We start from the raw sequence: 57127 nt of genomic DNA on the forward strand, positions 1-57127 counted from the left end.
GGTCAGCGCAGGACCGTTGGCGCCACGGATGGCGCCATCGAGCCCCCATGGATGGGTTCACGGCGTGTCCTGCGCTGACCCATCAGCCCCTGCCTGCCAGGAAGAATCAAGGCGACGAACGCGCACGCATTTCAATCCCGCCCCTTGACCTCAACCAATGTTGAGGTGCGATAACAATCTCCCCACGGCCAGCCCCTGGCCTTCCCCACGGAGATTGCTTCGATGTCGTACTCGCTTCCCCCGCTCCCCTACGCCTACGACGCCCTTGAGCCGCACTTCGATGCGCGCACGATGGAAATCCATCACAGCAAGCACCACCAGGCCTACGTCAACAACCTCAATGCCGCCATCGAGCAGGCCGGCATCGCCGAGCAGCCGGTCGAGGCGCTGATCGCCAACCTCGGTGCCGTGCCCGAGGCGCAGCGTGGCGCGGTCCGCAACAACGGCGGTGGCCACGCCAACCACAGCCTGTTCTGGACCGTGCTCAGCGCCGACGGTGGTGCACCCGATGAGGAACTGGCCACCGCCATCGACCGTGACCTGGGCGGCTTCGATGCCTTCAAGGACGCCTTCAGCAAGGCCGCGCAGACCCGTTTCGGCAGCGGCTGGGCCTGGCTGACCAGTGATCGCGACGGCCGCCTGCAGGTCGAAAGCAGCGCCAACCAGGACAGCCCGCTGATGGGTGCAACCGTGGGCCTGTCCGGCAATACCCCGATCCTCGCGCTGGACGTCTGGGAACACGCCTACTACCTGCACTACCAGAACCGTCGCCCGGACTACATCGGTGCGTTCTTCAACATCATCAACTGGGCCGAGGTCGGCCGGCGCTACCGCCAGGCCCGGGCCTCATGAGCGGCGAGACAGTGCCGTACGCCGGGCCGTGGGCGGGGGTCTTCCCCGCACCGGCGCCGGTGCCGTCGGTCGAGATGCCGCCGCGTGCCCTGCGGCGGCTGCTCGGCCATTTCCCGACCGGCGTGGCCATCGTCTGCGCGCGCGATGCACAGGGCAAGCCGGTCGGCCTGACCATCAACTCGTTCGTACCGGTCTCGCTGCAGCCACCGCTGGTGCTGTGGAACCTGGCGTTGCACGCGCAGAGCCTGTCCACCTTCCAGCGCGCCACCCGCTTTGCAATCAGCGTGCTGGCGGCCGACCAGGAAGCGCTGGCCCGGCGCTTCGCCGATCCGCAGGTCCGCAATCGCTTCGACGGCCTGGCATTGCTGGATGACGACGAGGACGCCCCACCCCGCATCGCCGGTGCGGTCGCCCATCTCACCTGTACCCGCCACGCACAGTGGCCGGTGGGCGATCACCTGCTGCTGGCCGGCCGCATCATCGACGTGCACGAGAACGGCGGCGCGCCGCTGCTGTTCCATCGCGGCCGCTTCCAGCCCGGCCCGGCCGAACTGCTGGTGGAGGTGCGCGGATGAACATCGAAGCTCTGGAATGCATGCTCGCCGCCGGCAGGGACGGCGCGCTGCTGCGCTTCGGCCTGGGCAAGGGCTGGCTGGATGCCGGCAACCCGGTGCGCGCGGCCACCCATCTGGGCCGTTGCGTGGTGCTTGATCCGCAGTACTCGGCGGCGTGGAAGCTGCTGGGCAAGGCCTGGCTGGCCAGTGGCCAGCCGCAGGCGGCGCGCGAAGCCTGGCAGCGCGGATTGAGCGTGGCCGGCAGCAAGGGCGACCAGCAGGCACGCAAGGAAATGCAGGTGTTCTTGCGCCGCCTGGACCGCGAGCAGGCGGAGCCGGCGAAGGCGGGCTGAGTTGATCAGCCCGCGTTGGCCGATGCCGGTGCGGACATGATGTCCGACATCGGCAGGCGGCGCGGCTTGCTCGGGAACGCGTGGCGCAGGATGCGCCAGACCACCTGGCCGAACTGGCGCGGCAGCGAGCCGTTGTTGTAGTGCTGGCCGTAGCGACGGCAGATGTCCTTCACTTCCTTGGCAATGGCCGCATAGCGGTTGGCCGGCAGATCCGGATAGAAGTGATGCTCGATCTGGTGGCTGAGGTTGCCCGACAGCACGTTGATCAGGAAGCCGCCGCTGATGTTGGATGAACCGCGCAGCTGGCGCAGGTACCAGTGGCCGCGCGATTCATTGCGCAGGCATTCCTTCGGGAAGGTTTCCGATTCGGCGGTGAAGTGGCCGCAGAAGATGATCACGTAGGTCCAGATGTTGCGCAGTCCGTTGGCCACCATGTTGCCCAGCATCACGGTGAGGAAGAACGGGCCGGCCAGCAGCGGGAAGAACACGTAGTCCTTCAGCACCTGGCGGGCCATTTTCCGCGCCACCGGGCGGGTCTGCATCCACATCGCACGGCCGCTGATGCGGCCCTTCAGCCAGCGGCCCAGGCGCAGGTCCTGCGCGGCCACGCCCCACTGGAACAGCAGCGCGAAGATCGGCGCGATGATCGGCTGCAGCAGGTAGAACGGCTTCCAGCGCTGCTCCGGGAAGATGCGCAGCAGGCCATAACCGATGTCATCGTCCATGCCACGTACGTTGGTATAGGTGTGGTGGCGGAAATTGTGGGTCTTGCGCCAGTTGTCGGCAGTGGCAACGATGTCCCACTCATAGGTATTGCCGTTGAGCTTGGGGTCGCCGGTCCAGTCGAACTGGCCGTGCATGACGTTGTGGCCCAGCTCCATGTTCTCCAGGATCTTAGACAGCGCCAGCAGCAGCGTGCCGGTGATCGCGGCCGGCCACAGCAGCGGCATCCAGAACAGTGGCGAGAACGCCGCCAGGAACAGCAGGCCACGGCCCCCCACGCCAAACCAGCGCACGGCGGCGGCCACGCGGCGGATGTAGCGGGTATCGGAGGCGCCGAGGCTGCCGATCACACGGTCGCGGATCGCGTCGAGTTCCTCACCGAAGGCATGCATCTCGGCAGTACTCAGGGCACGGTCGGTAGCGCGGGTCATGGCAGGCGTCCTCAGAGATCCAGGGTCAGGTCGGTGGTCGGTGCGCTCACGCAGATCCGTACCGGCTGCGCCGATTCGGACTGCAGGTCGCCGGTGCGCAGGTGGCGGGTGGCGCCACTGACGCGGTCACAGCTGCAGGTGTTGCAGATGCCCATGCGGCAGCCATGCCTGGGCTTGATGCCATGGGCTTCCAGGCTTTCCAGCAGCGAGCTGCCACGCGGCACGCTCAGCTGGCGGCCACTGCGCGCCAGCGTCAGCACGACCTCCCCTTCACTGCTGGCGTCACGCAGCGGTGCGGGAGGAGTGAACGCTTCCGCCTGGAAACCGGCGACCTGGTGCGCCAGGCGTTCGCGGGCGGCGGCAACGAAGCCGTCCGGGCCGCAGGCCAGCACATGGCGCTGCGCCAACGGGGTGTCATCGCCCGCCACCTGCAGGTCGTGGGCATCGATCCGTGCGGCGGGCACATCCCCTTCGCGGGTGGTCAGCAGATGCACACGCAGGTTCGGCTGGCTGGCGGCCAACGCCTGCAGCTCATCACGGAACTGCAGGTGGGCGGCGCTGCGTTCCCAGTAGAACAGGTCCACCGGCGCTGCCAGCGGGCGCTGGCAGGCGTCGCGCAACAGGCTGCGCATCGGCGTGATGCCACTGCCGGCAGCCAGCAGCAACACCGGCGCCGCAGCCGGCATGTGGAACTCGCCGAAGGCGGCATCGAGGCGGAACAGTTCGCCCGGCTGCGCGCGGTTGACCAGGTGCTGGCTGACGAGGCCGCCGTCGATCGCCTTGACGGTGATCGCCAGCTCGCGCCGACCCAGTGCGGTGGGGCTGTAGCTGCGCTGCCACAGGCGCCCTTCAATCTCCACGCCCAGGGTGACGTGCTGGCCGGCGCGCATGCCGGCCCAGTGCCGGTTGGTGCGCAGGACCAGGGTCGCCGCGCCCTCGCCGGCCGGCTCTCGCCGGACCAGGCGGGCCACCGGCTCGCGCAGGGTCCACAGGGGATTGAGCTGGCCTGCCCAGAAATCGAACAGCGACGGCGAGACCCAGCGGTACGGAGAGAACAGGGACGGACGGACGACAGCGCTCATGGGCGAACTATACGGGCGCACATACACCTGTGTATACATGTGTATATTGAACCGGATTGGGTATGATTCAGCCTCGCCCCACCGGAACCCCCATGGCCGCCGCCACCGCCTTGTCGACGCCTGAAGATGCCAACAGCCCGGCCCGCCGTACGGTGAGCCGCGAGGACCTGCTGGCCGCCGCCCTGAAACTGATCGGGCCGCACCGCAGCCTGTCCACGCTCAGCCTGCGCGAAGTGGCACGTGAGGCCGGCATCGCGCCGAACAGCTTCTACCGGCAGTTCCGCGACATGGACGAACTGGCCGTGGCGCTGATCGACGCCGCCGGCCGCTCGCTGCGGACCATCATCGGCGAGGCCCGCCAGCGCGCCACCTCCACCGCCACCAGCGTGGTGCGGGTTTCGGTGGAGACCTTCATGGAACAGCTGCGCGCCGACGACAAGCTGCTGCACGTACTGCTGCGCGAAGGCGCGGTGGGTTCGGACGACTTCAAGCACGCGGTCGAACGTGAGCTGCACTATTTCGAGGAAGAGCTGCAGCACGACCTGGTGCGTCTGGCCGCGCTGGACGGCGCCGTGCTGCATGCCCCGGAACTGGTGGCCAAGGCCATCACCCGGCTGGTGTTCGCGATGGGTGCCACCGCCATGGACCTGCCGCCGGAGAAGGACCCGGAGCTGATCGAAGAGATCTCCACGATGATCCGCATGATCATCGTCGGCGCCCGCACGCCCGCCGCGTTCCGCCGCGGCTGACGATCGCCCCCGGGGTCGGATCCCTTTCCAAGGGAAAGGGCTCTGACCCCAACCACACAGCAACACCAACCTCCGTGCATGACCACAGGCAGGGTTGCGGCCGCCAAATGTAATGTTATAACACGGCCATGATCTGGCTCGGTCGGCGTTCCGCTCGGAATGACTGCGGCGTCATTATATAGCACTTGCTATATTGATAAGCCACTGCTTTCATATGCGTCAGCCAGGTCGCCCTCGCCGCCTTTCTTTCCCCAAGGACGACGCCCTCATGCCCGTTGCCACGCCCCTCTTCCATCGGCTGCCCCTGGCCGCCGCCATTGCCCTGACCCTGCCGCTGCCCGCACTGGCCGCCACTCCGAAACCGACCGAACTGGACCGTGTGCAGGTCAAGGTGAGCACCGCCACGCGCAGCGAACGCCTGCTGTCGGACGTGCCGATCCGCACCGAGGTGCTGCGCAAGGAAGACATCGCGCTGCGCGCGGCCACCGACTTCTCGCGCGCCGCCGAGCTGATCAACGGCCTGCGCGTGGAGAGCAACTGCCAGAACTGCAACACCAGCGAAGTGCAGCTGCTGGGCCTGCCCGGTGCCTACAACCAGCTGCTGTTCGATGGCATCCCGCTGTTGTCCACGCTGGGCAGCGTGTACGGCCTGGAACAGATCCCGGCCGGGTTCGTCGACCGCATCGAAGTGGTCAAGGGCGGTGGCTCGGCGCTGTACGGCCCGGGTGCGGTTGCCGGTGTGATCAACCTGATTCCGCCGCTGCCGGCGCGCAGTGGTGGTCATGTGCAGGCCGGCGTGGATGTCCTGGAAGGTACGCCGCAGAAGAACGCCGACCTGCGGCTGGACCTGGTGGCCAGGGACGCAGACGCCGGCCTGTCAATGATTGCCCAGCGCAACTGGAACAACGGCATCGACTACAACGGTGACGGCTACACCGAGATCACCCGAAAGAACCTCAAGGTCGGCGGGCTGCAGGCCTGGTACGCGCCCACGCCGGGTACGCGGCTGCGCCTGGACCTGCAGGTGACCGATGAAACCCGCCGCGGCGGCAACCGCCTGGACCAGCCCGGATACCTGGCCAACATCGCCGAATCGCTGGATACGAAATACCGGCGCGGCAGTGTGTCGTGGGACCAGGAGATCACTGCCGACGTCGATTTCCGCCTGGCCTACGCCTTCGCCGACATCGACCGCGACAGCTTCTACGGCGGTCTCGGCGACGTAGTCACCGATCCGTCCGCACCCGGCTATGACCCGTCGCAGCTGGACCGCAACGTGGCCGGCAGCGCGGCCTCGCGTTCGTGGCGCCAGTACGGCCGCACCCACAACCCGCTGCACTACATCGACAGCCAGTTGAACTGGCGGCTGGGCGCGCATGCGCTGGCCTTCGGCGTGCAGTACAAGCACGAGGCGCTGCGCGACGACAACCGCACCGGTGACGGGCAGCGTCTTGCGGTGTTGGAGGATGCGACCTTCCACAACCTGGGCGCGTTCATCCAGGACGAATGGAGCCTGCGCGACAACGTCGACCTGGTGCTGGGTGCACGCGTGGACAAGAGCTCGGAACTGGACAGCGCGGTGTTCTCGCCGCGCATCGCGCTGGCCTGGCAGGCCACGCCAAACCTGAAATGGCGGGCGGGCATTGCCACCGGCTTCCGTGCTCCGGAGATCTTCGTTGAGGATGTGCACGTCGATACGCTCGGTGGCGAACAGGTACGCGTGCGCAATACCGATGGCCTGAAGGAAGAGCGCGCGTTGACCACCCTGTTCGGCTTCGACTGGCGCTCGGACCCGGCCAATCCGGTGTGGAGCTGGGATGCTACCGCCTCCTATGCACGCATCCGCGATACCTTCGCGCTGGGCGAGATCCAGCGCGGCGATGACGGCCAGCTGAGCCAGCTGCGTTACAACGCCTCCGGCTCGGACGTGCTGGGTGCGGAAACCAACCTCGGCTGGCAGCCGTCGCTGCAGTGGCGCCTGACCGCCGGTGCCTCGTGGTACCGCTCGCGCTACCGCGAGCCGCAGCGCGTCTTCGACGACAGCGGCGACGGTGGCGACACCGTGATCGAAAGCCGCGACTACCTGAAGACTCCGCGCTGGACCGGCCTGGCCCAGCTCAGCTGGATGCCGGCCGAACCGTGGGAAACCTTCGTCGCGCTGCGCCATACCGGGCCGATGTCGGTGCTGAACAACCGGTTGGGCGAACTGCACCGCACGCGTTCGTTCCTGGTCACCGATCTCGGGGCGCGCTGGCACCGCCATCTGGGCGCACAGGCGCAGCAGGAAGTGTCGGTGGCCGCAGGCGTCAAGAACGTGTTCGATCAGCGCCAGAAGGATCTGGAAGTGGGCGCGCTGCGTGACAGCGACTATGTCTACGGGCCGCGCTTCGCGCGCTCGTGGTACGTCAACCTGCGCTATGCGTTCTGAAGCACTGCGAGCGCTGTTGCTGGCCTGTGCCGCGCTGCCGGCCGCACCGACGATGGCTGCGGACCTGCACGCGCAGGTCTCGGCCTCGTTGATGCGGCCGGAGCAGCGCTCGCTGCGGCCGATGCAGTGGTCGCCGCCGCCGAAGCTGGTCGCGCTGTACTTCGGTGCCGACTGGTGCGCACCGTGCCATGCGTTCGTCCCCACGCTGCGCAGCGTGCGCGACGCATTGCGCGAGGCCGGCGCCGATACCGAAGTGGTGTACGTCAGCCTGGATGAGAGCGAGAGCGCGCTGCGCCGCTACATGCACGCGCAGGACATGCCGTGGCCGGTGCTGGACCCGCGCCGCGCCGCGCGCATGCCGGCGCTGCAGGCATTGGCCGGGCTGGCACCGCCGAACCTGGTACTGATCGATGCCGACGGCACGGTGCTGGCCAACGGCTGGCAAGGCCGGCGCTATGAAGGCCTGCAGCCGGTGTTGAAGGAATGGATGAAACGGGCGTGTGCGCAGCAGCAGGCGCGCTGCCCGCCCGATCTGTAGAGTCGAGCCACGCTCGACGCATTCGATCACCGTGCGAACGGCAGCCGAGCATGGCCCGGCTCCACAAAAACCGGGATCGCGCGAACGGCCGGAGGCCATGGCCCGGCGCTACCGTTACGGCGCCTCGCCCTCGGCCTTGCGCACGAACGCTTCGAACAAGGCCAGCGTCTGCTCGCTCACATGGTGCTCGATGCCCTCGGCATCGCGCCGCGCGGTATCTGCGTCCACGCCCAGCGCCAGCAGGAAACGCTCCACGGTCTGGTGGCGCTGGCGGCTGGCGTGGGCCAGCGCCTCGCCTTCCGGGGTCAGGAACACGCCACGGTACGGCCGCTGTACCACCCAGCCATCACGGGCCAGGCGCCGCAGCATCTTCGCCACGGTGGGCTGGGCCACGCCCAGACGGGTGGCGATGTCGACCTGGCGGGCCTCGCCGCCGTCGGCCAGCAGGTCCGAAATCAGCTCGACATAGTCCTCCACCAGCTCCATCCGGTGCGCCTCGCGCACTTGCCGGAAGCTCTCGACCTGGCGCTCGGCCTCGATCAAGGGGGTGCTTTTCAGCGATGTCGAATCGTCGGTCTTGCCCACGCCTGCGCCTGCCCTTCCGGTGCAATCCGGTCTCGAACCTGAATTCTGGACCAGTCACACGATAAAGACGATTGTTTCACATTGCTAATGACTATAGCAGGAGCTATATTCGGACCCATGAACACCCTGGCGCCCCGCGACCCTTCGGCCTCCACTCCGGCCAGCCTGGGTGCGCTCAACGCCTCGGTCGCGGTGCCCGACAAGGGCCATTGGTGGTTCCGCCTGCTGGCCTTCCTCGGCCCGGGCTACATGATCTCGGTCGGCTACATGGACCCTGGCAACTGGGCCACTGACCTCGCCGGCGGTTCGCGCTTCGGCTACCTGCTGCTGTCGGTCATCCTCATCTCCAACCTGATGGCGGTGATCCTGCAGGCGCTGTCGGCGCGGCTCGGCATCGCCACCGGCATGGACCTGGCGCAGGCCTGCCGCGCGCGTTACCCGAAGCCGGTGAACCTGGCGCTGTGGGCGCTGTGCGAGGCCGCGATCATCGCCTGCGACCTGGCCGAGGTGATCGGCACCGCGATCGCCTTGAAGCTGCTGTTCGACCTGCCACTGTTGTGGGGTGCGGTGATCACTGCGCTGGATACATTGCTGGTACTGCTGCTGATGAACCGCGGCTTCCGTGCGCTGGAGGCCTTCGTGATCGCGCTGCTGATGGTGATCTTCGCCTGCTTCGTGGTGCAGATCGCGATGGCTGCGCCGCCGGTGATGGCGGTGCTGGGCGGCTTCATTCCGCGCGCGCAGGTGGTGACCGATCCGCACGCGCTGTACATCGCGATCGGCATCATTGGTGCCACCGTGATGCCGCACAACCTGTACCTGCATTCGTCCATCGTGCAGACCCGCGCCTACCCACGTACCGATGAAGGCCGCCGCAGTGCGCTGCGCTGGGCGGTGACCGACAGCACCCTCGCGCTGACCCTGGCGCTGTTCATCAACGCCAGCATCCTGATCCTGGCGGCGGCGGTGTTCCATGCCAATGGCCGATTTGATGTGGAAGACATCGAGCAGGCGCACCAGCTGCTGGCACCGATGCTGGGTGTGGGCGCGGCGGCGACGTTGTTCGCGGTGGCCCTGCTGGCCTCGGGCCTGAATTCGACGGTGACCGCCACGCTGGCCGGCCAGATCGTGATGGAAGGCTTCCTGCACCTGCGAATGCCGCCGTGGCTGCGTCGGCTGATCACGCGTGCGCTGGCCATCATCCCGGTGGTGGTGGTGATCCTGCTGTTCGGCGACCAGGGCGCGGTGAAGCTGCTGGTGCTGAGCCAGGTGGTGCTGTCGATGCAGTTGCCGTTCGCGATCATCCCGCTCGTACGGATCGTGACCGACAAGGTGACGATGGGCGCGCTGGTCGCACCGCGCTGGCTGGGCGCGATCGCCTGGGTGATCGCGCTGGTCATCGTGGTGTTGAACGTGAAGCTGCTGGTGGATACCCTCAACGGCGCATAGCGCGAAGTACCAGGGACGCCTGTGTAGAGTCGAGCCATGCTCGACTCATCGCACACCGCACGAACAGCAGCCGAGCATGGCTCGGCTCTACAAATGCAACGCAATCGCGGCCTCGATCTGCTGCGGCGACTGGAACCCTGCCAGGCGGGTACGTTCGTCCCCGTCACGGAACAGCGAGAGCGTCGGCGTCTGCCGCAGCCCCAGTTCCCTGAAGAACGCCTCGCCCAGCACCTCCAGCTGCACGCGCAGCAGCGTGGTGCCCTGCCCCGCGACGCTGTTGGCCACCCGGTGCAGCGACATCTCCAGCATCCGGCACCCCGGGCACTGGTCCTTGTGGAAGTCCACCAGTACGCGCGGGTGTTCGGCCAGCAGCTGCTGGAACTGCTCAGGCGTGGTGGCGTCGATGATCTGCATCGCTGTTGCTCCAGTAATGGGCCAGGACCGCATCGGTCCAAGCCTCGATGGCCGCGGCATGGCGCTCTCCATGCGGCATCTGTTCGATCTCCAGCGGCGGATAGTCGCTGTGGAAGTAGCGGATCAGCCGGTGCACAGCACCGCAGTAGTACTCCTGCCCCCACTGTGTCTCGCCGGTACCGAACACCGCCAGCTGCCGCGGCCGCTCGCCGCGCTCGGCGATGCCAGCCACCCATGCCTTCATCTCCGAAGGCGTGCGGCCGGCGTTGTCGGTCCAGCAGCCCAGCAGCACCAGGTCGGCCTCGTCGGCCGCCAGGGACGGCGCCTGCTGCAGGTCGTCGGCCTCCTGCCAGTGCACGGCATGGCCTGCAGCGCGGCAACGCTCGGCAATCTGCCGGCCAAGCTCGCGGGTGTTGCCGCTCAGTGAGGCCACCACCAGCAGGATGCTCAGCGCCGTGCCGGACTCAGAGGTCGTCGAAGCCGTTGTCGACGTTGGTCTTCTTGTAACTTGCATTGCGCATCTCGAAGAAGTCGGTCTTGGTTTCGGTGAAGTTGTCGGCGTAAGCCTTGATCCACGGCATCACGTTGTCGGTGGTGTCGCTGTACAGCCGCTCGATGCCGAGCATGCCGGCCATCTTGTTGGCGCGGTACTTCACGTAGCGCGTCATTTCCTCCACATCGATGCCATCGATGCCGTCCAGTACTTCCGATGACCACTGGGTTTCCAGTTCGATGGCGTGCTCGAACGCCTGGTGCACATAGGCGGTCAGCTCGTTGGTCTGCAGCTCCGGGTTCTCGCCGATGATGGCGCGGATCAGCTCGCTGATGAACTTGGTATGGGCCAGCTCGTCGCGGTTGATGAAACTGATGATCTTGCCGGTGCCGGTCATGCGGTTCTGCCGCACCATGTTGTAGAAGTACGCAAATCCGGAATAGAAGTTGATGCCCTCCAGGATCGAGGACTGGATCAGCGACTTCAACAGGGTCTCGGCGGTCTTCTCGCGCATGAAGTCGTCATACGCGCCCATGATCGGCGCGTTGCGCTTGATGATGGTCGGATGGGTGCGCGCCAGTTCAAATACGCGGTTCTGGTTCGGCAGGTCGGTGATCGAGGCCAGCACATAGCTGTAACTCTCGTTGTGGATCACTTCCTGCTGGCCGATGATCGCGGCATTGGCATGCGCGGCCGGGTCGGTGATGTACTCGGCCACGTTGTAGATGAAGCGCGTCTGCGGTGAGTCGAGCGTGGCCAGCAGGCCGATGATCGAGTCGTAGGCGTTCTTTTCGCGCCCGGACAGCTCGCCGTACTGGCGCGCGTCGGCCTTCATGTCGACTTCGTCGGGGATCCAGAAGTTGGTCGACAGCTCCTTGTAGGCCCGATAGAACGACGGGTACGGGATGTCATTCCAGTTCAGGATGCCGCTGGTGCGGCCGTTGATGATGCCGGTGCTGCGGTTGGGATGGCGCGGTTCGAGGATCTTGATGCGGTCGAGGGGGGTTGCCATGGTTTTCTGCCTTCGTTCTCTTTCTATCGTGTTGCCGGCCAGCGGCCGGCACTACCGAAGATCGCGGGGTTGCCGGCCAGCGGCCGGCACTACCGAAGATCGCGGGGTTGCCGGCCAGCGGCCGGCACTACCATTGATCAGCTGGAGCACCATTCGCATTCGCTGATGTCGATGTCGTTGGAGCGCACGTAGTAGGTGGTCTTCAGGCCCTCGCGCCAGGCGCTCAGGTGCAGCTCCAGCAGGGTGCTGGCGCGGATCGTGCTGGGCACGTACAGGTTGAAGCTGATCGACTGATCAACATGGCGCTGGCGACGCGCGTTCTGGCGCACGCTGGCGAACTGGTCGACCTTGTACGCCCCCTTCTCGTAGTACGGCCAGGTTTCCAGCGACAACCCCGGCGCTGCCACCGGCCGCCGGAAGTCCTTTTTTTCCTCGTAGTAGAACGCGCTGTAGATCGGGTCGATCGACGCGGTGGAGCCGGCAATCTGCGCGGTGCTCATGTTCGGCGCGACCGCCAGCAGCCAGCCGTTGCGCAGGCCGTGCGTGGCGACCTCGCGCGCCAGGCTGTCCCATGCGGCGCCAGTGTAGTCGCGGTCACGGAAGTAACGCCCGTTGTGCCAATCGCTGCCGGTGAACATCGGATAGCTGCCCTTTTCCTTCGCCAGTTGCGCGCTGGCCTGGATGGTCAGGAAATTGATGCGCTCATACAGGCGGTCGGCCAGTTGTTCGGCATCCGGTGAATCCCACTGGATCGCCTGCTGCGCCAGCAGGTGGTGCCAACCGAACGTGCCCAGTCCGATGGCGCGGTACTTGCGGTTGGTGATCGTGGCCTGCGGCACCGGCAGTGCGTTGAGGTCGATCACGTTGTCCAGCATGCGCACCTGGATCGGGATCAGGCGCTCCAGCACATCGGTGGCCAGCAGGTCATCCGGCGCATGGATCGCGCGGCCGAGGTTGATCGAAGACAGGTTGCAGACCACGAAGTCGCCGGCGCGGCGTGTGGTGACGATCTGGTCGCCGCTGACGATCTCCTGGATCATCCGCGTCGGGCTCATGTTCTGCAGGATCTCGGTGCACAGGTTGCTGGAATAGATCATGCCGGCGTGCTTGTTCGGGTTACGGCGGTTGACCTCGTCGCGGTAGAACAGGAACGGGTTGCCCGTCTCCAGCTGGCTGAGCATGATCCGCTTGAACAGATCGATCGCCTTCACCGTGCGCCGGCTGATGCGCTCGTCGGCCACCAGTTCGGCGTAGCGGTCGCGGAAGCTGCCCGCGCCGCGCTTCTCGTCGTAGAAGTCCTGCAGGTACCAGCCCTTGGCCTGCTTCACCTCGTGCGGGTCGAACAGGTACCAGTCGGCACGGCGTTCGACTGCTTCCATGAACAGGTCCGGCACGCACACCGAGGTGAACACATCATGCGCGCGCAGGCGCTGGTCGCCGTTGTTGAGGCGCAGGTCCATGAAGGCTTCGATGTCGCGGTGCCAGATGTCCAGGTACACCGCCACCGCGCCCTTGCGCTGGCCAAGCTGGTCGACCGAAACTGCGGTGTTGTTGAGCTGCTTGATCCACGGCACCACGCCGCCGGAGGAATTGGGCACGCCCCGTATCGGCGCGCCGCTGCTGCGCACATAGCCCAGATAGGCACCCACGCCGCCGCCGTGCTTGGACACGCGGGCGATGTCGGTATTGGAGTCATAGATGCCCTGCAGGCTGTCGTCCACCGTGTCGATGAAGCAGCTGGACAGTTGCCCCCCGACCTTGCCGGCGTTGGCCAGGGTCGGCGTGGCCACCGTCATGTACAGGTTGGACAGCGCCCAGTACGCCTCGCCGACCAGCTGCATGCGCCGCTCGCGCGGCTTTTCTTCCTGCATGAGGTACAGCGCGATGGTCAGCCAACGCTCCTGCGGCAGCTCATAGACCTCGCGGCTGCGGTCGCTGGCCAGATAGCGCGTGGCCAGCAGGTACAGGCCGTTGTAGGCGAACAGGCGGTCGCGTTCCGGGTCGATCATACCGCCGGCCTGCTGCAGTTCTTCCTTCGAGTAGCAGCGCAGGATGTCGTTGCTGTAGATGCCGCGGTCAGCCAGGCTTTCCTGCAGGCCCACGTAGGAGCCGTACTTCAGGCCGACATCGTAGAAGCGGTTGCGGCTGGCACGCTTGTACAGGCGGCGCAGGTAGATGCGCGCGGCAAACTGCTCCCACTCCGGCGCGACCAGGTCCACGCGCGATTCGGCCTCGCGGATCAGCAGATCGACAAGGTCATCGGCGCTGATGCTGGGCTTGCGCTCGACCATTGCCTGCACCACGCGGCGGTAGTCGCTCACATCCAGCTGCGGGAACTCGGCGTGCACCGCATCGATGCTGCGCTGCAGGCGCTCGGCGTCGAATGGCAGGCGGCGGTTGCCGGCCTCCTTGGTGATCCAGGTCGGCACGCGCTCGCCACCGGCGCGCAAGGCGTCGCCAGCGCCGGCCAGATCGGCCACGCGGAAGGTACTGTCGGTCATGGTGGTGAAGCTCCAGGCTCGCACGCGCGTTGGCGGTCGATGCCATGGCGGCCCTGCACGCGATACCGGCGCACGGGGCGGTCGGGGTGGGATGCCAAAGCGCGGGAACACCAGATCGTCGGCAACAGCCTGCGCCTGCGGCCGGTATCCGGGCCGTGGGGGCGATCTGGGTCCGCACGATGGCGGCCGCGTCGACACGGCAAGCCTTCAGGGGCGGGCCGCGGGACGTTTGCTGCGTGTCCGGCGGCGGCGGCTGACCGGGAGTGACGACCACAACATAGTGGGGATAATCGGAACCGTCAACACAAGATGCGGCAATCACGACATGCCGCGACGATCAGTCGCAGGATGCCGTGTTGCACCTGCGGCGCCTTGTCGACAGCGCCTGCGTCCCCAGTTCGGTACAACATCAACTTTCCGCGGAACACCGCCCATGCGCGCTGCCCAGTACCCTTCCTTCGGCAACCCGGCCGACGTCCTCGCCATTGCCGATGCCACCCTCCCCGAGCCCGGCCCCGGCGAGGTGCGCATCCGCACCGTGCTGGCCTCGATCCACAATCACGACCTGCTGACCGTGCGCGGCCTCTACGGCTACAAGCCGACACTGCCGGCGATCGGTGGCAGTGAAGCATTGGGCGTGGTCGATGCACTCGGCGAAGGGGTCGACGGCCTGCAGATCGGCCAGCGGGTGGCCGCCGCCTCGGTGCATGGCACCTGGGCCGAAGCGTTCATTGCACCGGCACGCATGGTGATTCCGATGCCCGAGGCGATCCCCGACGAAATGGCCGCGCAGCTGATCGCCATGCCGCTGAGCGCGCTGATGCTGCTGGAATTCCTGCACGTCGAAGCAGGCCAGTGGATCGTGCAGAACACCGCCAACGGCGCGGTGGGCAAGTCGCTGGCGATGCTGGCGCGGGCGCGTGGCGTGCATGTGGCCAACCTGGTGCGCAATGCCGATGCGGTCGCGCAGTTGCAGGCGCTGGGCATCGATCATGTGTTCGACACCTCGGTTGAGGGTTGGAAGGATCGCGTGCGTGAAGCGACTGGCGAAGCACAGGCCGCGGCCGCGGTGGATTCCATCGGCGGCGACGCCAGCGGTGACCTGGTCGACCTGCTCGGCCACCACGGCACCCTGGTGTCGTTCGGGGTGATGAGCGGCGAGCCGATGCGCATTCCCGCCGGTGGCCTGATCTACAAGGAGGCCACGGTGAAGGGCTTCTGGGGCAGCAAAGTCAGCCAGGCGATGGCGGTGGAGGACAAGCGCCGGCTGGTCGGCGAGCTGCTGAAGCGTGCGGCCAGCGGCGAACTGACCCTGCCGGTGGAGAAGATCTTCGCACTGGACGACATCGCCCAGGCGGCAAAGGCGGGCGCCGGTTCTGGCCGCAATGGCAAGGTGCTGCTGCGGCCTTGAGGGTAGGACAACCGGGGTCAGATCCCTTTCCGCTGGAAAGGGACCTGACCCCCGGGAGGAGTGCGGACCAACGGTCCGCACCCATCGAGTCGGTTCGTTAAGAACCTGTGATGTATAACTGAATGCGCTTTCGTCATTGGAAGGCGTACTTGCCTGCATGCGGTACTGACGGCTCCTCCCCCGTTCGGCGTTGTCGCTTCCATGTACCGCACCACCCTGAACCTGCTTGCCGGCGCGATCGCGCTGGGCCTCACCGCCGGCGCTGCCGGCGCCGCTGAAACCGCCGATGCCGGCAAGGACAGCACCACCCTGGGCACCGTGCTGGTGACCGGCTCCAACATCAAGCGCAGCGACACCGCCGGGCCGAACCCGGTGCAGATCGTCAGCCGCGAACAGATCGAGCAGACCGGTCGCTCCACCCTCACCGACGTGCTGCGCAACCTGTCGGCCAATGCCGGCAACAGTTTCGACGAGCAGTACACCGGCAGCTTCGCCGCCGGTTCTGCATCGATCGGCCTGCGCGGCCTGTCTCCGAAGAACACGCTGGTGCTGGTCAACGGCTACCGCGTCTCCAACTTCGGTTTCGCGCTCAACACCCAGGACACCTTCGTCGACCTCAACGCGCTGCCGATCAGCGCAGTGGAACGCATCGAAGTGCTGAAGGATGGCGCCTCGGCGGTGTACGGTTCCGATGCCATCGCCGGCGTCATCAACATCATCCTGCGAAAGAACTTCCAGGGCGTGGAAGTCGGCGGCGGCTTCGGTACCGCCACCCAGGGCGGCCTGAACGAGCGCAAGGCCAACCTGCTGGCTGGCTTCGGTGACCTCGAACAGCAGGGCTGGAACGTGCTGTTCGGGCTGGACCTGCTCAAGCGTGATCGCCTCGACGCCGACCAGCGTGCCTACACCCGCAGCGGCGATTTCCGCGACAAGCCCGGCGGCCGCCTGGCCGGTTGGTCCACCGCCGGTGGCAACTGGCTGTCCAACCCACGCGCGCCGCAGCCGTTCGCCAACTGCCCCGACGGCAGCCAGCTGCGCCCGTACAGCGACTTCGGCAGCACCCTGCCCGGCCAGGCCTGCGCCTTCAACGCGCAGCCGTTCAAGACCCTGCAGCCCGGCGCCGAGCGCCTGCAGGCGTCGTTGAGCGCGACCTACCGCTTCAACGACAGCGTCGAAGCCTTCGCCGATGTGCTGTACAGCCACAACAAGGCCGACCAGATCTTCAGCGCGCCGCTCACCGTGGGCCCTGGCCTGCGTGCCTACAACCCGGCCACCGGCACGCTTATCGACGTGCCGGCGGTGCTGCCGGTCGGCCACCCGAACAACCCGGGCAGCACGCCGCTGCCGTTCGAGTACACGTTCTTCGACCTCGGCCCGCGCCTGAAGGACAACACCCAGGTGTTCTACCGCGCCTTGGCCGGCGTGCGTGGCAGCGGCGAGCGCTGGGACTGGGAAGTGGCGGCGCTGACCTCGCAGAGCGCGCAGCGCGAGTACGTCGACAATTTCGTCAACCGCTACGCGTTCGAACAGATCCTGCGCGATGGCAGTTACAACTTCCTCAACCCGTCCGCCACGCCGGGCGCGCTGGATGCACTGCGCCTGCAGACCAAGCGGCCAGGCTGGTACAAGCTGCACGCGTTGAACGTCAAGGCCTCGACCTCGCTGTGGGACCTCCCGGCCGGTGCGGTCGGCTTCGCCTGGGGTGCCGAGTTCCGCAAGGAGTCACTGGATGCGCGCACCAGCGCACAGGTGCTGTCGGGCACCGAACTGCGTCCGGCCATCAACGTGGTCAACGGCGAGCGTCAGGTCAGCGCCGCCTACGCCGAATTGAGCGTGCCGCTGCACCGCACGCTTGAGCTGCAGGTGGCTGGTCGCGGCGACCACTACGATGATTTCGGCAAGGCGTTCTCGCCGAAGCTGGCGCTGCGCTGGCAGCCGTTGGACAGCCTGCTGCTGCGCGGTTCGTTCTCGCGCGGCTTCCGCGCCCCCTCGCTGCCGGAAATCGCGCCGGGCCAGACCGTCAGCTACGGCTCGGTGATCGATCCGCTGGATCCGCTGCAGCCCGGTGGCAGCCGTGGCGTGACCAACATCCGCACCGGCAACCCGGACCTGAAGGCCGAACGCTCGCGCAACTTCAACGTGGGCGCGGTGTGGTCGCCGGATGGCGATACCAGCATCGGCCTGGACTGGTACCGCATCGAGCAGGACAACCTGGTCAAGCCGGACAGCGCGCAGTTCATCGTCGACAACCCGACGCTGTTCCCCGGCCGTGTACAGCGTGATGCGCAGGGGCGCATCCAGTTCATCACCAACCAGTACGCCAACCAGGGCGAACTGACCACCTCCGGGCTGGACCTGGATGCCAACCACACCTTCCGCACCGAGGGCTGGGGCAACTTCACCGTGGCCGGCAGCTGGACCCACCTGCTCAGCTTCAAGCAGCCGCTGGTGGCCGGCCAGGCACCGTATGACGGCGCCGGCAACAACCGCCACGGCGCACTGCCGCGCACCCGCGGCACCACCTCGCTGAACTGGGCGGTGGGCGACTGGAGCAGCACGCTGAGCCTGCAGTACGTGAGCGGCTATGACCAGCGTGTGGCGACGGCGACCAGCAACCCGGGCCTGCGCGACCGCATCAAGCCGTATCACCAGCTGGACCTGTACGTGGCCTACGAAGGTATTCCCAACACCACGCTGTCGCTGTCGGTGCTGAACCTGACCGACAAGGATCCGCCGTTCGACCCGGCCGGTGGCTCCAACGGCTTCGACATCAGCCAGTACAACCTGCGCGGGCAGTTCGTCTCGCTGGGGGCGCGCTACCGGTTCTGATGGGCCAACGGGGCGGCGGTGATGGGCCGCCCCGTTCGCGTTGCCGGCCAGCGGCCGGCACTACCATCGAATCCACCGACCGCCGGGGGAATGCCCGGCGGTCGTGTATTACCGGCTCAGGTGCAGGAACTGCAGGTGCCGTTCGTACTGGCTGATGATGTCGTTGATGATCTGCTTGCGGCTGTAGCCGACCAGGTCGTAGTCCTGGCTGCCTTCGAACAGATGCACTTCCGCGCGGTAGTAGCGCTGGTTGCGCAGCTGCTGCGCGGCGAACGACGGGGTCAGGTAGCCACTCAGGATCACCCGGTACAGGAAATCCTGCTGCTCGCCATGGTTCACTGTCAGCTCCATGTCGCCGGCCTCGAAGCGCGTGGCGACGTCCCAGCCCTGCCCGCGCAGCTGTTCGGCCACCGCTTCCATCGCCGGCTTCACCGTGTCATCCATGAAGCGGTAGACCTGGTCGCGCACCGGGAAGTGCATGGCCTGGCTCAGGCGCTGGCGCCAGCCCTGATGGTGGCGATCGTCACCGATCAGCGGCGAGGGCCGGTACTGCAGCGCGCGCTTGCGGTGCGATTCGTCACTGAAGGCGCGGGTCAGGCCCCACATCATCAGCAGCAGCACCGCCGAGAACGGCAGCGAGGCCAATACCACCGCCGATTTCAGTGCATCGATGCTGCCGGCCAGCAGCAGCCCGGCGGTCAGCACCGCGATCACCGTGCCCCAGAACACGCGCAGCCAGCGCGGACCATCATCCTCCGGCGCGCCGCCGTGCGAGGACAGCGTGGACAACACCACCGCCCCCGAATCAGCCGACGTCACGAAGAAGATGAAGCTGACCAGCACGGTCACCGCGATCACCGTGCGGCTCCACGGGTAGCCATCCAGCAGTGCATACAGCACGGTCGGTGGGTCATCCACCGCCAGCTGCGCCAGCTGCTGCTGGCCGTGGTGCAGCACCTGGTCCAGCGCGCTGTTGCCGAAGATCGACAGCCAGGCCAGGGTGAAGCCCAGCGGGATCAGCAGCACGCCGAACACGAATTCGCGGATGGTGCGGCCACGCGAGATGCGCGCGATGAACAGGCCGACGAACGGCGCCCAGCCGATCCACCAGGCCCAGTAGAACACCGTCCAACCGCCCAGCCATTCCGGCCGGCCGCCATAGGCGTACACATCGAAACTCTTGCCGACCACGCTGCCCAGGTAGTCGCCCAGGTTCTGCATCAGCGTACTCAGCAGGTACTGGGTGGGGCCGGCGCACAGCATGAACAGCACCAGCGCGATCGCCAGCAGCATGTTGATGTTGGCCATCCAGCGCACGCCCTTCTCCACGCCTGAAACCGCGACGGCCACCGCCGCGCCCATCATGCTGACCACCAGGATGATCTGCACCAGGTTGGAGTGCGGGATGTTGAACAGGTGCGACAGGCCCGCGTTGAGGTGCAGCACGCCGAAGCCCATGTCGGCGCCGATGCCGAATACGGTGGCGACAATGCCCAGCGCGTCCACGGTGTAGCCGATCGGCCCGTTGATGCGCTTGCCGATCAGCGGATACAGCGCCGAGCGCAGCGCCAGCGGCAGGTTGTGGCGATAGGCGAAGTAGGCCATCGCCATCGCTGCGAGTGCGAACACGCCCCAGCCATGCAGGCCCCAGTGCAGGAAGAGCAGCTGCATGGCCTGGCGCGCGCCGGCCTCGCCCGCCGCCGGTTCGCCCTGCGGCGGCTGCAGGTAGTGGGTCAGCGGTTCGGAGACGCAGAAGAAGAACAGGGTGATGCTGATGCCGGCGGCGAACAGCATGCCGGCCCAGGAAAGATAACTGAACTCCGGCTCATCATGGTCGGCGCCGAGCTTGATGCCACCATACTTGGACAGCGCCACACCGACCACGAACACCAAGTACAGGGTCATCGCCAGCAGGTAGTACCAGCCGACATTGAGTGCGGCCCAGTCCTGCGCCTTGACCAGCAGGCGGCCCGCACCGAGCGGAAACAGGCTGACGAACAGCGCGAACGCCACGACAACGATCGCCGCGAAGGCGAACACAGGCCGAAGGGTGCGCACCGGGGATTGTTGCGGCTCCAGTACATCCATGGGGCGGCGTTCTCCGGTAGATCAAAGGGTTAGCCGACCGATTCTGGCTGAACCGCAGTGGACAGAGCATGAAGTTGCGGCCTGTGGTCACAGGCCCGGCCCACCATTCCGTGTTATCACGCGCGCGCCGGAGCGCAACCTTGCCCGCGCGGGCCGCGCCGCGGCCACGCGCGTCCTGTCCGATCACGACATTACATGCACCGCACACAGCTTGTTGCCATCCGGGTCACGCAGATAGGCCAGAAACACCTGCCGACCGGACATGTTGCGGACGCCGGGCGGATCTTCGATTGCGGTGCCACCGTGAGCCACGCCAGCTTCCTGCCAGGCACGCACGGCCTCTGCACTGCCCAGACTGAAACCGATGGTGCCGCCGTTGGCATGGCACGCTGGCTGCCCATCGATCGGCGCGGTCACGCCGAACATCCGCCCATCCTTGAAGTACAGCAGCCGACCCTTTTCGTCGAACACACCCGGACGTGCCCCCATCGCGGCGAACAGGGCATCGTAGAAGCGATGCGCGACGTCCATGTCGTTCGTTCCAACGGTGATGTGGCTGAACATGCGGGCACTCCTTGTGGAAAGCCGCAGTGTCGGCGAGCGCGGGCGACTTCGCAAATCGCCCGCACCGGTGCCGCCACGCCCGCGAAAAGACCCGTTGCTACTTGGCGGTGCTGAGCAGCAGCACCGCCGCAGTGACCAGACCGATGCCGATCCAACCGATCGGACGCAGGCGGTTGCCGAACAACAGGCGTCCGCAGGTGGCGGTTCCGATCACGCCGATCGCACCCCACATCGCATAGGCGGTGGCCAGGTCCATGTAACGCACCGCCTGGCCCAGCAGGGCGAAGGCGATCCAGACCATGACGATCGCAGCGACACCCCAGCGCCAGCGGCGGAAGCCTTCCGACTTGGCCACCATCATGTTCGCGGCGACATCGATCAGCGCCGAACAGATCACGAAAAACAGAGCCAGGGTATTCATCAGTGTGCCTCCCCGAGGGTGACGCAGACGATGCCCACCACCGCCAGCACCAGGCCGGCCAGCTGCTGCAGCGACAGGCTCTCGCCGAACACGGTGAGGCCGACCACGGTCAGCAGGGTCAGGCCCAGGCCTTCCCACACCGCGTAGGCCACGCCCACCGCGATGCGACGCACCGACTGCGCCAGGAAGAAGTAGGACAGTGCCAGCGCACCGGCCATGATCAGATAACCGGTCCAGCCGCCATCGCGGGCGGCGTGGGCCATGAACGAGGTGCCGACCACTTCGGCGACGATCGCCACGGTCAGGCAGGCCCAGGCGACCAGCGCGCCACGGGCGGGAACAGTACGGGACATGTGAAACTCCTTGCAGGACGGGGACCGCGCCGCCTCATCAATGGATCCACGCCGCGCGTGGAGGGTCCGGAACGCCCCTCGCAGACAGGGGCGACGGTGGTTAGTATCATCGCCTTTTACGGTGGTATCAAAATGGATTCCATCGACAGGAGCGATGGATCAATGCCCTATTCCCCTGAATCCCTACAGGCCTTCGTGGAAGCCGCCGCGCTGGGCTCGTTCTCGGCCGCGGCACGGCGGCTGGGCAAGACCCAGTCGACGGTCAGCACCGCCATTGCCCACCTGGAAGCCGACCTCGGCGTGAGCCTGTTCGACCGCAGCGGGCGCTACCCGCGGCTGACCGAGGCCGGGCGCCAGGTGCTGGGCCACGCACAGGAGATCCTGGCCGCCGATGCGCGCCTGCAGCAGTTGAGCGTGCGCCTGTCCGCGCCGGTCGAGCCGCGCCTGACCGTGGTGTTTTCCGATGTCTACCAGCTGGATCCCGAGCAGCGGATCCTGCAGCGCTTCGCCGAAGCGTTCCCGGAGATCGAGCTGGAGTGGCTGGATGCCGAAGGCGAGGACGTGCTGGAACGGGTGAGCAGCGGCCGCGCCGCGCTGGGCCTGCTGCCCAGGCAGGAGCGCTATCCCGATGGGCTGGTGGCGCGGCCGCTGGCGCACCACAGCGAACTGTCGGTGTACGTGGCGCGCGGACACCCGCTGGCCAGCGCCGGGCGTCGCGCCGCCGCACAACTGGCACGGCATCGGCAGGTGCGCCTGAGCGCGGAAGTCGATCAGACCCGCTTGGTCACCGGCCTCGCGTGGACCGCCACCGATTACCTGATGGTGATGGAGATGGCCGAGGACGGCATCGGCTGGGCCGAACTGCCGCGGGCGCTGGTGCAGCGCTATGACCGTGGGCGGCTGGTGGAACTGGTGCTGCCCGGCTGGCCGCGGCGCATCCACAGCGACCTGCTGTGGCGCCGCGACACGCCGCCAGGCCCAGCCGCACTGTGGTGGGCCGACGCGTTGGGGTGAAAAAGGGGACGGAGGGGATTAAGTCGTTTGTGCCCCGGCGGTACTGGGGCACAAACGACTTAATCCCCTCCGTCCCCTTTTTATCTGTCAGCGATGGGCGAGCGCGTAATCCAGCGCCGCGCACACCGCTGCCACCTGTGCGTCGTTGCACTGCTGCGGGGTGGCCCGCGGGCTGTCCGGGTAGACCTCGGTGGTGGTGGTGTACTTCGCGCCGGTAATGCCGGCGCACAGGCCCAGCTTCACCAGCGGATACTCGATCACGCCGTGGGCGATCACCGGCGAACCGATGATCTCGCCTTTGTCGTCGGCGGGGGCGATATGGGTGACCTTCTCCACCGCGGCGATCACCGCCTGCTGGAAGGCCGGCTGCGGGGCCTCGCTGTCATCCACCAGGTAGAAGCCATCCGGAATCAGGCCCGGCTCGAACGGCTTGCCGTCACGCGCGGCCAGCGCCGGGCGGAACTCGCTTTCATCACTGTCGGTGGTCTCGTGCAGGTCGATGTGCAGCACGAACTGGCCCTTGATCGGTGCAACCAGCTCGATCAGCGCGGTCGACTCGCGGGCCGGGCCATCGGCGCGGAAGTTGCGGTTCGGGTCGATCGCATCGAAGTTCCAGCGGTTGATGCGCTCGAAGCCCCACGGATTCACGCACGGCGCCACCAGCAGGTTGGCCTTGCCGGCATAGTCGGCGGCGTGCTTTTCGAGGAACTCCAGCGCGCCCATCACGCCACTGGTCTCATAGCCGTGCACGCCACCGGTAACCAGCGCGGCGGGCAGCGCCGGGTTCCAGTCGCGGCTGCGCAGGGCGAACAACGTATAGGTCTCGCCAGCGTAGTCGAGCTGGCCATAGGCCACCTTGTCGAAACACGAGGCCAGCGCCTCGATGCGCGGCAGCACCTCCTGGTCATAGCGACGCAGGCGCTGCTGGCGACCACGCCACAGCTCCCGTTCCGCCGCTCCCCACGGTTGGCCAGGAGTTCCGACGGGGTAGAAGGCGGCTTGGGACATGGCGGATCTCGGCGAGTCAGGAAGCAATCGCCCACTCTACCACCGGGGCATCGGTATGAACCGGAGGCGCATTCCAATAGCGAATGGAATCAGCAATAATTCTCATTTACGACCTTCCACAACCCGCATCGATGCCCATCCACGCCCTGCAACCGGCCCGCCTGCCCCTGGCTGCCGCCCTCGCCCTGTGCCTGCTCCCGGCCACCCGTGCCTTCGCCCAGGACGGCGCCACAACGCTGGACAGCATCCAGGTGTCCGGCAGCTGGCTGGGCACCGGCCTGCATGACAGCGTCAAGAGCTTCGCCGGCGCGCGCACGGTGGTCGACCGCCAGCGCATCGAGGCCAGCGGCGCGGCCAGCATCGGCGATGCCATGCGCCGCATCCCCGGCGTGCAGGTCACCGACAACTCCGGCACGGCCGGCAGCTCGGTCTCGCTGAACATCGGCGTGCGCGGCCTGACCGGACGCTACTCGCCGCGCTCGACCGTATTGCTGGACGGCGTACCGCTGGCGGTGGCGCCGTATGGCCAGCCGCAGCTGTCGTTCGCGCCGACCAGCCTGTCCAACATCGAATCGATCGACGTGGTGCGCGGCGGCGGCGCGGTGCGCTACGGCCCGCAGAACGTGGGCGGCATCATCAACTTCAGCACCCGCGCCATCCCCACCGAGGCAGGCCTGCACGGCGAAGCGGGCGTGCGCTACACCGCCTACGACCATGGCGGCGGTGACAGCACCCAGTACAACGCCTTCCTCGGCGGTACCGGCGACAACGGCCTGGGCGCGGCCCTGCTGTACTCCGGCCAGGACGGGCGTGGCTGGCGCCAGGGCAGCGATGACCGCTTCAACGACCTGGCGCTGAAGTTCGCCTATGCCATCGACGCGCAGCAGGAACTGCGTGCCAAGCTGTCGTACTACGATGTGCGCTCGCTGACCCCGGGCGGCCTGACCCGCGCGCAATACGAGGCCGACCCGTTCCAGAACACCCGCTCCACCGATTTCTGGAAGGGCCACCGCACCGGCATCGACCTGGGCTACACCAACACGCTGTCGGCCAACAGCGAATTCGAGGTGCTGGCCTATTACAACGAAAGCAGCCGCGCCAGCTCGCTGATCAACGCGGCCAATACCCAGTTGACCGTGCAGCCGCGCGATTACCGCGTGCTTGGCATCGAGCCGCGCTATACCCAGCGCCTGCATTGGGGCAGCACGGTGCACGACATCACCGCCGGCTACCGCTTCCTGCGCGAACGGGGCAACGACCGCAGCTACACCGTCAGCCGCCGCACCGGCGTGGCCAGTGCCACCACCCGTTTCGACAACGCGACCGATGCCCATGCGTTCTACATCGACGACCGCATCGCGATCGGCCAGTGGCGGATCACCCCGGGCGTGCGCATGGAATGGATCGACATGGACCGCCGCCAGGCCGGTGGCACGGCGACCTTCAGCAGCCGCAACGACAAGGCCCTGCCCTCGCTCAACATCGCCTACCTGCTGACGCCGCGGCTGACTGTGTTCGGCAACTACACCACCTCGTTCGGGCCGGTGCAGAACATCCAGCTCAATTCCCAGACCGCCAGCAATCCGCTCAAACCGGAAGTGGCAAAGACCGCCGAACTGGGCGCGCGCTGGCAGGACGGCGCACTGCGCGCGGAAGTGACCGTGTTCAAGATGCGCTTCGACAACCAGATCCTGCAGGTGCCGGGGATCACCCCACCGACCTTCCAGAACATCGGCGCCACCGACCACAAGGGCGTGGAGAGCGCGCTGGAGTACCACTTCGCCGAGGACAGTGCGCTGGCCGGGCTGGAGCTGTACGCCAACTACACCTGGACCCAGGCGATCCAGCAGTCCGGTGACAACCGCGGCCTGGACGTGCCCTTCTACTCGCGCGACACCGACAGCGTCGGCGCCCGCTACGCACTGGCCGGCTGGACCTTCAATGTCTCCAGCACCCATCAGAGCGGCCAGTTCTCCGATGCCGCCAACACCTGGGAAGAAACCGCTGACGCGCGCGTGGGCCGCGTGCCGGGCGTGCGCCTGTGGAACGCGCAGGTGGCCTGGCAGGTGCCGGGGCTGGACGACAGCGAGATCGCGCTGGGCGTGAACAACCTGACCGACAAGCGCTGGTACACCCGCAACGTCGATGGCAACGCCGGCCGCATGGTGGCTGCGCCACGCACCTTCTACGTGCAGGGCCGCTACCGCTTCTGACGCGGTAACCGCCCGATGCAGTGACGGCGGCGACCACGGTGGCGGCGTATCATGCCGCCACCATGTCACTGCCTGTTTCGCCATCGCGCCTGCATCTGGCCTTCCAGGGCCTGCGCCTGCGCCTGCGCGGCAGCGACCTGTGGTTCATCGCGCTTGCCCTGCTGGTCGGCCTGATCGCCGGCTACCTGACCCTGCTGCAGTCCGGCATCGCACGCTGGCTGCAGGGCACCCTGTACGGGCTCGACGACGGCATGCGCCTGAGCTCCCTGCCCGCGCTGACCTGGACCGCACTGCTGGTGCTGCCGCTGGGTGGCCTGCTGGTCGGCCTGGTCAGCCTGGCCGCGACCCGGCTCAAGCGGCCCCTGCTCGATGCGGTCGAAGCCAATGCCCTGCATGGCGGGCGCATGTCGATGCGCGACAACCTCATCGTGCTGACCCAGACCCTGCTGTCCAATGGCTGCGGCGCCTCGGTCGGGCTGGAGGCTTCGTATACGCAGATGGGAGCGGGCAGCGGCTCGCAGCTGGGCAGGGTGATGCGCCTGCGCCGCAACGACGTGCGCATCCTGGTCGGCGCCGGTGCCGCCGGTGCCATCGCGGCCGCCTTCGGGGCGCCACTGGCCGGCGCGTTCTACGCCTTCGAGATCGTCATCGGCGCCTACACCCCGGCCGCACTGGCGCCGGTGGCGGTGGCCGCGCTGGCAGGTGCATTCGTGGCCGACCAGGCCGGCATCGAGCCCTACCTGCTGCCGGCTGCCTCGACGATTGATGTCCGCGCCGCCGACTACGCCATTTACGGCCTGCTTGGCTGCTGCTGCGCGATGGTCGGCATCGCGGTGATGCGGCTGATCGCCTCGATCGAAGGCACGGTCAAGCGCAGCCCGCTGCCTGCCTGGGGTCGGCCGGTGGTGGGCGGCCTGCTGCTGATTCCGCTGGCCCTGGCCAGCCCGCAGGTGCTGTCGTCCGGCCATGGCGCGCTGCACCTGGACCTGACCACGCACCTGCCGCTGATCTGGATCGGCGGCCTGCTGACCCTGAAGTGCCTGGCCTCGGGCATCTCGCTCGGGTTTGGTTTCCGCGGCGGCCTGTTCTTCGCCTCGTTGTTCATGGGCACCCTGGTCGGCGCCCTGTTCGCCGGCCTGCTGGCGATGGCCACTGGTGTGCCGGTGATCGATGCCACGTCCGCCGCGCTGGCTGGCATGGCAGCGTTGGCCGCCGCCGTGGTCGGCGCACCGATGACCATGGCCATGCTGGTGCTGGAAGGCACCCACGACTTCCTGCTGACCAGCGTGGTGATGAGTGCGGTGCTGGTCTCCAGCACGCTGGTACGGCAGTGGTTCGGTTATTCGTTCTCGACCTGGCGCATGCACCTGCGCGGCGAGACCATCAAGAGCGCACGCGACGTGGGCTGGGTGCAGAACCTCAACGCCGGCCGGCTGATGCGCAAGGGCGTGGCTACCGCGCCGGCCGATCTCGATGCCGCCACGTTCCGCCAGCGCTTCCCGCTGGGTTCGGGCAGCCGGGTGATCCTGATCGACAGCGAAGGCCATTACGCAGGCATCGTGCAGATTCCGCGCGTCTACGGCGACGGCGTGAAGCCGGAGACCATGATCGGCGAGCTGGCCGAGAACCGGGACGTGTCACTGTCACCGGCCGCGGACGTGGTCAGCGTGATGCAGCGCTTCGACCAGACCCAGGCCGATGAACTGGCCGTGGTCGCCGCCGACGGCCAGGTCCTGGGCGTGGTCTCTGAAGCCTTCGTCCGCAAGCGCTACGCCGAGGAACTGGACAAGCGCCAGCGCGAACTGATGGGCGAGCGCGTCGACGACACCGACTGACCCCGCAAAAAGGGGACGGAGGGGATTAAGTCGTTTCTGACACTTTCGAAATCCGCGCATGGCGTGGATCTACTGTCACCTCGACCGGGTAGACTCCGGCCATGCGCTTCATTGAGACCTTCCAGGCCGGCCCCTTCGCCGACACCGTGGTCAGCCTGCTGGCCGCCTTCGTGCTGGGCACGCTGATCGGCGCCGAGCGCCAGTACCGGCAACGCACCGCCGGCCTGCGCACCAACGTGCTGGTGGCAGTGGGCGCCGCCGCCTTCGTCGACCTGGGCATGCGCATCGCCGGCAGCGCCGAGGCGGTACGGGTGATTTCCTACGTGGTCTCCGGTGTAGGCTTCCTCGGCGCCGGCGTGATCATGAAGGAAGGCATGAACGTGCGCGGCCTGAACACCGCCGCCACCCTGTGGTGCTCGGCGGCGGTCGGCAGCTGCACCGGCGCGGACATGCTGGCCGAGGGCGTGCTGCTGACCGTGCTGATCATCGCCGGCAACACCCTGCTGCGGCCGCTGGTGAATGCGATCAACCGCATCCCGATCAACGAGACGGCGACCGAAGCCACCTACGAAGTGCGCCTGAGCGTGGATGCCGAAGCCGTACCGCGGGTGCGCGAGCGACTGGTCGATGCGCTGGAGGCCGCGCAGTATCCGGTGGGCGATGTGCAGGTGGTCGAACATGCCGACGCGCCTACCGACGTGATCGCGGTGCTGGTCAGTACCGCGGTCAGTGCCGACGAGCTGGATCTGGTGCTGGCACGGATGGAGCACGTGCCGGGGGTGCTGCATGCCACGTGGGAAGTCAGCACCCGCGATTGATTCATCCACGCAGGGCGTGGATCTGCCGAGGTCGTGCTGCAGTGGATTCACGCCATGCGTGGATACGCTTCTCTCACCCACCCGCCATGCGCTGCTGTGCCCGCAGCAGCTTCCGGAACGATCCGCACTTCCGGGCATCCTCTGCCTGCGGGCAGGCCGCCGCACGTTGCAGGTGCCGGCGTACCCGTTGCAGCTGGATGATCTGCCGCTGCAGCACATCAGCCTGCGCCAGCAGGGCCTCACGATCCAGCGTAAGGCATCCGCGCTGCGGCGGCAGGGATGCGCCGATCTGCTGCAGCGACAGCCCGGCCGCCTGGCCCAGGCCGATCAGTGCCAGCCGCTCCAGCACCTGCTCGTCGTACTGCCGGCGCAGGCCGCGACGGCCCAGTGCCTGCAGCAGCCCAAGCTGTTCGTAGTAACGCAGGGTCGAGGCCGGCACGCCACTGCGCTTGACCACTTCGCCGATATCCAGTTCACGCACGGGCTTGACCTCAAGTGACCTTCAAGCGCCAACCTATGGGCGACTTCCCTGCAAGGCAAGACCATGACCCGTACACCCCTCGTTGATCAGAGCGCCCTGTGGAACGGTCCTGGCGGCCAGGTCTGGGTTGCGCAGCAGGCCATTCTCGATGGCCTGTTCCAGCCCATGGCCGACCTGCTGGTGGCCGAACTTCCGGAGACCGTCACGCAACTGCTGGATGTAGGCTGCGGTACCGGTGCCAGCCTGCTGGCATCAGCCGCCGCACGCCCGGCGACACACAGCACCGGCCTGGACATCTCCGCGCCGATGCTGGCGCTGGCCCGCCAGCGCGCCGAGGCTGCGGGACTGGACGCGGACTTCATCGTGGCAGACGCGCAGCGCCATCCTCTGCCGTCCGCGCACTTCGACTGGATCCAGTCGCGGCTGGGCGTGATGTTCTTCGAGGACAGCCAGGCCGCGTTCGCCAACCTGCATCGTGCCGCGACACCCGGCGCTGGGCTGCGCTTCATCGCCTGGCGCAGTGCCGACGAGAATCCATTCATGACCACGGCCGAGCGCGCCATCGGCGATGCACTGGATCTGCCGCCCCGGGTACCCGGCGCGCCGGGACAGTTCGCCTTCGCCGACGGCTGGCAGGTACAGCGGCTTGTGCAGGCCGCCGGTTGGAAGGATGTGGAGGTGGTTGCGGTAGACCTGTCCTGCTCGATCGCCCGCGAAGACCTGCCCACCTATGTCGGCCAGCTGGGCCCGTTGGGGCTGGCCCTGCGCTCAATGCCGGAAGCCCGTGCCGCCGTGCTTCGCCACCAGGCGCTGGCTGCATTCGCGCCGTTCATCGAAGGCGACCGCGTACGCGTGGATGCCGCCTGCTGGCTGGTCCGCGCCCGCGCGTAGGAAAAGGGGACGGAGGGGATTAAGTCGTTCTTGCCCCGCGTGTGCAGGAAACGACTTAATCCCCTCCGTCCCCTTTTTCTTTACAGCGCCTCGCCGGCGTCGGCCAGGCGCGATTCGATCAAGGCGTACCACTGCTGCAGCACGTCGATCAGCATGTCCAGCTCGGCGTCGGTGCGCTGTGCGCGGCCGCTGCGCAGGCAGGCCTGTGCTTCCTGCAGTTGGGCCAGGAACCCTGCCACGGTATCGGCCTGCAGGATCAGGCCGGGCAGGCGCCGGCCCGGGATGCGCACCACGGCATGGTTGCCGAGCTGGCCGTACACGCTGAGCGTAGCTTCCGTCTTCATGGAGAGTGGCAGGAATTGGGCATTCATCGCGTGCACCGTTTGAAGACCTGAGCCGCAGGCAGGCGTGGACGACGGGGGAGACGTTGCCACGCCTGCCGGCGGTCAGGGGGGACTCGGGATGCCGGGGCACCGCCCCGGCGCAGGAGGGTCAACGTGGCTGTGCCATCCCGGCGATCTGCACGCGCCGGTTCGGCGCCAGGCAGGCAATCAGCTCGCGCCGGTTGCGCTGCCCGCACTGCACGATCGGCTCAGCCGCGCCGCGTCCTTCGGCGCTGATGCTGGCCGCAGGCACGCCGCCCTGCACCAGCGCGCTGCGCACGGCCTCGGCGCGGCGCTGCGACAGCGCCTGGTTGTAGCTGGCGCTGCCGATACGGTCGGTATAGCCGGTCACCCTGATCGACTGCACCTGTGCGGCTTCGCGTACCTGCGCCAGGATGCCCTGCACCGCCTGCTGCCCTTCCGCGCTCAGCACCGCGCTGTCGAAGCCGAACAACGCGTCGGCCGACAGCCGCAGCGGCTGTTCCGGCAGCGGTGCCGGTGCCGGTGCCGGCGGGACCGGTGGCCGCGGCGGCTCCAGCACGGCCGCGCACGATTCCGGCTTCCAGTAACCCGCCTGGGCGATGCCCTTGCTGTCAAAGCGGACCTGGAACTGGCAGGTGAAATACTCCGCACCTTGCGCGGTGCGGAAGTTGAACAGGTAGTTCCACTCGCGCACGCCCCACATGCCTTCATTGAAATGCGGCGTGCCCAGCAGCGTGTACAACTGCCGCTTGCTCATGCCCGGCGCGAAGCGGCGCAGGTCGGCGACGTCCGGATAGATGCCTTCCTTCAACGAGGCCCTGGAGGCCTCCGGGAACTGCACGGCGGTGGCTTCGACGGGACCGCCGGTGGCCGGCGCATGGCTGCGGCAGGCGGCCAGCAGGCCCATCCCCAGGATCAGGCCCAGCGTAGCGGCATGTTGGCCGGCGCGGGCGATGCGATGCTGTTTCATGTCATTCCCCCTGTAGACGTTTCCGCGATGCCGGGCCGCGGGTGCGGCCCGGCGGCGGGGATCACCACTGGATGCCGGCACCGACGGCCACGCCGGCCTCGCCACGGCTGTTGGTCGAACCGCTGAACTTGTAGATCCAGCGCCCGCCTTCGGAGACACCGGAGATGCCCAGCGCCACGCCCGATTCGCCGTTGTAGCTGCCAGCCGCGATCGAGGCCATGCTGCGGCCCGCCTCGCTGGGCTGCGGCAGCGCTGCGGTGGCCATCGCCGAGGCGATACCGGCCGAAGCACGGTTGTCGGTCTTGCGCAGGTCGCGCTCGAAGCCACCCATGCGCTCGTCGGTGTAGGCCTTGGACCAGTCAAGGGTCTGCGCCATGCCCGACTTCAGCTGATCCACGTTGACCGCGTCGGTACCGGCGGTGCCAGCGGCAACGTTGCGCACCGTGGTCGGGCCGCTGCTGGTGCTGCCCAGGGTGACGCTGTTGTAGTTGGTCGCACCGTTCACCGTGGTGTCGTAGCGGATGGTGCCCTGCTGCGACGCCTGCAGCTGGCGCACGTTGACCGCGTCGGTGGCCTGCGAGCCGTCGGCCACGTTGACCACCTGGCGTTCGGCGCCGCTGGCACCCACCGAGACCGTGTTGGCCCGGTTCGCCACCGAACCTGCACCCAATGCCACCGAGTTGTCGGCCTGCGCCTGTGAACCATTGCCGAGCGCGGTCGAGTTGGCACCGGCGGCAGTGGAGCCTGCACCACCGGCGGCGGAGTTGGCGCCGCTGGCGGACGGATCGGCCAGGTTGTTGGTGTTGTTGGCGCGGAAGCTGCCCGCCACGTTGGTGATGTTCTGGATCTTCTGGTCGGTGTACTTCTTCGACTCGTCGATGGCGTAATTCACGCCGTTCTTCAGCTGGCCGACATTGGTTGCGTCGTAGGTGTCCGAGCCGTCGGCAACGTGGGTGATCTTGCGCTCGCTGCCGCTGCTGCCGACCGAGACCTCACCGGCCGAGTTGCTGGCACCGGTCTGGCCGTAGGCGCCGGTATAGCCGCTCTGTGCGCCAACGCTGGCCACCGAACCGGCACCCAGCGCCACGCTGTTGCCGGCACTGCTGCTGGCACCGTTGCCGACCGCCACGCTGTTGGCACCGGCTGCACTGGCCTGCGGGCCGACCGCGACCGCTTCCGCACCGGCCGCGGTGGCTGCGGCCGCCGTCGAGTTCACCGCCAGGTAGGCACTGCCACCGCCACCGTTGGTGATGCGCTGGTTGAGGACCTTCAGCGAGCCATCGACGGCAGTGAAGGCGGCGGTGACGTTGTTGTAATCGCCGCTGGTGAAGGTGCCATCGGTGGCGATGCTGGAGATGCTGAACGTCGGCGCGGTCCACGCGTTGGTGGTGCCGTTGTAGGCAGTGGTGCCGCCGAAGTAGTTGGCGATGGTGCTGTGGGTGCTGAACAGCTGGTCGCCGGTGATGGCGTCGCTGCTGCCGGCCAGGATGCTGCCGGCGGCGACGTTGGTGATCTTCACCGCGCCGGTGCCGGTGCCCGTCAGCGTCACGCTGTTGAGCACGTTGCCACTGCCGTCGACATCGTACTTCACGGCCAGCTTGTCGATCTCGCCGGTCTGGTCGGCAACGTTGGCCAGCGAGTTGCTGACCGCATCAAAGGCGGTGCCGACGTCGTTGTAGCTGCCCTTGGTCACGGTGCCGTTGGCGGCGACGTTGTTGATCGAGTACGTCGGTGCGGTCAGCACGCCGCTGGCGCTGACCGCAGCACCACCGCCGAGGTGGGTGGCCACGGCCTGGTTGGCGGCGAATAGCTGGGCCCCGTTGATGGCCTCGCTGCTGGTGGCGCTGACCTGGCCCGGGCCGAGATTGCGCAGCGTGGTGGCGGTGCCGGCCTGGCCCAGCGTGGCGCTGGCATAGTTGACGCTGCCATCGGCGTTGAGGTCATAGCGCAGTGCCCCCTGCTCCGAGGCCTGCAGCTGTCCCACGTTGACCGCATCGGTGGCCGCGGTACCGGCCGCCACGTTGATGACCTGACGCTCTGCGCCAGCGGCACCGATGGAAACCGTGTTGGCACGATCGGCAAGGCTTCCCGCACCCACTGCGATGCTGTTGGCTGCCGTCGCCCGCGCATTGGTGCCGACCGCGATCGAATCGGCGCCGCTGGCCACGGCCTCGGTACCGGTCGAGTTCACCCGCAGGTACTTGGTACCGCCGTTGCGGATATCGGTGATCTGCGTGTTGAGGTTGACCAGCGAACCATCCACCGCCGCGAAGGCATCGGTGGCGTTGGTGTACAGGCCCTGGGCGATGGCGCCGGTGGTGGAGATCGTGCTGATCTCGAACAGCGGTGCGGTGAAGATGCCGCTGGCCGGGTCAAAGGCTGCACGACCACCGAAGAAGCTGGCGATCGCGCTGTTCGTGGCCGCCAGCTGGCCACCGTTGACAGCCTCGAGGCTGCCCGCGGTGACCGCACCGGCGGCGAGATTGCCGATGGTGGTGGTGCCGGTGCCTGCACCGAGGGTGACCCGTCGATAGTTCGGATTGCCGCCGGCGTCCAGATCGTAGGTCACCGCGGCATCGGCCACACCATTGATCAGGCTGATGGCCCCCTTCAACTGCGCTACGTTGACCGCGTCGGTGTTGCCGCTGCCCGCAGCCACGTTGGTGATCTGGCGCTCGCCCCCACCGGCGGTGCCCACCGATACTTCACCGGCCGAGACCTGCGGCGCCGTGAGGCCGTAGGCACTGTAGCTGGCCTGCGCGCCACGCAGTGCGGCCGAGCGGTAGCCCAGCGCGACCGAGTTGGCCTGGTTGGAGGTGGACTCGGCACCCAGCAGGGTCTGCCCGTTGGCGGTGCCGACGGCACTGTCGCCGACGATCACCGAATGGCCCATGCGCGCGGCATAGTCGGCCGTCGGCACGCCGGTCGGGTTGCTGGGATCGTTCACGCCATCACCGGGGAAGGCGACGTTGGCATCGACCTTCGGCAGCTCATGCCGTGCGTTGGCACCGATCACCACTTCCTTGGAGCCGTTGGCGAAGGCGCCGTCACCCATCAGCACCTGGTAGTCCTGCGCCGCGTTGACGGCCCAGCAGGAGATGTCGGCCAGCGCGATGTCCAGGCACTTGGCCGCCCACGCCGGCGAATCGGTCGGCAGAAGAAGGCCCAGCAGGCCACCGGGATTGCCGTTGTTGATGTTGTAGATGTAGCTGTCGGAGGTGACGCCACCGATCAGGGTCAGGTGCGAGCTGCCACCCGTGGCTGCGCCGCCCAGGCCGTTGAGCGTGCTGCCGACCGGCGACAGGTTGACCACCGGCAGGCCCAGCACATTGACCGTCGAATAGGTCTGCATCACGTTGGCGTTGCTCAGCTTGAGATTGCCGTTGCTGACGTAACCATCGCCGCCGAACAGGCTGGTGGTGGTCGGCCCGATCAGCTGGCCGACATTGCCGACCAGGCCACCGGTGCCGATGATCAGGCCGGCATTCGGGTCGGCCGGCGCCGGTGCCTTCGGGCTGGTCGGCGGGATCGCCGACGGCTGGGTCAGGCCGAGACTGCCGAGCGTGCCACCCACCAGGCCACCCACGGCGCTGCCCAGGTTGCCGACGGTGCCATTGAGATTGCCGTTGAGCAGGTTGCCCACCGCGCTGCCTACGTTGCCCAGCGTGCTTCCCAGCACGCCGCCCAGGCCTGTGCCGGGGCTACCGGTGGTGCCGTTGAGAATGCCGCCCACTGCGCCGCCGACCGTGCCGACGGTGTTGTTGAGCGTGCCGCCCACCGCGCTGCCGACCTGGCCGACGGTGCCGTTCAGAGCGCCACCCACCGCACTGCCGACGGTACCGTTCAATGCGCCACCTACTGCGCCCACCGTGTTGTTGAGCGTGCCGCCCACTGCACCGCCGACCTGGCCGACAGTGCCGTTCAGTGCGCCACCCACCGCACTGCCGACGGTACCGACAGTGCCGTTCAGAGCGCCACCGACTGCGCCTACCGTGTTGTTGAGCGTGCCGCCCACTGCACCGCCGACCGTACCGACAGTCCCGTTCAGAGCGCCACCCACGGCGCCGCCGACCTGGCCAACCGCGCCGTTGAGCGCACCGCCCACTGCACCGCCAACTGTGCCGACCGTGCCGTTCAGAGCACCGCCAACTGCACCACCGACTGCGCCGACCGTGTTGTTGAGCGTACCGCCCAATGCGCCGCCGACCTGTCCAACGGTGCCGTTCAGAGCTCCGCCCACCGCACCGCCAACGGTACCGACGGTGCCGTTCAGTTCGCCGCCAACTGTGCCGACCGTGCCGTTCAGAGCACCGCCAACTGCACCACCGACTGCGCCGACCGTGTTGTTGAGCGCACCGCCCACTGCGCTGCCGACCTGGCCAACGGTGCCGTTCAGAGCTCCGCCCACAGCACCACCGACCGCACCGACCGTGTTGTTGAGCGCGCCGCTCACGGCGCCGCCAACTGTGCCTGCCGTGCCGTTCAGTGCACCGCCAACTGCACCACCGACCACGCCGACTGCGTTGTTGAGCGTGCCGCCCACTGCACCGCCGACCGCGCCGACTGTGCCGTTGAGTGCACCGCCCACTGCGCCACCGACTGTTCCGACAGTACCGTTCAGAGCGCCGCCCACTGCGCCACCGACCGTGCCTACCGTGCCGTTCAGTGCACCGCCAACCGCACCACCGACTGCGCCCACCGCGTTGTTGAGCGTGCCGCCCACTGCACCGCCGACCGCGCCGACTGTGCCGTTGAGTGCACCGCCCACTGCGCCACCGACTGCTCCGACAGTACCGTTCAGAGCGCCGCCCACTGCGCCACCGACCGTGCCTACCGTGCCGTTCAGTGCACCGCCAACCGCACCACCGACTGCGCCCACCGCGTTGTTGAGCGTGCCACCCACTGCACCGCCGACCGCGCCGACTGTGCCGTTGAGTGCACCGCCCACTGCGCCACCGACTGTTCCGACAGTACCGTTCAGAGCGCCGCCCACTGCACCGCCAACCGTGCCAACGGTGCCGTTCAGCGCACCACCCACCGTGCTACCGACCGCACCCGCGGCACCGTGAAGTGCCCCGCCGACAGCATCCGCTGCTCCGCCCACCAGACCGCCGACGCCCAGCGCGCTGTGCTGCGCGGCTACGGTTGCCTGCCCGGCCAGCTTCAGGTTGCGATCGGCGACTACTTCCTGGCCGTCCGGCGCCTGCACGCGCACCTTGCCCGCGGCGCCGGCATCGAACGCGGCACTGATGGCGCGATCATGCGTGTCACCCGGCAGTTCCTCCTTGGCCGGCAGCGTGACCGCCGCCGTCGCCCGGGCCTGGCCCTGCCCCTCGATGTGATGGCCAGCCACCGCCAGATGCGCGTCGGTGTCGCCGTCGACAGAGGCCTTCAGGGACGAACCGCTGAGGCCCGCTGCCGCCTGGGCACCCGAATCGATCGAAGCGACCTGATGGCCAGCGATGCCGACCTTGGCCCTGGCGCGCGCATCGGCAGCCACGCCCAGCGGCGCCTGCGCGCCCGGCGCAACGTGCGCTGCCAGCGATGCATCCACCTGTGCCGCCTTGATCGCAGTGTTGCCCAGGCCGACAGTGGCGCGTACATCGGCCGCCAGCGCCGGCACGGCCACCTGCTTCGGCGTGGTGTTCGCTGCCAGCTTCACCTGCACGGCGGCCGGCAATACGTCACGCACCACCGGCAGCGATGTGGTGTTCAACTGCAGGCCCAGGCGAGCGTCCGCACTGATCGCGGGGCTGCTCTGCGCCTGTCGCGCGGCGGCAGCCAAGGCCACTTCCGCGTCGACCTTGACCGGCATCGGCTGCGCATACTTCGCCGCAAGCGCTTGCAGGTCGCGCAGCGACTGATTGGTTTCCGATGCCCCTGCGTGGCCGCTGGCCAGCGCGCACAGCAGTGCCAGGACCAGCGCGGTGGGCATCAGCAGGAAGGCGCGCGGATCGCGTGCGGCGCCGCCGCCGCTGTCGCCGGTGGCCAGTTCCGAGGCCACAACCAGAGCATTGAGCTGGCGGTTCCATACACGCCGGTAGATGCGGTTCATGAGCATTTCCCCCGTAGGCGAACAACTGGAATGTCAGTGGACTTGCCGTTAGGCAGGTGACTGACATTTCAGCGGTTGCAACGGTGGCGGCGCACTTCAATCCGGCACGGCAATCGCGCATTCCGGCAAATCCACGGCCGGAATCGGCAGCCGTTTATGCAGAAGCGGCAACATGATCGGCAATCGGATGTGCAATTCCGGCACGAATGCCGCGAAAACCCTTGCGGGGCTTGGCTCAGGCCGGCTGGCCGATCTGCGCGGGCGCGCGCATCAGGGTATCGCGCGGCAGTTCGCCGAATACCTTGCGGTAATTGTCGGCGAAGCGCGAAAGATCCCACAGGCCGCAGCTGAGGGCGATGGCTTTCACCGAGCGACGGCTGGAATCGGCCATCGACAGGCTGCGGCAGGCCGCGCACAGGCGCAGCATGGAGAGATACCGGTTGGGCGAGGTTCCAAACAGGTCCTCGAACGCATAACGCAGGCCGCGCTCGCTGACCCCAGCCGCATCGCAGATTTCATTCATGTAGATATTGCGGCGCAGGTTGAGCCGCATGAAGTTCTCTGCCCGCTGTGCGATCAGATAATGCGTACGCCGTGCACGGCTGCAACCCGGGCGATCCGCCGCACCGGCACCCAGAAGGGCCTGCACATGCTCGTGCAGCAGGGTTTCAGTTTCTTCCGGCTGCAGGCCTGCACCCTGCCCCAGCTGCAGGTGCAGCTGCTGGTAGTGGCGTGCCAACGGCGTGCCTTCGCTGGCCAGATTGAACAGTGACAGTGCCTGGCCAGCGGGAGGCGTGCTGCGCAGGCTCAGTTCGGTCAGCTTGCGCTGCACCCGTGCCACCGGCAGCAGCATCAGGGTCATGTGCGTGCCTGGGCTCAGGGTGAACTCACTGATGCCTTCCGGCATGATCGTCAACGCCATCCCCGGCGTGAGCGGTACGCCATGGCACCAGCTCAGCGTCTCATCGGTGGCGTGCAGGTACCCGAGCATCGCCCAGTCCGGCGGCAGCATGAAACGGCCGCGGCAGTGGAAACCGCAGCTGATGCTGCAGAACAGGGCTTCCTCGTGCACGCGCGAAGCGAATGCCGCACGTGGCCCATTGCCATCGAGCAGCAGCAGTTCGACATCACAGACACGAAGCACGCCGCTCAGCGTGGCCAGGTCTATCGACCGCAGGCCGCTGTCGCCGCTGTCTCCTACCCCACCATCGACCATGACAGTGTTGTCCCCCGTTGATCCGCCATGCGATGCGGCCCCCACTGCCTGACAGGGCGCGCAGCGATCCAGAAACCACTTCCGTTGTCGCGCAGGCCGCATCGGCTCCGATGCGGCCAACCATGGAAATGCAACAGCTTGAATGGGAGTATGCCCGATAATCGGCGAAGGTAAACCCGCGGGCTGCAATGAAGAAAAAAGATACACAGATGAAGAAAATGTCGGCGCCATTGGCACGGTCCTCGCATGCGCCGGAAAATGGAAATCACATAATCTGCACGAGCATGAATCGTTTTGCCTTCGAACGGATTCTCGTCACAGAAACGGCCTGAAAGTTTCAGCATCGCGGGGTTTCTGCCGAATTTGCATATAGGTTCCTGTTGCAGCCAACGTCCATTCAGGCAAAGTCGATAGCACGGTGATCCGGCCAACTGATCCGGCCGCACCCAGGGGGACAGCATGACCACGCACGCATCATTGGATGCCTCGACCACCGGCCCCGGGCCGAGCGGTCGCGACCGTGCGGCTGGCGGCCAGCCTGGAGACGATCACCCTGCTTGAGCACAGCGGGTCCATCCCGCCGTGCCTCCTCCGCCAGGACGCGCGGAGGCCCACGGACGATCCCGGCGGAGCCGGGCCACCGCCCAACGCAGGTGTACTGCATCCGCAGACAGGTAGAGGGAGACATTGGTCATGAACGCATCGATCCGCAAATTCCTGAAGGAAGAAGACGGTGTCACCGCGCTCGAGTACGGGCTGCTGGCTGCCGTCATCGCTGGTGTCCTGATCGCGGTCGGCAACGACCAGATCAAGGGGTTCTTCGAAACGCTGTTCAAGAACCTCTCCGCACTGGCCACCAAGGCGTCGGGCTCGACGACCTGAGCGGCGACCGCGCGCGGCCGGCAGAGCCGCGACGGTGGGGCGCATGGAACCAGGCGAAGACCGTCCAGTGACGGACGACGGAGTGTGCGATGACACTGCTGGGATTGTTGGCCATCGGCGTATGCCTGCGGATCGCGATCAGTGATCTGTATGCCCGTCGGGTGCCCAACGCCTGGCTGATCGCCGCTTGCGTGATCGCCACCGTGGTGATCGTCTTCGGCCAGTTCAGTGCGCCGCGCCAGCCGTGGTTGCCCCACGTTGCCGGCGCGGCGCTCGGCCTGTTGGCGCTGCTGCCGTTCTATGCCCTGCGCTGGATGGGCGCCGGCGACGTGAAGTTCTTTGCCGTGCTGGGGCTGATGCTGGGCTGGCAGGCGCTGCTGCCGGTCTGGCTGGTCGCCAGCCTCGCCTCCGGGTTGCACGCCGTGCTGGTGCTGGCGGGCCGGCGCTTGGGCGTGTTGCTGCCCGGCCACCTGCAGATGCAGGTGAATCGCACCAGCACGCAATGGCACGCGCATCCGGCCCTGCGCGACATGCAGGCCGCACGCCAGGGACGACGTGGCATTCCCTATGCCGCCTACCTCGCACTCGCCGCCATCGGCTGGGTGCTGGCAAGCATCTACGGAGGTGCACCATGAACATCCGCAGCCCGCGCCGGCAACGCGGCGTCGCCAGCATCGAGTTCGCCCTGATGCTGATGCTCGGCCTGTTGCCGCTGCTGCTGTTCACCTTCTCCGGGGTGATGATCATGGCAGCGCAGCAGACCCTGGCCACCGCCTCGGCCGAAGGTGCGCGCGCCTCGCTGCGCTACGGCACGGCCGGCGAACGGCGCACCGCCGCCTGCGTCGCCGCACGCACCTCGATGCAATGGCTGCTGCAGTTCTCCAAGCAGAACGTTGACTGCAGCGCGGGGGGCAGCAATGACATCGTGGTGTCCGCGCAGGCGCCCTGCGCCGGCCTGGCCACGGCCCAGTGCATGACCGTGACAGTCAGCTACGACTACGCCAGCCATCCCTTCCTGCCCGGCACCGCCACGCTCTACAAGTGGGTGATGCAGGCTCCCATCCGCAGCGTCGCGGTCGCCCAGCTCGATCTCGGCAGCGGCAACTGATGACCGATATTTTGGAGACGGTTCCATGCTCAAGTTGACCCGCATCGCTGCCGTCGCCCTGATCGGCCTGGCCGTGCTGCTGGCGCTGATCGCCTTCATGATCGGGCGCAAACCGGCCGCACCGGTCACGGCCGCGCCGATCGCGCACAACGAAGTGCAGGCCATCACGGTGGTGGAAGCCGTGGCGCGCCTGCCCGCGGGCGAGCCGATCAGCGCCAACGACCTGCGCCTGGCCCAGCGCACCTCCCCCGTCGCCGGTGCCGCCACCAGCATCGCCGCCGTGGTCGGCAAGGTGCCGGTGCAGGACATCGCCGAAGGCAGCCCGATCAGCAGCAGCGCATTGGCACAGGGCTTCTCGCTGCAGCTGCGGCCGGGCGAGCGCGCACTGGCCGTGCCCGTGGACGAACTGGTTGGTGCCGGCAACCGCATCCTTCCCGGTGACTTCGTCGACGTCTTCCTCAACCTGCGCAATGCCCAGCCCAGCATCAACAGCCCCGCCGAAGCCGCGCAGACGCGCCTGCTGCTGTCGCGCCTGCGCGTGCTGAGCTATGGGCAGCAGGACATCGCGCCAGTCGCCTCGGAAGCCACCTCCAATAGCGAGGCCGACACCCGCAACGACCCGCGCGCGGCCGACATCACCGGCAGTGGCGGCAGCCACAGCAGCAATGAAGCCCCGCAACCCGCGCGCAGCGCGGTGCTGGCGGTACCGGTGGCCGACGCCAATCGACTGCTGCTGGGTGCGCAGCAGGGCAAGCTGTTCCTGGCGCTGCGCAATCCCGCTGATACGGGCCTGCCCGACCTCGCACTGTTCCCTCAGTCGCGCGGCGTGATCGATCCGCTGCGTGGGCTCGACGCAGAGCAGCAGCTGGCACTGCAGCGCCCGGAGAACCACGCCTTCGCCGGTATCGACGGCGACGCGCTGGCCGGCCGCGGCAGTGCCCCGCCACGCAGCAACGCGGATGCACCCGCACGTGCGCTGGCGCCCCGTCGCAGCGCCCCGCGCGCTTCGGGTATCGAGATCATCCGTGGCGACAGTTCCGCCCCCCGTGGCTCCCTTTGACCTGCATCGAGCGCATCCATGACCGAACGTCGCCGCCGTCCACGCCTTTCTCCCCGCCAGCGGTGGCTGGCCCTGCTGCTGGTGCTGCTGGCACCGGCAACGAGCGTGGCCGCCGATGACCTGGTGCTGCAGGCCCGTGAGCAGCGTCCCTGGAACCTGCCGGCCGACCTGGAACGGGTGGCCATTGCCGACCCCGGCGTTGCCGACATCGTGATGCTGCGCGGCCAGCGCCAGGCGCTGCTGGTGGGCAGGATGCCCGGCACCACCACCCTGCTGCTGTGGCACCGCAAGCAGGCCGAGCCGCAACGGGTGACAGTACGGGTGCAGAGCGCCGTACAGGGCGCGGCCAGCACCGGCGGCAACGATCTGGTGTTCACCCAACAGGACCAGCAGGGCCTTTTGCAGGGAAGCACTGACAGCGTGCTCTCGCACATGCAGGAACAACGCACGGCGGCGATGGCACTGGGCAAGGAAGGTGCGCTTGCCGATACGTCCACCATCAGCAGCGGCGGTGTGGTCCAGGTCGAGGTCAAGGTGGTCGAGTTCAACAAGACCGCGATGAAGCAGATCGGCATCAACTTCCAGAACCGCAACGGCGGCTTCGCCTACGGCTTCGCGCGGCCCGGCACCGGGTTGCCGGGCAACACCGGCCTGCTGCCCGGCATGAAGGAAGGCAACAGCAGCAACGAGGCCGTCTCGCCGATTTCCTCGGCATTCCGCCTTGTTTTCGGCTCGACCAAGGGGCTGTGGAACGCCGATGTCGAACTGCTGCAGGCCAATGGCATGGCCCGCGTACTGGCCGAGCCGACGCTGGTGGCGCTGTCCGGGCAGAGCGCCAGTTTCCTGGCCGGTGGCGAACTGCCGATCCTGGAACCGCAGGGGCTTGGCACCACCACCATCACCTACAAGCCGTTCGGCATCGGCCTGACCGTGACCCCGACCGTGCTGGCAGCGAACCGCATCGCGCTGAAGGTAGCGCCCGAAGCGAGCGACCTGGACTACAGCAATGCCATTGTGCTCAACAACGTGCAGATTCCCTCGATCACCACCCGCCGCGCCGACACCACCGTCGAGCTGGGTGATGGCGAGAGTTTCGTCATCGGGGGCCTGGTCAGCTCCAACATCGTCTCCAACGTCAGCAAGATTCCGCTGCTGGGCGACCTGCCGATCATCGGCTCGTTCTTCCGCAACTTCGATTACAAGCGCCAGGACAAGGAGCTGGTGATCATCGTCACCCCGCGCCTGGTGCAGCCACTGGCGCGCAACACCGAACTGCCGCTGCCCGGCGAGCGCGAAGCCAGGCCGCATCTCCCCGAGTGGGGTTCCTGGTTGCTGGGTCCGGTCAGCCAGGACCCGGTGCCCGGATTCTCGCGCTGACTCCATGATGCCTGCGATACCACGCCCATGCCCTACGCCACCGCCCAGCCGCTGCATCCGCAAGGACCGCCAATGAACCTGGTCCTGTACGGCATCGACCGCGAACTGCTGCCCCGGCTGGCCGCCAAGCTTCCGCCGAGCACCGCCCTGCATTGGCAGGACAGCAACGCCCCCACCTCCGCCCAGGACCTGCAACGCGGCCCGCAGAGCCTGGTGCTGCTCGACTTCCGGCCCGAGCATGCGGCCGCCTCGAGCGTGCTGGCGCAGCAGCTGCAGCAGACCCAACCGGACCTGCCGCTGGTGGCCGTGGGCGCCACCAGCGCCGGCCAGGTCGAAGGCGTGGTGATCGCGCTGCGCGCCGGCCTGCGCGATGTACTGGACCTGGACAGTGACGACGCAGGCATCGAGGCGGCCTTGCGGCGCGCCCTGTCTCCGCGCCCGGCAGCGGTTGCCCAGCACGCACACAAGGCACGCCTGATCGTGCTGCTGGGTGTGCGCGCCGGCGTCGGCACCAGCACCCTGGCCGCACATCTTTCGGTGCTGGCGCAGCAGACGCGCGCCCTGGCCCAGGGCGAAGCCGTGCAGCAGGACGGCCTGCTGATGGAGCTGGCGCAGCCCTCCGGCGACCTCGCGCTGTACCTCAATCTCGACAGCCGCTTCCACTACGAAGACGCGCTGCGCAATGCCAGCCGCATCGATGCCACCCTCGCCCGCACGGCCATGGCGCGCCATGACTCCGGGCTGGTGCTGCTGGATCGTGCCAGTGGCAGCGATGCCGTCCCGCCCTCGGATCCTGGCGCGCTGCTGCAGCGCCTGCGCGGCGTGTTCGCCAGCGTGCTGTGCGATGCCGGCGGCTGCCCGTTGCGGCAGCTTCCGCCCCTGTTGCTGGACCAGGCCGACGAGATCTGGCTGGTCACCGATGCCTCGATCGCCACGCTGGTTTCTCTGGACCAGGCCCTGAAGCACCTGGCGGGCCAGCGTGAGCGCGAGAAGCGCCTGCAACTGGTGATCAACCGCCACGATGACAGCAGCGGCATGAGCCCGGAACAGATCGCACGCCGCTTCGAAGTACCGCTGCTGGCGACGCTGCCCGAACGACCGCGCGTGCGCCTGGCCGCCAGCCAGGGACACCTGCTGCTGCAGGATGCCCCGCGCGACCCCTATCTGCGTGCCCTCGCCCCGCTCGTGTCGCGCCTGGATCCGGCCGCCTGCCCGGTCCAGCCGCATGGCCTGCGGGAAAGACTCTCCCTTGCCCTGGGTGGATCGCAATGGAAGACAAGGTAACCCCGTTCCCGCACGCCGTTGCCCGCCCGGTACTGCCCGAATCTGCCCCGGGCCACCTGCCGTTCGCGCAGACCGAGCAGTACCAGAAGGTGCTGTCGGCCGCGCATGAGCACCTGCTCAACAGCATCGAGGACGAGCGCATCGACATCGATTCCTGGGCCCCGGACACCATCGCCCGCTGGGTGCAGGTGCAGACCGTGGGCTTCATCCAGGAATGGCGCATCCCGATCAACGAAGAAGAGATGCAGGTGGTCGCCGAGGGACTGGTCAAGGAGCTGACCGGTTTCGGCCCGCTGGACGACCTGCTCCACGACCCCTCCATCGAAGACATCCTGATCAACGGCTTCAAGGATGTGCACGTTTCGCAGGGCGGACAGCTCAAGCGCGCCACCCAGCGCTTCACCGATGACACCCACCTGCTGCGCATCCTGCGCCGCATCCTCGCCCCGCTCGGCCGCCGGCTGGATGATTCCAATCCGATGGTCGACGCGCGCCTGCCCAACGGTGGCCGCCTCAACGCGATCATCTCGCCGCTGGCGGTGGACGGACCGATGGTGTCCATCCGCAAGTTCCGCAAGGACCCGTTCACCCCCGACGAACTGCTCGCCAAGGGCACCTTCGACGCACCGATGCAGGCACTGCTGAAGGCGATGGTGCTGGGGCGCTGCAACATCCTGGTCTCCGGCGGCACCAGCTCGGGCAAGACCTCGCTGCTCAATGCCCTGGCCAGCTACGTGCCGGCCGATGAGCGCGTCATCACCGTGGAGGACACCGCCGAGCTTTCGCTGAACCATCCGCACGTGGTGCGCCTGGAGAGCCGCATCGGCGGCGCCGAGGGCCACGGCGCGGTCAGCATCCGCGACCTGGTGCGCAACAGCCTGCGCATGCGCCCGGACCGCATCGTGGTCGGCGAAGTGCGCGGCGCTGAAGTGCTGGAAATGCTGCAGGCGATGAACACCGGCCACGACGGATCGATGGCCACCATCCACGCCAACACGCCGCGCGACTGCCTGTACCGCATCGAGATGCTGGCCGGGTTTGCCGGCTTCCAAGGCAGCGAAGACAGCCTGCGCCGGCAGATCGCCAGCGCCATTGATTTCATCGTGCAGATCTCGCGACTGGGCAGCGGGCGCCGGGTGCTGGTCTCGATCACCGAGATCACCGGGGTCAGCGACAACCTGATCACCACCCAGGAGATGTTCCGCCACGAGGTGCAGATCGATGGCACCGGCCGCGAGACCGACCGCTGGATCGGCCTGGGCTTCCATCCGCATTCGCACAAGCTGGAGCCGTTCCGCCAGCAGCTGCGCGAATCACTCTACGGGGACTTCTGAACATGGGCACCGGCCTGCTGCTGGGCGTGTTGAGCATCATCTCGGTGCTGCTGGCGCTGGCCGTCTGGCTGTGGGGTACCGCCAGCAGCCGTGAACAGCGCCAGGCCTCGCTGCAGCACACCGAGCAGCAGCTGGCACGCGGCAGCACGGCCAGTGCGGTGCCGGCCGGGCCTGCCGTTGCGGCGGCGAACGATTCGGCCCGCCCCGCCAGCAGTGGGAGCCGCGCATTACCCTGGGATGGCGTCCTGCAGCGCGCCGGCCTGCAGCCGGGCTGGAAGCTGCCACTGATGCTGCTGGTACCGGGACTGGTGCTTGCGGTCGTGGCGGCGGTGCGGCTGGGCACGGCCTGGATGTTTCCGCTGACCCTTCTGCTGTACCTGCTGGGCTGCTGGCTGTGGGTGATGCGCCGGATCACGAAACTGCGCGCGCAGCTGCTGCACCAGATGCCGGACTTCCTCGACAACCTGGTCCGCCTCACCGCGCTGGGCAACAGCCTGCAGGCCGCGTTCCAGGTGTCTTCGATGCAGACCAGCGCGCCACTGCGCGGCCTGCTGGACACCACGGTGCGCTATGCGCGCAGCGGCATGGAGCTGGATCGTGCATTGAGCCTGGCCGCACAGCCGTACCGGATGGACGTGCTGAAGGTGCTGGCGGTGGTGATCGGGGTGAGCGTGCGCATCGGCGGGCGCGCCGACCAGATCCTGCAGCGCATGGGTGATTTCATGCGCGATCTGGAGCAGGCCCAGCAGGAGCTGGCCGCCACCACCTCGGAAACCCGCATGTCGGCCTGGGTATTGGGGCTGCTGCCACCGGCCAGTGCGGTGCTGATGGCGATCTCCAGCCCGGCGTTCTTCCAGCCGGTGCTGCATGACCCGCTCGGCCACAGGATCCTGCTGATCGCACTGGGCCTGGAACTGCTCGGGGCGTTGCTGCTGTACCGCCTGGCCAAATCGCTATGACCGCCCGCAGCTACCCGCGAGGTTCCCGATGAGCGCCAGCGCCTGGTTCGCCCTTTCGCTGCTGGTGCTGGCAGCGGGCGTCGCCCTGCTCGGCATTGCCGGCTGGGTGCGCAGCCATCGCGAGCACCGCACCTCGGCCGCGCTGAAGACCGCCCTGCAGCCGCGCGAGGAAGCCCGCGACACCGGGGCCACGCGCCGCGACTCGCTGGGCTGGCTCGAGCGCTTCGGGCGCTCGCTCAGTGGTGGCCGCCTGGAGGCCGCGCTGCTGGCCAACGAGGACAGGCTGCTGCTGGACCTGGCCGGCTGGAACACGCGCCGCGGCACCGCCATCTATCTCGGCCTGCGCCTGTTGCTTGCGCTGCTGGTGCTGGCGCTGGCGCTGGCGTTCAGCAGCGCGCACGGTCTGGCCAGGGTGATGGTGGTGATCGGTGCGCTGGCGGCCGGGCTGCTGCTGCCCAAGTTCGTGCTGTCGTCGTGGGTCAAGCGCCGCCGCCGCGCGGTCGAGAACGAACTGCCCTTGCTGATCGACCTGCTGCGCCTGCTGCAGGGCGTGGGCTTCAGCATGGACCAGAGCCTGCAGACGCTGGGCGACAAGCTGCGCGATGCGTTGCCGGTACTGGGCGGCGAACTGCAGGAAGCCAACGTAGCCTACACCCACGGCCGCACCCGCGCGCAGTCACTGCGGCGCTTGAGCGAGGTCTACGCCGATGACGACCTGGCCAGCCTGATGCAGCTGATCCTGCAGGTGCATGCGCACGGCGGCGCCGTGCAGGAACCGCTGCGCCAGTTCAGCATCCGCCTGCGCGAGCAGCGCCGCAACACGTTGAAGGAAAAGGTCGGCAAGCTCTCGGTGAAGATGACCGTGGTGATGATGCTGACCCTGTTGCCGGCACTGATGCTGGTGCTTGCCGGTCCAGCGCTGGTCGCGCTGGCCACCACCATGTCCAAGATGGGATCGCCCTGATGCCTGCCCTGCGCACCCCCTGCCTGCTGCTTGCCGTCGCCCTCGCCACCCTGGCCAGTGGCTGCGCATCGACCACGCCGAAGTACGTGCGGGCGCCCAGCCTTGCGCCGCCGGAGCCCGATCCGCAGGACAGCCGCAACACCTATCTGGAGCTGATCGAGCGCATGCAGCAGCAGGGCGCCTGGTATGCCTCGCTCGCCCACGTGGAGGCCTTCCGCCAACGCTATGGTGATCGCCCCGCCCTGCGCCTGCTGCAGGCCGACGCCCTGCGCGAGACTGGCCAGAGCGACGCAGCGGTCGCGCTGTATCGCGAGCTGTCCAGTGGGCCGCAGGCCGCTGCGGCCGCCCACGGCCTGGGCCTGATCGCTGCACGCCGCGATGACGACGCCGGCAGCGAACAGGCGCTGGCGCGCGCCACGCAACTGCAGCCCTTGAACACCGACTACCTGGGCGACCTGGGTTATGCGCGGCTGCGCGCCGGCCAGTTCGACCAGGCGCGCGAGCCGCTGGCCAAGGCCCTGGAACTGTCGCCAGGCAACGCCAAGGCCACGGCCAATCTCGCACTGTGGGCGCTCCTGCGCGGCGACCAGGCCACCGCGGAGCGCCTGGCGGCACAGGCCAACCTCAACGACGAAACGCGCCGCAGCATCCAGCAGCAGGCCCAGCAGATCCGCACGCGCCTGCAGCAGCGGCAGGCGGCGGCCGCCGTCAACGCCCCTGCGCCTGCGCCTGCGGCCAGCAGCGAACACGGCGCCCGTGCGTCGGGCAGTACCCGGCTGGCAGCCGAACCACGCCGCGAAGCACGTGACGAGCGCGATCCGCAGCGCCTGCCACCGTCGATGCTGGAACGCTTCAGCACCACCGAACACCCGACCGGAAGCACACCATGACTGCGATGCGCCTGACCCGACGCCTGTTGCCCGTGCTGTCCTGCCTGCTTGCTGCCGGTGCCGTGCAGGCCCAGCAACAGCCATTGACCGGACAGATGCTAGGTGGCCCCTTGCCGTCGGCACCGGCCGCAGCACCGATGCAGGCCGAGCCGCTTCCCACCGTGGAGCTGGCCGCACCCGCCGCATCCGCGGCGGTGGCAGCGGTGCCACCGGCACTCCCCGCAACCGACGGTGCCCCGCCGGCAACACCGCGTGCGCGCCTGCAGAGCGGCGAAGCCACCCGCAACCTGTTCCGCCTGCAGGCGTCGGGACAGCAGGCCGGCCAGCGCCTGCCGATCCTGGGTGACCAGGCCACCCTGAGTTATGCGCGTTACCTGAAGAGCTTTGAACACGAGATCCCGGACTTCTTTGAGACCGATGTTGCCCGGTCCAAGGATGCCTCCTCCTCCGGACGCTGAGGTAGGCCATGAAACGCCCACGCCAGTTCAGTTTCGGCCGCGCACGCGGCGGCATGTCGGTCACCATGATGCTGGTCATGCTGGCCTTGCTGGCGATGCTGGGCCTGATCGAGATCGGCTATCTGTTCTGGGCCAAGCGCGATGCGCAGAAGGTTGCCGATCTGGCCGCACTGGCCGGCGCGCAGCGACTGGAGTTGTGCAGCGCGGACAACAGCGACAACAGCGCCGCCCGGCAAAGCGCACTGGCCCAGAACAGGTTCGCAGGCACCTTGCAGGTCCGCTGCGGCAACTGGAGTGCCAGCCGCGGTACCAGCAACCGTTTCGTCACCAGCGTTGGTGCCAGCAACCCGCGCAATGCGGTGCAGGTGATCGCCGAGCGCAGCGTGCTGCCCTTCTTCGGCCAGAACACCAGCCTGCCGACCGTCAGCGTGCAGGCGGTCGCCCGCCGCTCGGAGCCCACGGCGGTGTTCGCGGTGGGCTCGCAGCTGCTGCGCACCAATGGCGATTCCGTACTGCTGTCGACCCTGCGCCTGGTCGGCCTGGATGTCAGCAATGCCACGGTGCTGTCCTATGACGGTCTGGCGCAGGCCAACGTCACCCCATCCGGCCTGCTGAAGGCACTCAACATCCCGGTGAGCGCCAACCTCAGCGTGGCCGATTTCAACCGCCTGCTGTCGGTCAACAAGATCTCGCTGGCGCAACTGGTCGATGCCACCGCCACCGTGGTCGGCCGTGACTCGACGGTGGGCGTGCAGCTGCGCGCCCTGTCCGACCTTGTCGCCACCCAGCTGGACATCAACAAGCTCAACATCGTGCTCGGCAGCCAGGCCGGCGGCGGCGGGCTGTTCGCGGAAGTTGTCTCACCCGACGGCACCGTCGGCAGCGCACTGGAATCGAAGATCAACGTGCTCAACCTGATCAGCACCGCCATCTCCATCGCCAACGATGGCAACGGCGTGACGATCAAGGGGCTGGACCTGCTGGGCATCAACATCCAGGGCGGCGTGGTCGAGCCGCCGTCGATCGCCATCGGCGGCGTCGGCACCCGCGCCTACAATGCGCAGGTGCGGCTGATGGTGGACGTGGACAGCAACAACCTGTTCGCGCTTGGGCCGCTGCTGAACCTGCTCGGCACGCGCCTGCACCTGCCGCTGCACGTCGACGTGGCCAACGGCATGGGCACCCTGACCGGCATCCAGTGCGGCAGCAGTCCCCCCAAGGCCACCATCCAGGTCGATTCATCGGTGCTGCGTGCCTGCGTCGGCAACGTCGACCCCGCACAGCGATTCTCCAAGGCCAATGTCTGCGACGCCACGCTGCAGAACGAACAGCTGTTGAAGCTGCTGGGCCAGCCGCTGATCAACGACAGGATCACCCTGCCCGCCCTCACCGGCTCACAGAACCTGACCCTGGCTGCGGGCGAGACCGGCTCGACCCGGATCAATCCGCTCGCGATCGGTGACGCAGTGTCGAGCCTGGTCAACGAGCTGCTGCGGGTGCTGTCGGGCATGCTCAGCTCGCCCAAGCAGGGCATGAGTGCCAACGACACGGCCAAGGCGCTGGCCGATCGTTACCTGCAGGCGGCCTTTCCCACTGGCGGACGCTACAACGTCGACCAGGTCATCCCGCTGCTGCGCGATGGCGATCCGGCACGCAACCTCGCCCCGCTGGGCAACTGGACGGTGAAGAATGGCGTCCCCAAGCCCTGCCTGCTGGGCCTGACCACCTGCTGGGAAGACGGTTCGGTGTGGACCGGTTACAGGACGACCGTCACCGGCCAGGGCCTGGGCCTGCTCGATGGCCTGCTCGGCTCGCTGGTCGGCGGCCTGCTGATCAACCGCTGCGACAGCCTGCTCGGCAACCTGATCGACTACAACGGCTGCGTGCGCAACAACCTGGCGTCGTACATCCAGACCGCGCCGGCGGGTTTCCTCGATGGCGCCGGTGGCAGCGGCGTCGCCAACCCGGACGGAAGCGTCAGCTGCAGCGGCCTGCTGTGCACCGTGCTGAAGCCGATCCTGGCCGCACTGCGACCGGTGCTCAACAGTGTCGGCACTCTGCTGACCAACCTGCTGGCCAGCGTGCTGGGCCTGGAACTGGGCCGGACCGACGTCAACGTGCAGTCGATCCAGTGCAGCGCGGCACAGCTGGTCTATTGAAATCGCGCCGTGACCGCCGCCCTTGGCGGCGCCCGCGCCCATGCTAGACTCCCGGCGGGGAACCACCTTCATCTCAACCCACACTCATCCGTGGATGGTCTAGACATGCGAGAAACTTCAGGGGGCGCGGTCTTCGCCCGGCACGCGCGCAACGCAGCAGTGCTGGCCGTGGCCATGATGCTGGTGGCACCGGCGGCGATGGCCGCGCGTGGCGACCGCGAGGCTGCAGCCGAACCGGCGCGCAGCGCGCCGGTGGTGCGCAATACCGTGGACGAGCTCAAGCAGTTGATGGATTCGCGCCAGCTGACCGAGCTGCGCACCACCTACAACGGCAACTACGGCGCCAGCCTGCTGTTCAACGCCAATACCCTGACCTACTACGTCGCCCTGTTCCAGGAGAAGAACTTCTGGCGGGTGATCAAGACCGATGCGGTGGACAACGCCGAACGTGTCTACCGCACCTTCGCGCAGCAGTCCGAGCAGCTGGCCCAGGTCTACATCGACACCACCCGCCTGGAAGCCGGCAAGCGCTACACCGAGCGCCTGGTGGCCTACAACGAAGAACGCCTGCGCACCCTGCAGCAGGAAATGGAACAGCAGCAGGCACAATCGGCGCAGGTCAGCGCCGCCCTGCAGCAGGCCCAGCAGCAGGCAGTCAGCCTCAGCACCGATGTGCAGAGCACCAACAGCCAGCTGGACGCCCTGCAGCGCCGCATCCAGATCCTGCAGGCCGAACAGGGCAACCCGGAGTTGAGCCTGCCCAAGCCGGACAGCGTGCCCTCGCCGGCACCGGCCGCCACCAGCGACGGCCGCTGAGAGCTGCACTCACGGCATTGCACACGACGGCGCCCCAGGGCGCCGTTGTTGTTTTCGGCGCTTCAGTGCACCACTTCACTGGCAGGCGTCGTAGACCGCGTCATCCAGCTGCCGGCGCTGCACGAAATCCAACCGCCGACGTTTGAGCAGCGCCTGTCCGCGCTGGCGGCGCACACGCTCGCAGGCCGCCGCATCCGTGCTGATCGTGATCAATGCGCCCTGCGCCCGGACGGCACGACGCGGGCGACGCGACGGCTTCGATGGCGTGACTGCGGGAACCACCGCCCCACGGGACAATGACTGCTCCGCCGGGACATCCCAGCGCCACGCCGCCCGGCCCTGGCAGGGTGTCTGCTGGTAGACCGGATGCGGTCCATCCACGCATTTGTAGACATTGGTCTGAGCCGGCGCGGCCATCGGCAACAGCAGGCACAACAGCAGGGACCATCGCGTGGCGGGCATCCGGGCATTCCACAGGCGGGCTGCGGACATCCTCGGCGCGCGACTCGGGTCCCGCCAGAGCGATATGCGTCACATCCTCTGCAATCCAGCACAGCGGTGCAAGTCCGTCGCCGGCACCTGCGCTGTACTGCCGAAGGCACCGGCAGCCTGCCGGTGCCTTCCCTCCCTTCCGCCAAGGAACCTGCAATGAGCAACTTCGTCACCGTCGCCGACGGCGCCCGCATCTTCTACAAGGATTGGGGCAACGGCCAGCCGATCGTGTTCGCCCACGGCTGGCCGCTGTCGTCCGATGCCTGGGACCCGCAGATGCTGTTCATGGGCCAGAACGGTTACCGCGTGATCGCCCACGACCGCCGCAGCCACGGCCGTTCCAGCCAGACCTGGGACGGCAACAACATGGACACCTACGCCGACGATCTGGCTGCAGTGATCGAGGCGCTGGACCTGAAGGACGCGATCCTGGTCGGCCATTCCACCGGCGGCGGCGAAGTGGCCCACTACATCGGCCGCCACGGCAGCACGCGCGTGGCCAAGGTGGTGCTGGTCGGCGCCGTGCCGCCGCTGATGCTCAAGACCGCCGGCAACCCGGCCGGCACCCCGCTGGAGGTCTTCGACGGCATCCGCAAGGGCACCGGCGGCGACCGTTCGCAGTTCTTCAAGGACCTGACCATCCCGTTCTTCGGCGCCAACCGCGATGGCAACACGGTCACCCAGGGCATGCGTGATGCGTTCTGGCTGCAGGGCATGCTCGGTGGCGTCAAGGGCCAGTACGACTGCGTGCACGAATTCTCGGAAGTGGATTACACCGAAGACCTGAAGAAGATCGACGTGCCGGCACTGGTCGTGCACGGTGATGACGACCAGATCGTCCCGTTCGATGCCTCGGCCAAGCTCTCCTCGCAGATCATCAAGAATGCCGAACTGAAGGTATACGCCGGTGCCCCGCACGGCCTGACCATCACCCACGCCGAGCAGTTCAACGCCGACCTGTTGGCGTTCGCGCGCAGTTGATGCGCCGCGGCGGCACTGTAACGGTGCCGCCGCCCCTTCGATCGCAAAAAGGGGACGGAGGGGATTAAGTCGTTTGTGCACAAACGACTTAATCCCCTCCGTCCCCTTTTTTTGTCAGATGTCGGTGTGGTGATGCGGCACAGCGGCAGGCAGCGGGTCATGCCCACCCACGAAGTGGCGCACCACCGGCGCACGCTCACCGCGATGCAATCCGCGCAGCACTTCCTGGATCGCCCTGTCGTCGGCGGTGATGCGTTCGTGCTGGCGCAGGTGCTCCAGCCACGACGGGGTCACGAAATACTCCAGGTGGATGCCTGGACTGGCCACGTCCTCGACCACGCCCCAGACCACGGCGCCATCGCGGCGGCGGATGGTGCCCAGTGCGCGCATCTGCGCCTGGAACGCGGCGCGATCAGCATCGTCAATGCGGTACTCGATGGTCACCAGCACCGGGCCTCGATCATTGGATACCGGTACCGACAGTTCGGGGGCTGGCCAGTGCCCCGCCGGGCGCAGGTTCAGGTCTTCGGCGCCGGCGATGCGCACGCGCCACACCAGCAACCCGCCGATGACCGCACCCGCGGCAGCCACCAGCAGGGCCAGCTCCGGCGAGGTGCGCTGAGCCAGTGCACCCCAGCTCAGGCCGCCGGCGGCCATGCCGGCAGAGAACACCATGATGTACAGCGCCAGCGCACGCGCACGCACCCACGCCGGCACTGCGGTCTGCGCCGCGATCTGCAGCGACGACAGCACGGTGATCCAGGCAAAGCCATTGACCAGCATCACCAGCGGCAGCACGTACCAGCTTCGGGTCAGCGCCAGCCCGACCAGGCTCATGGCCAGCGACAGGGTCGCCAGCAGCACCAGCAGGTCGCGATCCAGCTGCGCGCGCAGCTTCGGCAGCAGCAGCGCCCCCCCCACCGCACCGATGCCGATGCAGCCGAGCAGCATGCCGTACTGGCCCGCCCCGCCCTGCATCTGCCCACGCACCACCACCGGCAGCAACGCATTCATCGCTGCGGCGAAGAAGAAGAAGCCGACCGACTTGATCAGCACCGCCTGCAACCGCCCGGCGCGGCTGGCATAGCGCAGGCCCGCTTTCAGGCCCGCACCGAAGCCTTCCGGCGGCAGGCTGGACTGCTTCGGGTCGCGCTTCCAGCCCCACACCACGAACAGCATCGCGGCGAAGGTGATGGCGTTGAAGCCGAAGGCCCAGACCGCACCGAGCTGGGCGACGATCACGCCGCCGATGGCCGGGCCGATCGAGCGCGCGATGTTGATGCCGATCGAGTTCAGCGCCACCGCCGAGGCCAGCATCGGCTGTGGCACCAGTTCGGACACGATAGCGGCCTGCGCCGGCATCGCCATCGCCGCACCGCAGCCCATGCAGAAGGTCAGCAGCACCAGCAGCTGCGGGGTCAGCATGTCCATTGCGGTCAGCGCCGCCATCACGGCGGCGACCAGCAGCATCCAACCCTGCGTGGCCAGCAGGTACCTGCGGCGATCAACGATGTCGGCCAGGGTTCCCGCGGCCAGTGCCAGCAGCACGATCGGCACGGTGGTGGCCGACTGCACCAGGGCCACCATCAACGGCGAGCCGGTACGTTCGGCCATCACCCAGGCGGCGGCCACGTCATTGACCCAGGTGCCGATGTTGCTGGCCAGGATCGCCAGCCAGATCGAGCGGAACATCTGGATCTTCAGTGGGGACCAGGCGCCTGCGGCCTGTGCGGGGGGTTGCGACGCGGTTGCGTTCACCATTGCCATGCTCCAACGATCGAGGCGAACAGCGTGTCCCGGCCGCCGGCCTGCTTCAGTGCAGGCCCGGCATCGACCCAGGCCAGCTGCAGCTGCCATTGCCAGTGTTCGCTGGCCTGCCAGCGGGTTTCGGATTTGTACTGCGTGCCGATGCGGCGCGCGCCGCCGGCGCTGCCCGGCAACGCCACCAGCGGTGCCGGCGTGGTGTAGACCGCATCGGCGCGACGATGCTTCCAGGCCATCTGTACGCCCAGTTCCGTCGTCACCGCGTCGTGCAGGCGCAGTGTCAGGGTCGGCTGGACGTCCATCAGGTTGGCCGGGGCCAGCAGGCTGGCCTCGCTGAAATAGGCCGACTTCGGGAACAAGGCATTGAAGGTGCCCAGGCGGCCGTCGTGCAGATTGCCATCGCCACTGGCGATGTCGGCCTTCAGCCCCAGACGCGGCTGCAGCGGCAGGTCCGTCCAGCGCCACCCCGTATCGGTGGCCAGCGTCCAGGCGTGGATAGCGAGCGTGCCAGCGGTCGTTCGCAGTTCACCGCCCTGCGCCACCAGCTCGCTGTTCCAGTCCAGTGCACCAGCCTGGCCGAACCAGCGCGCGCCCAGGGTCTGCCGTCGCTCGGTACCGGAGCCCGCCGCAAAGCGCGCGCCTTCACGACGGTAGTCCAGCAGGTACAGATCCCATTGGCCTGGGCCACGACCACGCGCGGTGGTCGCATACGCGCCCCACAAGTGGGCACCGCGTTCGCCGCGGTCATCGAAGGCGCCGGGTCGGTTCTCCAGCGGTCGCAGCGCCATCAGGTCCAGCGTGCCGAGGCGGCCTTTCCAGCCTGCACGGGCACCATCGAATGCCAGCCGGATGTTCGGCCCATCGCGCACCGACAACAGCCGCGAGCTGCCATAGCCGGCTTCCTGCCGGCCGAGTTGCAGATGGAAGCCACCGCGCTGCCAGCGCCAGTACGCCTGCTGCACGTCCAACGCGCCACGGTCGGTACGACCCGGTCCACCTGCCTTGCCAGTCTCGGCATGCACGCCCAGCTGCACCCGTGCCTGCCAGTTGTCCTCGACATACGTGGCCGACGCCAGTGCACGCAGCAGACCGTAGCCGTCTTCACTGCCGCCGATACCGAATCGGGCCGGGTCGTAGTACATCCCCCTGAAGCGCAGCGAGGCGTCCCATTGCAGTTGCCCGCCGCCCATGTCGGTGCAGCGGCCGGTGTCACAGGCCAGCGCCATCCACGGCATGGCCAGCAGCGCCAGGCTCAGAACGCGAAGCACGAGCATCCCATCGCACCCCAGAAGGCGCTCAGGTCGTCGGTGGGCGCCGCGTGCTGCGCGGCATGGCCGTGAGCACCATGCGTACTACAGGCCACGCCGTGATGGTGGCGATGCGCGGCGGCCAATCCGGTGGCAGCACCGCCGACGTGGTAACCACCGAACCGGTTGACCGGCGACCAGTCCGGCATTGCCGGCGGCAGCTGCGGCGCAAGCCCTGCATAGTCGGCGTCGGCATGCACGATGCGCCCGCCGACCACGGTCAGCACGCTGGTGATGTCAGCGATCTGCGCGTCATCGACCCGGAAGAAATCGGCCGAGAGCAGGATGAAGTCGGCCAGCTGGCCCACCTTCAGCGTGCCCTTCACCGCTTCGTCGCCGGAGAACCAGGCGCTGCCCTGGGTCCACAGGCGCAGCGCCTGTTCGCGCTCGAGCAGGTTCTCATCGCCATACAGGGCCAGCCCGCCCACGGTGCGCCCGGTCACCAGCCAGGACAACGCCACCCACGGGTTGTAGCTGGCCACGCGGGTGGCATCGGTACCGGCACCGACCGGCACGCCTTCGGCCAGCATGCGCTTGACCGGCGGCGTGTGCCGCGCCGCCTGCACGCCGTAGCGCTCGACGAAGGCTTCGCCCTG

49 protein-coding genes (1 of these 49 cut by a window edge) are annotated in these 57127 nt (G+C 67.6%); 28 read left to right on the forward strand and 21 right to left on the reverse strand.

Translation table 11 applies throughout. The features are described from left to right. The first annotated feature begins 222 nt into the window (after window positions 1-222). Genes VG566_RS15530 through VG566_RS15540 form a run of 3 tightly spaced genes read left to right on the forward strand, consistent with a single transcriptional unit; the run spans window position 223 to window position 1759 of the window. Complete coding sequence (locus VG566_RS15530; RefSeq protein ID WP_032962522.1) at window positions 223-852, forward strand: superoxide dismutase; 630 nt, start codon at window positions 223-225, stop codon at window positions 850-852. After that, window positions 849-1427, forward strand: coding sequence for a flavin reductase family protein (locus VG566_RS15535; RefSeq protein ID WP_032962524.1), 579 nt, complete (start codon window positions 849-851; stop codon window positions 1425-1427). Before VG566_RS15530 ends, VG566_RS15535 begins: the two co-directional genes overlap by 4 nt. Continuing rightward, window positions 1424-1759, forward strand: coding sequence for a tetratricopeptide repeat protein (locus tag VG566_RS15540; RefSeq protein WP_164165826.1), 336 nt, complete (start codon window positions 1424-1426; stop codon window positions 1757-1759). The genes VG566_RS15535 and VG566_RS15540 overlap by 4 nt, the downstream gene beginning before the upstream one ends. 5 nt (window positions 1760-1764) lie before the next feature. Here the strand turns inward: VG566_RS15540 and VG566_RS15545 are convergent, their stop codons facing one another. Beyond that, entirely contained in the window at window positions 1765-2913 is a 1149-nt protein-coding gene (locus tag VG566_RS15545; protein ID WP_005413710.1) for a fatty acid desaturase family protein, read from the reverse strand. A gap of 11 nt (window positions 2914-2924) precedes the next feature. Then, a complete protein-coding gene (locus tag VG566_RS15550; RefSeq protein WP_053494485.1) occupies window positions 2925-3995 on the reverse strand; it encodes a ferredoxin reductase in 1071 nt (356 codons plus the stop codon). Between the two features lie 92 nt (window positions 3996-4087). Here VG566_RS15550 and fabR point away from each other — a divergent pair, with 92 nt between their 5' ends. The 3 genes from fabR to VG566_RS15565 all read left to right on the forward strand — a co-directional run bounded on the left by fabR (window position 4088) and on the right by VG566_RS15565 (window position 7710). Further along, a complete protein-coding gene (gene fabR / locus VG566_RS15555; RefSeq protein ID WP_014647432.1) occupies window positions 4088-4744 on the forward strand; it encodes an HTH-type transcriptional repressor FabR in 657 nt (218 codons plus the stop codon). A gap of 268 nt (window positions 4745-5012) precedes the next feature. Continuing rightward, window positions 5013-7172 carry a TonB-dependent receptor gene (locus VG566_RS15560; RefSeq protein ID WP_241884016.1) on the forward strand — a complete coding sequence of 720 codons (2160 nt, stop codon included), beginning with the start codon at window positions 5013-5015 and terminating at the stop codon, window positions 7170-7172. After that, window positions 7162-7710 carry a thioredoxin-like domain-containing protein gene (locus VG566_RS15565; RefSeq protein WP_241884017.1) on the forward strand — a complete coding sequence of 183 codons (549 nt, stop codon included), beginning with the start codon at window positions 7162-7164 and terminating at the stop codon, window positions 7708-7710. Before VG566_RS15560 ends, VG566_RS15565 begins: the two co-directional genes overlap by 11 nt. A gap of 114 nt (window positions 7711-7824) precedes the next feature. On the opposite strand, the gene mntR is transcribed toward VG566_RS15565, so the two are convergent. Continuing rightward, on the reverse strand, window positions 7825-8295 hold the full coding sequence (mntR, locus tag VG566_RS15570) for a manganese-binding transcriptional regulator MntR (RefSeq protein WP_014647435.1): 471 nt from the start codon (window positions 8293-8295) through the stop codon (window positions 7825-7827). 117 nt (window positions 8296-8412) lie between these two features. On the opposite strand from mntR, the gene VG566_RS15575 reads away from it, so the two are divergent. Beyond that, window positions 8413-9744, forward strand: a complete 1332-nt coding sequence (locus tag VG566_RS15575; protein WP_241884018.1) for an Nramp family divalent metal transporter — start codon at window positions 8413-8415, stop codon at window positions 9742-9744. An 87-nt stretch (window positions 9745-9831) separates the two neighbouring features. Here VG566_RS15575 and VG566_RS15580 read toward each other — a convergent pair whose 3' ends face one another. The 4 genes from VG566_RS15580 to VG566_RS15595 all read right to left on the reverse strand — a co-directional run bounded on the left by VG566_RS15580 (window position 9832) and on the right by VG566_RS15595 (window position 14164). Next, on the reverse strand, window positions 9832-10158 hold the full coding sequence (locus VG566_RS15580; RefSeq protein ID WP_005409967.1) for a thioredoxin family protein: 327 nt from the start codon (window positions 10156-10158) through the stop codon (window positions 9832-9834). Next, window positions 10130-10609, reverse strand: coding sequence for a flavodoxin (locus tag VG566_RS15585; RefSeq protein WP_041864216.1), 480 nt, complete (start codon window positions 10607-10609; stop codon window positions 10130-10132). Before VG566_RS15585 ends, VG566_RS15580 begins: the two co-directional genes overlap by 29 nt. A gap of 13 nt (window positions 10610-10622) precedes the next feature. After that, the gene (locus VG566_RS15590) at window positions 10623-11663 is read right to left on the reverse strand and encodes a ribonucleotide-diphosphate reductase subunit beta (RefSeq protein ID WP_008267116.1); all 1041 of its coding nucleotides are present in this window, start codon (window positions 11661-11663) and stop codon (window positions 10623-10625) included. A 137-nt stretch (window positions 11664-11800) separates the two neighbouring features. After that, on the reverse strand, window positions 11801-14164 hold the full coding sequence (locus VG566_RS15595) for a ribonucleoside-diphosphate reductase subunit alpha (RefSeq protein ID WP_032962532.1): 2364 nt from the start codon (window positions 14162-14164) through the stop codon (window positions 11801-11803). 433 nt (window positions 14165-14597) lie between these two features. Between VG566_RS15595 and VG566_RS15600 the strand changes: the two genes are divergently transcribed. Both VG566_RS15600 and VG566_RS15605 read left to right on the forward strand, forming a co-directional pair. Beyond that, a complete protein-coding gene (locus tag VG566_RS15600) occupies window positions 14598-15575 on the forward strand; it encodes a zinc-binding dehydrogenase (RefSeq protein ID WP_075077108.1) in 978 nt (325 codons plus the stop codon). A gap of 201 nt (window positions 15576-15776) precedes the next feature. Next, window positions 15777-18404, forward strand: coding sequence for a TonB-dependent receptor domain-containing protein (locus VG566_RS15605; protein ID WP_197557472.1), 2628 nt, complete (start codon window positions 15777-15779; stop codon window positions 18402-18404). A gap of 108 nt (window positions 18405-18512) precedes the next feature. Here the strand turns inward: VG566_RS15605 and betT are convergent, their stop codons facing one another. The 4 genes from betT to VG566_RS15625 all read right to left on the reverse strand — a co-directional run bounded on the left by betT (window position 18513) and on the right by VG566_RS15625 (window position 21830). Next, window positions 18513-20492, reverse strand: coding sequence for a choline BCCT transporter BetT (betT, locus tag VG566_RS15610; RefSeq protein WP_049407437.1), 1980 nt, complete (start codon window positions 20490-20492; stop codon window positions 18513-18515). 183 nt (window positions 20493-20675) lie between these two features. Beyond that, a complete protein-coding gene (locus VG566_RS15615; RefSeq protein WP_046431075.1) occupies window positions 20676-21056 on the reverse strand; it encodes a VOC family protein in 381 nt (126 codons plus the stop codon). Between the two features lie 97 nt (window positions 21057-21153). Continuing rightward, window positions 21154-21477 (reverse strand): DMT family transporter, encoded by a 324-nt coding sequence (locus VG566_RS15620; protein ID WP_014647443.1) that lies wholly within the window; start codon window positions 21475-21477, stop codon window positions 21154-21156. Further along, window positions 21477-21830 carry an SMR family transporter gene (locus VG566_RS15625; protein ID WP_010485170.1) on the reverse strand — a complete coding sequence of 118 codons (354 nt, stop codon included), beginning with the start codon at window positions 21828-21830 and terminating at the stop codon, window positions 21477-21479. The genes VG566_RS15620 and VG566_RS15625 overlap by 1 nt, the downstream gene beginning before the upstream one ends. A gap of 162 nt (window positions 21831-21992) precedes the next feature. On the opposite strand from VG566_RS15625, the gene VG566_RS15630 reads away from it, so the two are divergent. Beyond that, window positions 21993-22844 carry a LysR family transcriptional regulator gene (locus VG566_RS15630; RefSeq protein WP_049407431.1) on the forward strand — a complete coding sequence of 284 codons (852 nt, stop codon included), beginning with the start codon at window positions 21993-21995 and terminating at the stop codon, window positions 22842-22844. Between the two features lie 87 nt (window positions 22845-22931). Here VG566_RS15630 and VG566_RS15635 read toward each other — a convergent pair whose 3' ends face one another. Continuing rightward, window positions 22932-23852: a M14 family metallopeptidase gene (locus VG566_RS15635; RefSeq protein ID WP_241884020.1), complete on the reverse strand. Its 921-nt coding sequence runs from the start codon at window positions 23850-23852 to the stop codon at window positions 22932-22934. A 131-nt stretch (window positions 23853-23983) separates the two neighbouring features. Between VG566_RS15635 and VG566_RS15640 the strand changes: the two genes are divergently transcribed. From VG566_RS15640 to VG566_RS15650, 3 genes are all read left to right on the forward strand, one after another. After that, window positions 23984-26065 (forward strand): TonB-dependent siderophore receptor, encoded by a 2082-nt coding sequence (locus VG566_RS15640; RefSeq protein ID WP_241884021.1) that lies wholly within the window; start codon window positions 23984-23986, stop codon window positions 26063-26065. Window positions 26066-26127: 62 nt separating this feature from the next. Continuing rightward, window positions 26128-27900, forward strand: a complete 1773-nt coding sequence (locus VG566_RS15645) for a chloride channel protein (RefSeq protein ID WP_046431088.1) — start codon at window positions 26128-26130, stop codon at window positions 27898-27900. Window positions 27901-28001: 101 nt separating this feature from the next. Further along, on the forward strand, window positions 28002-28718 hold the full coding sequence (locus VG566_RS15650) for an MgtC/SapB family protein (RefSeq protein ID WP_032962543.1): 717 nt from the start codon (window positions 28002-28004) through the stop codon (window positions 28716-28718). 73 nt (window positions 28719-28791) lie between these two features. Here the strand turns inward: VG566_RS15650 and VG566_RS15655 are convergent, their stop codons facing one another. Further along, on the reverse strand, window positions 28792-29199 hold the full coding sequence (locus VG566_RS15655; RefSeq protein ID WP_069116465.1) for a MerR family transcriptional regulator: 408 nt from the start codon (window positions 29197-29199) through the stop codon (window positions 28792-28794). A gap of 63 nt (window positions 29200-29262) precedes the next feature. Here VG566_RS15655 and VG566_RS15660 point away from each other — a divergent pair, with 63 nt between their 5' ends. Then, window positions 29263-30090 (forward strand): class I SAM-dependent methyltransferase, encoded by an 828-nt coding sequence (locus VG566_RS15660; RefSeq protein WP_241884022.1) that lies wholly within the window; start codon window positions 29263-29265, stop codon window positions 30088-30090. A gap of 80 nt (window positions 30091-30170) precedes the next feature. Here the strand turns inward: VG566_RS15660 and VG566_RS15665 are convergent, their stop codons facing one another. From VG566_RS15665 to VG566_RS15680, 4 genes are all read right to left on the reverse strand, one after another. Beyond that, window positions 30171-30434, reverse strand: a complete 264-nt coding sequence (locus VG566_RS15665; RefSeq protein WP_223224455.1) for a DUF6959 family protein — start codon at window positions 30432-30434, stop codon at window positions 30171-30173. 148 nt (window positions 30435-30582) lie between these two features. Further along, complete coding sequence (locus VG566_RS15670) at window positions 30583-31425, reverse strand: OmpA family protein (protein ID WP_049407421.1); 843 nt, start codon at window positions 31423-31425, stop codon at window positions 30583-30585. Between the two features lie 61 nt (window positions 31426-31486). Beyond that, window positions 31487-37480 (reverse strand): ESPR-type extended signal peptide-containing protein, encoded by a 5994-nt coding sequence (locus VG566_RS15675; protein ID WP_241884023.1) that lies wholly within the window; start codon window positions 37478-37480, stop codon window positions 31487-31489. Between the two features lie 235 nt (window positions 37481-37715). Then, window positions 37716-38696, reverse strand: a complete 981-nt coding sequence (locus VG566_RS15680) for an AraC family transcriptional regulator (protein ID WP_032962548.1) — start codon at window positions 38694-38696, stop codon at window positions 37716-37718. Between the two features lie 693 nt (window positions 38697-39389). On the opposite strand from VG566_RS15680, the gene VG566_RS15685 reads away from it, so the two are divergent. The 13 genes from VG566_RS15685 to VG566_RS15745 all read left to right on the forward strand — a co-directional run bounded on the left by VG566_RS15685 (window position 39390) and on the right by VG566_RS15745 (window position 51987). Next, on the forward strand, window positions 39390-39578 hold the full coding sequence (locus VG566_RS15685) for a Flp family type IVb pilin (RefSeq protein ID WP_005416979.1): 189 nt from the start codon (window positions 39390-39392) through the stop codon (window positions 39576-39578). An 89-nt stretch (window positions 39579-39667) separates the two neighbouring features. Next, window positions 39668-40213 (forward strand): prepilin peptidase, encoded by a 546-nt coding sequence (locus tag VG566_RS15690; RefSeq protein ID WP_197561585.1) that lies wholly within the window; start codon window positions 39668-39670, stop codon window positions 40211-40213. Next, entirely contained in the window at window positions 40210-40686 is a 477-nt protein-coding gene (locus tag VG566_RS15695; protein ID WP_241884024.1) for a TadE/TadG family type IV pilus assembly protein, read from the forward strand. The genes VG566_RS15690 and VG566_RS15695 overlap by 4 nt, the downstream gene beginning before the upstream one ends. Window positions 40687-40711: 25 nt before the next feature. Further along, the gene (gene cpaB, locus VG566_RS15700; RefSeq protein WP_049408169.1) at window positions 40712-41746 is read left to right on the forward strand and encodes a Flp pilus assembly protein CpaB; all 1035 of its coding nucleotides are present in this window, start codon (window positions 40712-40714) and stop codon (window positions 41744-41746) included. Between the two features lie 18 nt (window positions 41747-41764). Next, window positions 41765-43123 carry a type II and III secretion system protein family protein gene (locus VG566_RS15705; protein ID WP_032962552.1) on the forward strand — a complete coding sequence of 453 codons (1359 nt, stop codon included), beginning with the start codon at window positions 41765-41767 and terminating at the stop codon, window positions 43121-43123. Between the two features lie 27 nt (window positions 43124-43150). Further along, window positions 43151-44407 (forward strand): AAA family ATPase, encoded by a 1257-nt coding sequence (locus VG566_RS15710; protein WP_041863560.1) that lies wholly within the window; start codon window positions 43151-43153, stop codon window positions 44405-44407. Beyond that, on the forward strand, window positions 44392-45741 hold the full coding sequence (locus tag VG566_RS15715; RefSeq protein ID WP_197561583.1) for a CpaF family protein: 1350 nt from the start codon (window positions 44392-44394) through the stop codon (window positions 45739-45741). Before VG566_RS15710 ends, VG566_RS15715 begins: the two co-directional genes overlap by 16 nt. Before the next feature lie 2 nt (window positions 45742-45743). Then, a complete protein-coding gene (locus VG566_RS15720; protein WP_100450230.1) occupies window positions 45744-46700 on the forward strand; it encodes a type II secretion system F family protein in 957 nt (318 codons plus the stop codon). 28 nt (window positions 46701-46728) lie between these two features. After that, window positions 46729-47664, forward strand: coding sequence for a type II secretion system F family protein (locus VG566_RS15725; RefSeq protein WP_069116449.1), 936 nt, complete (start codon window positions 46729-46731; stop codon window positions 47662-47664). After that, window positions 47664-48554, forward strand: a complete 891-nt coding sequence (locus tag VG566_RS15730; RefSeq protein ID WP_100450231.1) for a Flp pilus assembly protein TadD — start codon at window positions 47664-47666, stop codon at window positions 48552-48554. The genes VG566_RS15725 and VG566_RS15730 overlap by 1 nt, the downstream gene beginning before the upstream one ends. After that, window positions 48551-49012: a DUF3613 domain-containing protein gene (locus tag VG566_RS15735; protein WP_049440896.1), complete on the forward strand. Its 462-nt coding sequence runs from the start codon at window positions 48551-48553 to the stop codon at window positions 49010-49012. Before VG566_RS15730 ends, VG566_RS15735 begins: the two co-directional genes overlap by 4 nt. A gap of 8 nt (window positions 49013-49020) precedes the next feature. Beyond that, window positions 49021-51171: a TadG family pilus assembly protein gene (locus VG566_RS15740; RefSeq protein WP_241884026.1), complete on the forward strand. Its 2151-nt coding sequence runs from the start codon at window positions 49021-49023 to the stop codon at window positions 51169-51171. 105 nt (window positions 51172-51276) lie between these two features. After that, window positions 51277-51987, forward strand: coding sequence for a DUF2968 domain-containing protein (locus VG566_RS15745; protein WP_014647465.1), 711 nt, complete (start codon window positions 51277-51279; stop codon window positions 51985-51987). 75 nt (window positions 51988-52062) lie between these two features. Here VG566_RS15745 and VG566_RS15750 read toward each other — a convergent pair whose 3' ends face one another. Continuing rightward, on the reverse strand, window positions 52063-52449 hold the full coding sequence (locus VG566_RS15750) for a hypothetical protein (RefSeq protein WP_014647466.1): 387 nt from the start codon (window positions 52447-52449) through the stop codon (window positions 52063-52065). Between the two features lie 186 nt (window positions 52450-52635). Here VG566_RS15750 and VG566_RS15755 point away from each other — a divergent pair, with 186 nt between their 5' ends. After that, window positions 52636-53460, forward strand: a complete 825-nt coding sequence (locus tag VG566_RS15755) for an alpha/beta fold hydrolase (protein ID WP_241884027.1) — start codon at window positions 52636-52638, stop codon at window positions 53458-53460. Window positions 53461-53574: 114 nt separating this feature from the next. On the opposite strand, the gene VG566_RS15760 is transcribed toward VG566_RS15755, so the two are convergent. The 3 genes in view from VG566_RS15760 to VG566_RS15770 are tightly spaced (each overlapping or abutting the next) and all read right to left on the reverse strand, a layout consistent with a single transcriptional unit that may run on beyond the window. Further along, entirely contained in the window at window positions 53575-55221 is a 1647-nt protein-coding gene (locus VG566_RS15760; RefSeq protein ID WP_241884028.1) for an MFS transporter, read from the reverse strand. Further along, a complete protein-coding gene (locus VG566_RS15765; RefSeq protein ID WP_241884029.1) occupies window positions 55215-56498 on the reverse strand; it encodes an alginate export family protein in 1284 nt (427 codons plus the stop codon). Before VG566_RS15765 ends, VG566_RS15760 begins: the two co-directional genes overlap by 7 nt. After that, a protein-coding gene (locus VG566_RS15770) for an amidohydrolase (protein ID WP_197562058.1) crosses the window boundary here: on the reverse strand, window positions 56477-57127 show its final stretch. The gene runs 1197 nt beyond the window's last position; the window shows 651 of its 1848 coding nt (coding positions 1198-1848); its start codon lies off the right edge, out of view; its stop codon occupies window positions 56477-56479. Before VG566_RS15770 ends, VG566_RS15765 begins: the two co-directional genes overlap by 22 nt.

Source organism: Stenotrophomonas sp. CASM114, assembly GCF_049384325.1.
GTDB lineage: Bacteria > Pseudomonadota > Gammaproteobacteria > Xanthomonadales > Xanthomonadaceae > Stenotrophomonas > Stenotrophomonas muris.

What these genes read in the sequence shown, in the direction of transcription:
- VG566_RS15735 (WP_049440896.1), top strand. Translation starts at nt 48,551, where the DNA reads ATGACTGCGATGCGCCTGACCCGACGCCTGTTGCCCGTGCTGTCCTGC.
- VG566_RS15630 (WP_049407431.1), top strand. Translation starts at nt 21,993, where the DNA reads ATGCCCTATTCCCCTGAATCCCTACAGGCCTTCGTGGAAGCCGCCGCG.
- VG566_RS15640 (WP_241884021.1), top strand. Translation starts at nt 23,984, where the DNA reads ATGCCCATCCACGCCCTGCAACCGGCCCGCCTGCCCCTGGCTGCCGCC.
- VG566_RS15715 (WP_197561583.1), top strand. Translation starts at nt 44,392, where the DNA reads ATGGAAGACAAGGTAACCCCGTTCCCGCACGCCGTTGCCCGCCCGGTA.
- betT (WP_049407437.1), bottom strand. Translation starts at nt 20,492, where the DNA reads ATGGATGTACTGGAGCCGCAACAATCCCCGGTGCGCACCCTTCGGCCT.
- VG566_RS15670 (WP_049407421.1), bottom strand. Translation starts at nt 31,425, where the DNA reads ATGAAACAGCATCGCATCGCCCGCGCCGGCCAACATGCCGCTACGCTG.
- VG566_RS15540 (WP_164165826.1), top strand. Translation starts at nt 1,424, where the DNA reads ATGAACATCGAAGCTCTGGAATGCATGCTCGCCGCCGGCAGGGACGGC.
- VG566_RS15645 (WP_046431088.1), top strand. Translation starts at nt 26,128, where the DNA reads ATGTCACTGCCTGTTTCGCCATCGCGCCTGCATCTGGCCTTCCAGGGC.
- cpaB (WP_049408169.1), top strand. Translation starts at nt 40,712, where the DNA reads ATGCTCAAGTTGACCCGCATCGCTGCCGTCGCCCTGATCGGCCTGGCC.
- VG566_RS15720 (WP_100450230.1), top strand. Translation starts at nt 45,744, where the DNA reads ATGGGCACCGGCCTGCTGCTGGGCGTGTTGAGCATCATCTCGGTGCTG.
- VG566_RS15625 (WP_010485170.1), bottom strand. Translation starts at nt 21,830, where the DNA reads ATGTCCCGTACTGTTCCCGCCCGTGGCGCGCTGGTCGCCTGGGCCTGC.
- VG566_RS15760 (WP_241884028.1), bottom strand. Translation starts at nt 55,221, where the DNA reads ATGGTGAACGCAACCGCGTCGCAACCCCCCGCACAGGCCGCAGGCGCC.
- VG566_RS15650 (WP_032962543.1), top strand. Translation starts at nt 28,002, where the DNA reads ATGCGCTTCATTGAGACCTTCCAGGCCGGCCCCTTCGCCGACACCGTG.
- VG566_RS15590 (WP_008267116.1), bottom strand. Translation starts at nt 11,663, where the DNA reads ATGGCAACCCCCCTCGACCGCATCAAGATCCTCGAACCGCGCCATCCC.
- VG566_RS15680 (WP_032962548.1), bottom strand. Translation starts at nt 38,696, where the DNA reads ATGGTCGATGGTGGGGTAGGAGACAGCGGCGACAGCGGCCTGCGGTCG.
- VG566_RS15600 (WP_075077108.1), top strand. Translation starts at nt 14,598, where the DNA reads ATGCGCGCTGCCCAGTACCCTTCCTTCGGCAACCCGGCCGACGTCCTC.
- VG566_RS15615 (WP_046431075.1), bottom strand. Translation starts at nt 21,056, where the DNA reads ATGTTCAGCCACATCACCGTTGGAACGAACGACATGGACGTCGCGCAT.
- VG566_RS15545 (WP_005413710.1), bottom strand. Translation starts at nt 2,913, where the DNA reads ATGACCCGCGCTACCGACCGTGCCCTGAGTACTGCCGAGATGCATGCC.
- VG566_RS15580 (WP_005409967.1), bottom strand. Translation starts at nt 10,158, where the DNA reads ATGCAGATCATCGACGCCACCACGCCTGAGCAGTTCCAGCAGCTGCTG.
- VG566_RS15755 (WP_241884027.1), top strand. Translation starts at nt 52,636, where the DNA reads ATGAGCAACTTCGTCACCGTCGCCGACGGCGCCCGCATCTTCTACAAG.
- VG566_RS15575 (WP_241884018.1), top strand. Translation starts at nt 8,413, where the DNA reads ATGAACACCCTGGCGCCCCGCGACCCTTCGGCCTCCACTCCGGCCAGC.
- VG566_RS15635 (WP_241884020.1), bottom strand. Translation starts at nt 23,852, where the DNA reads ATGTCCCAAGCCGCCTTCTACCCCGTCGGAACTCCTGGCCAACCGTGG.
- VG566_RS15560 (WP_241884016.1), top strand. Translation starts at nt 5,013, where the DNA reads ATGCCCGTTGCCACGCCCCTCTTCCATCGGCTGCCCCTGGCCGCCGCC.
- VG566_RS15705 (WP_032962552.1), top strand. Translation starts at nt 41,765, where the DNA reads ATGACCGAACGTCGCCGCCGTCCACGCCTTTCTCCCCGCCAGCGGTGG.
- VG566_RS15690 (WP_197561585.1), top strand. Translation starts at nt 39,668, where the DNA reads ATGACACTGCTGGGATTGTTGGCCATCGGCGTATGCCTGCGGATCGCG.
- VG566_RS15765 (WP_241884029.1), bottom strand. Translation starts at nt 56,498, where the DNA reads ATGCTCGTGCTTCGCGTTCTGAGCCTGGCGCTGCTGGCCATGCCGTGG.
- VG566_RS15695 (WP_241884024.1), top strand. Translation starts at nt 40,210, where the DNA reads ATGAACATCCGCAGCCCGCGCCGGCAACGCGGCGTCGCCAGCATCGAG.
- VG566_RS15530 (WP_032962522.1), top strand. Translation starts at nt 223, where the DNA reads ATGTCGTACTCGCTTCCCCCGCTCCCCTACGCCTACGACGCCCTTGAG.
- VG566_RS15745 (WP_014647465.1), top strand. Translation starts at nt 51,277, where the DNA reads ATGCGAGAAACTTCAGGGGGCGCGGTCTTCGCCCGGCACGCGCGCAAC.
- VG566_RS15740 (WP_241884026.1), top strand. Translation starts at nt 49,021, where the DNA reads ATGAAACGCCCACGCCAGTTCAGTTTCGGCCGCGCACGCGGCGGCATG.
- fabR (WP_014647432.1), top strand. Translation starts at nt 4,088, where the DNA reads ATGGCCGCCGCCACCGCCTTGTCGACGCCTGAAGATGCCAACAGCCCG.
- VG566_RS15620 (WP_014647443.1), bottom strand. Translation starts at nt 21,477, where the DNA reads ATGAATACCCTGGCTCTGTTTTTCGTGATCTGTTCGGCGCTGATCGAT.
- VG566_RS15730 (WP_100450231.1), top strand. Translation starts at nt 47,664, where the DNA reads ATGCCTGCCCTGCGCACCCCCTGCCTGCTGCTTGCCGTCGCCCTCGCC.
- VG566_RS15660 (WP_241884022.1), top strand. Translation starts at nt 29,263, where the DNA reads ATGACCCGTACACCCCTCGTTGATCAGAGCGCCCTGTGGAACGGTCCT.
- VG566_RS15710 (WP_041863560.1), top strand. Translation starts at nt 43,151, where the DNA reads ATGCCCTACGCCACCGCCCAGCCGCTGCATCCGCAAGGACCGCCAATG.
- VG566_RS15725 (WP_069116449.1), top strand. Translation starts at nt 46,729, where the DNA reads ATGAGCGCCAGCGCCTGGTTCGCCCTTTCGCTGCTGGTGCTGGCAGCG.
- VG566_RS15675 (WP_241884023.1), bottom strand. Translation starts at nt 37,480, where the DNA reads ATGAACCGCATCTACCGGCGTGTATGGAACCGCCAGCTCAATGCTCTG.
- VG566_RS15750 (WP_014647466.1), bottom strand. Translation starts at nt 52,449, where the DNA reads ATGCCCGCCACGCGATGGTCCCTGCTGTTGTGCCTGCTGTTGCCGATG.
- VG566_RS15685 (WP_005416979.1), top strand. Translation starts at nt 39,390, where the DNA reads ATGAACGCATCGATCCGCAAATTCCTGAAGGAAGAAGACGGTGTCACC.
- VG566_RS15665 (WP_223224455.1), bottom strand. Translation starts at nt 30,434, where the DNA reads ATGAAGACGGAAGCTACGCTCAGCGTGTACGGCCAGCTCGGCAACCAT.
- VG566_RS15535 (WP_032962524.1), top strand. Translation starts at nt 849, where the DNA reads ATGAGCGGCGAGACAGTGCCGTACGCCGGGCCGTGGGCGGGGGTCTTC.
- VG566_RS15550 (WP_053494485.1), bottom strand. Translation starts at nt 3,995, where the DNA reads ATGAGCGCTGTCGTCCGTCCGTCCCTGTTCTCTCCGTACCGCTGGGTC.
- VG566_RS15565 (WP_241884017.1), top strand. Translation starts at nt 7,162, where the DNA reads ATGCGTTCTGAAGCACTGCGAGCGCTGTTGCTGGCCTGTGCCGCGCTG.
- VG566_RS15595 (WP_032962532.1), bottom strand. Translation starts at nt 14,164, where the DNA reads ATGACCGACAGTACCTTCCGCGTGGCCGATCTGGCCGGCGCTGGCGAC.
- VG566_RS15605 (WP_197557472.1), top strand. Translation starts at nt 15,777, where the DNA reads ATGTACCGCACCACCCTGAACCTGCTTGCCGGCGCGATCGCGCTGGGC.